Source organism: Streptomyces sp. NPDC005963, assembly GCF_040638655.1.
GTDB lineage: Bacteria > Actinomycetota > Actinomycetes > Streptomycetales > Streptomycetaceae > Streptomyces.
This window is the reverse complement of record NZ_JBEXVD010000019.1, coordinates 114,141-155,806: the sequence shown is the minus strand read 5'-3', so window position 1 is coordinate 155,806 and position 41,666 is coordinate 114,141. Positions and strand designations below refer to the sequence as shown.

Here is a 41,666-nt window from a genome sequence, read left to right as displayed (position 1 = left end):
CTCCACTCCCTCGCCGACTACCTCGCCAAGGTCAGGCCCGACCACCACACAACCAAGCAGGTCTAACACTGGGGATTTCAGGCGCATCACACTAGACATCCGATACCGAAGTGAAGTCCACCTCGTCCCGCCCCACCCCGCGCTCGTCCGCGTCCACCGAGCGGCGCAGCGCCTCGTGCAACTTCGCGGGGGTCAGGACACCCACGAACCGGGACCCGTCGACCACGGCCACCCACCCGGCGTCGTACTGGAGCATCTCGCTGAACGCCTGCTTCAACGGGGCCCCCAACGGAACCCATGCCTCCATGCGGCGGGCCAGATCCCCGACCGTGCCCTCCTCGCCCGCGATCGCCAGTGCCTCGGCAGACACCCAGCCGTGCAACTCGCCGTTCCCGTCGGTGACGACCGCCCACCGGGCCTGATCCGCCTTGAGACGGGACGAGGCCGTCCGCGCGGCCTCATCCAGACGGGCGAGCGGCGGCTGTTCGAGGTCCTCCTCCTCGATGGTGGTGACCGAGAGCCGTTTGAGTCCCCGGTCCGAGCCCACGAACTGGGCCACGTAGGCGGTCGCGGGCGTGCCCAGCACGGCGGCGGGCGTGTCGAACTGCTCGATGTGTCCCTGGCCGTACACGGCGATGCGGTCGCCCATGCGGACCGCCTCCTCGATGTCGTGCGTGACCAGCAGCACGGTCTTGCGCACGGTTGCCTGGAGCTTCAGGAACTCGTTCTGCAGCCGTTCCCGCACCACCGGATCGACCGCGCCGAACGGTTCGTCCATGAGCAGTACGGGCGGATCAGCGGCCAACGCTCGCGCCACTCCCACCCGCTGGCGCTGCCCGCCGGAGAGCTGCGAGGGATAGCGCGGCCCGTACACCGAGGGGTCCAGACCGACGAGCTCCAGCAGTTCCGCGGCCCTCGCCCGGGCTTTGGCACGCTTCCAGCCCAGGAGTGCGGGCACGGTCGCGGTGTTGTCCAGAACCGTTCGGTGCGGGAACAGCCCCGCCTGCTGGATCACGTAGCCCATGCGGCGTCGCAACTGCACCGGGTCGACGGCGGAGATGTCCTCACCGTCGACGAAGATCCGGCCGGTGGTCGGCTCGACCAGCCGATTGACCATCATCATCGTGGTCGTCTTTCCACACCCCGAGGGTCCGACCAGCGTGACCAGCTCGCCCTTCGCGACCTCGAAGGAGAGGCCGTCGACGGCGGTGGTGCCGTCCGGGTACACCTTGCTGACCTGCTCGAACCGGATCATTCCTCCACGGTAGGAGTCCGCCATCCGAGCCGCACACGGGCGGCGACTGTACGAGTCACCGCGTCTTCGCGCACATCGCCGCAGATCGGACCCTGTCCCTCCGCTCGCGTACCCGTGTGATCCCATGGGCGAGCGCCATGCAGAGAACAGGAGCAGCAGTGACCAGCTACCGCCAGCCCGGAGTCGTCCTCACGGACCGTCGTTTTACCGTGCCGCTCGACCACGCCGATCCCGACGGCGAACAGGTGGAACTCTTCGGGCGCGAAGTGGTTGCTGGTGCGCGGGCCGCCGACGCACTGCCCTGGCTCGTCTATCTGGAGGGCGGCCCCGGATTCGGCGCCCGTCGGTTCGCCGGTCGCAGCGCCTGGTTGGGGCGCGCAGTCCAGGACTACCGCGTGCTCCTCCTCGACCAGCGCGGCACCGGACGCTCCACCCCACAGAACCGTCAGACGCTCGCAGCCCGCGGGGACGCCGAGGCCCAGGCCGCCCACCTCGCACACTTCCGTGCCGACAGCATCGTGCGCGACTGCGAAGCGATCAGGCCCCATCTGACCGACGGTGCCTCCTGGAGCGTCCTCGGGCAGAGCTTCGGCGGGTTCTGCGCCACCCACTACCTGTCCAGCGCGCCCGAGGGCCTGCGCGAAGTCTTCATCACCGGGGGACTGCCCTCCCTCAACGCCCACGCCGATGACGTCTACCGCGCCGCCTACCCCCGTATCCAGCGGAAGGCGGAGGCCCACTACGCCCGCTATCCGCAGGACGTGCGCCGCGCCCGGCGCATCGCCGCCCACCTCGCCGAACACCGCCCGGTCCTGCCGGGCGGCTACACCCTCACCCCCGAGGCGTTCCAGTCCCTGGGCATCCTCCTCGGCGGCGGCGACGGCAGCCACCAGCTCCACTACCTGCTCGAAGGTGCCTTCGTGAGGGTCGGCGACCGCCATGAACTCTCCGACGCCTTCCAGGAAGCGGTCCTCGGCACCCTCTCCTTCGCCGGGCACCCCCTCTACGCGGTCCTCCACGAAGCCATCTACGGCCAGGGCAAGGAGCCGACCGGATGGGCCGCCGAACGCGTACGGGCCGAGTTCCCGCAGTTCGACGCCGCCACCGCGCTCGCCAGCGACTCCCCGCTCCTGTTCACCGGCGAGACCATCCACCCGTGGCACTTCGAGACCGACCCGGCCCTGCGCCCCCTGCGCGAAACCGCCGAACTCCTGGCCGCCCGCACCGACTGGGAACCGCTGTACGACGCGGACCGGCTGGCCGCCAACCGGGTGCCGGTCGCGGCGGCCGTCTACCACGACGACATGTACGTCGACACAGAGCACTCCCTGAGCACCGCCCGTACCATCCGCGGGCTGCGCACCTGGGTCACCGACGAATTCGAACACGACGGATTGCGCGCGGGCGGCCCCAAGGTCCTGGACCGACTGATCGCGCTGGTCAGGGACGAGGTCTAGGAACGACGTGATACGGCGCCGAGCCCGCGCGGCGCCGTATTGTGCGCGCATGACCGAGCTCGCGGACCACTCCGCAACCGACCAACTGCTCCCCATGCCGCAGGACTGGCAGCGCGCCCTCGCCGTCGTCGCCCATCCCGACGATCTGGAGTACGGCTGCGCCGCGGCCATCGCGGTGTGGACCGACGGCGGACGGGACGTCTCCTATCTCCTGGCCAGCCGTGGCGAGGCCGGCATCGACACCATCCCGCCCGCCGAGTGCGCACCCCTGCGGGAGCGGGAACAGCGGGCGAGCGCGGCTGTCGTGGGCGTGTCGACCGTGGAGTTCCTCGACCACCGGGACGGAGTGATCGAGTACGGCACCGCCCTGCGGCGGGACATCGCCGCCGCCATCCGGCGCCACCGTCCGGAGCTGGTCGTCACCCTGAACCACCGGGACACCTGGGGCGGCACCGCGTGGAACACTCCCGATCACCGTGCGGTGGGGCGGGCCACGCTGGACGCCGCCGCGGACGCGGGCAACCGGTGGATCTTCCCCGAACTGATCACCGAGCAGGGTCTCGAACCGTGGAACGGGGTCCACTGGGTCGCGGTGGCCGGGTCCACCAGTCCCACCCACGCGGTGGACGCCAGCGCAGGGTTGGAGCGTTCCGTCCAGTCCCTGCTGGAGCACCGGACCTACATCGACGTGCTCACCGACGAAGACCCCGAGGAGTACTGCCGCTCCTTCCTGATCGGTGCGGCCGAAGCCGCGGGAGCACGCTTCGGCGGGAAGCCCGCGGTCACCTTCGAGGTGTTCGGTCGCTGACCCGCTGACCCGCTGACCCGCTGACGCGCTGACCCGCGATGCCCGGGGGCAGGGCGATGCCCGGTCCGTTCGGCGGAAGCACCACGGGATGCCCCCGATGCCACTCCACCCGGCGTCGGGCGCATCCGCACGCTCTGCTCGTGCTCGGCCCCTGCTCGGCCCCTGCTCTGCTTCTGCTCCGAGCTGGCTCCGTTGGGCACGCGTTGTTCGCCTCGTGAAGACGGCATCGGACCCGACGATCCTGATCGTCCGGATGTCCTGACCAGCACCCGACCCGGATCCGGTGTACCTAACACCCTTATCCGTGCTGTTTAATTGCGAGCGCTTTGTAATAACAGCTGATCTTCAGTAGGGGTGGGAGTCATGTTCGCCCGACCGACCCGAGCGACCGGCCACGTCAGGTCGACACGATCGATACGCGGCCTGGCGGCCATCGCCACCGTCGCGGCGCTGACGGGCGTTGCCGCCTGTTCCAACCCGAGCGACGGCAACGCAGGAGCCGCGGGCGCCGGAGAGTCGGCCGTCGTCGGCATCGCCTACGAGCCCGAGAGCCTCAGCCCCCTCCTCGGCTTCGGCAAGGACGGCAACTCCAAGATCTTCGACGGGCTGCTCACCTTCGACGCCGACATGAAGCTCCGGCCCGCCCTGGCGTCGGCCCTCCCCACGATCAGCGCCGACGGACTGACCTACACCTACCCCCTGCGCAAGGGGGTGACGTTCAGCGACGGCAAGCCCTTCACCTCCAAGGACGTCGTCTTCACCTATCGCACGATCCTCGACGCCAAGACCAACAACGCCTCCCGTTCGGAACTGGACGCGATCAAGGACGTCAAGGCCAGCGGCGACGACAGCGTGGTCTTCACCCTGAAGTACCCCTACGCGCCCTTCGCCCAGCGGACCGTGCTCCCCATCGCACCCGAGCACATAGCCGGCCGTCAGGACGTCAACACCGGCCCCTTCACCACCAAGCCGATCGGTACCGGTCCGTACGTCCTGACCAACTGGTCCAAGGGCGAGAAGATCCAGTTCAAGGCCAACCCCTCCTACTGGGGCGGCGCGCCCGAGGTGAAGAAGTTCACCATGGCCATCATCAAGGACGACGACGTCCGCGCCACCCGGTTGCGCGCCGGAGACCTGGACGGCGCCATCCTCCCGCCGAACCTCGCGGCGGGCTTCAAGAACGACAAGGCCAAGAAGACCCACGCGGCCACCACGTACGACTACCGGACCGTCACCCTCCCCACGGGGAACAAGGTCACCGGTGACACCGCCGTCCGCCAGGCACTCGACGTCGCCGTCGACCGCCAGACCATGGTCGACAAGATCCTCGAAGGCGCCGGCAAGCCCGCCTACGGCCCGGTGCCGACCGGCAGCGAGTGGTTCGCCCAGGGCACGGAACGCACCCACGACCTCACCCGGGCCAAGAAGATCCTCGATGACGCGGGCTGGAAGCCGGGCGGCGACGGCATCCGCGTCAAGGACGGGGTGCGCGCGGAGTTCCCGCTCTGGTACGTCTCCGGTGACAAGCTGCGCCAGGACCACGCCCTCGCGTACGCCTCCGACGCCAAGAAGGCGGGCATCTCGATCAAGACCCAGGCCGGCACCTGGGAGGTGATCGAGCCGAGGATGAAGCAGGACGCCGTACTCGCGGGCGGCGGAGCCCCCGGCGACCCCGACTTCGACCAGTACCTGCTGCTCACCTCGTCCCTCGCGGGCGACGGCTTCAACAACATGGCCTGGTACGACAACCCCGTCGTCGACAAGGCGCTCCAGGACGGCCGCAGAAGCGCCGACAAGGCCGTGCGGAAGGCCGCGTACGACACGGTCCAGCGAGAGCTGGTGAAGAACCCCGGCTACACCTTCCTCACGCACATCGACCACCTCTATGTCGTCGACGACCAGTGGGAGGAACTGACCAACCAGGTCGAGCCGCACGACCACGGCCTCGCCTCCGGCCCCTGGTGGAACGTCGAGGACTGGACCCCGAAGAAGTGAAGCACCACCCCGTCGAGCAGGAGGCGGTGTCCGTGTCGCGACGCCGCCTCCCCTGGCGGGCGATGGCACGGATGGCGGGGCGGCGTGCGCTGTTCGCCCTGCCCATCGTGCTGGCGGTGACGTTCGGCGTGTTCGCCGTCGCCGCCGCCTCGCCCTTCGACCCGGTCAAGGCGTACACCGGAACCGCCGGACTCACCGCGAGCGAGGAGACGCTCGCGGAGATCCGCGCGAACCTCGGCGCGGACGAGCCCTTCGTCAACCGTTGGTGGAACTGGCTCACCAACGCACTCCAAGGCGACCTCGGCGACTCCAGCGTGATGCGCCAACCCGTCGTCGACGTCATCAGCGAACGCATCGGCTGGTCGGTGCTGCTCGCCGTCACCGCCTTCGTGATCGCCATCCTCGTCGGGACCGCGCTCGGTGTCCTGGCCGGCCGCCGCCCGGGCGGCCTGCTCGACCGCGCCGTCAGCTCGGCCGCCTACACCCTCGAAGCCGCACCCGCCTTCTGGCTCGGGCTGCTCGCCATCTGGTTCTTCGCCCTCGAACTCGGTGTGCTCCCCGCCGGTGGGCTCACCGACACCGCGAGCGACGTCGTCACCTTCGACCAGGTCGCCACCCATCTGGTGCTGCCGTCGGCCGTCCTCGGCGTCTCCCAGATGCCGTGGTTCTACCTCTACGTACGCCAAGGCGTCTCGGACGCGTTGGACGAGGACCCCGTCCGCGGCGCCCGCGCCCGCGGGCTGAGCGAACGGACCGTGCTCCTCGGCCACGCCCTGCGCTCCGGGATGCTGCCCATGCTCACCCTCGTCGGCTCGCGCGTGCCGGAGCTGATCACCGGGGCGCTGCTGGTCGAGACGGTCTTCAGCTGGCCCGGCATCGCCGCGGCCACCGTCACCGCCGCCACCTCCGTCGACTTCCCCTTGCTGGCCGCACTCACCGTATTGGCGACCGCCGCCGTGCTCCTCGGCAACCTCCTCTCCGATCTGCTCTATGGACTGGCCGACCCGAGAGTGGGCTTCGATGGCTGACACTCTGCCCACCACCGCCTGGCGCTCGCGCGGGCGCACCCGCCGCTCCACCCGCACCGTTCGACTCTGGTCATCGGCCGTGATCGTGGCACTGGTGGCCCTCGCAGTCCTCCTGGTGCCGCCCATCGTGCAGCTCGACGAACAATCGGTCGACTTGTCGATGAAACTTCAGCCGCCGTCCTGGGAGCACCCCTTCGGCACCGATGACGTCGGCCGTGACCTGCTTCTCCGGTGCATCTACGGACTGCGGATCTCCCTGCTCGTAGGACTCGTGGCGGCCCTCGTCGCCACCGTCATCGGCACCCTCGTCGGAGCCGCAGCGGCAGCTTTCGGCGGGTGGACCGATCGAGTGGTGATGCGGCTCGTCGACACCTTCGCCTCCGTACCGCACCTGCTCCTCGGCATCTTCATCGTGGCGATGTTCCGCCCCGGTGTGTGGCCCGTCGTCATCTCCGTGGCCCTCACACACTGGCTCTCCACCGCACGGATCGTGCGCTCGGAAGTGCTGTCGCTGCGCTCCCGACCCCACATCGACGCGGCGATCTCCGGCGGCGCGTCCCGCCGTCGGGTGACCCTCCGCCATCTGCTCCCCGGCGTGTTGCCCCAGGCCGGACTCGCGGCCGTGTTGATGGTGCCGCACGCCATGTGGCACGAATCCGCGCTCTCCTTCCTCGGACTCGGCCTCCCCACCCATCAAGCGAGCCTCGGCAATCTGGTGCAAACCGCACGGAGCTCGCTCCTGGCCGGCGACTGGTGGCCCACGCTCTTCCCGGGTCTCTTCCTGATCGTCCCCACCCTCGCCATCGCCGGCCTCGCCGGCATCTGGCGGGACCGCATCAACCCACGCCGCCGATCGGAGCTGATGCTGTGAGCGTCGTACTGTCCGTACGCGACCTCTCCGTACGCTTCCGGATGCGCGGCGGCCGACACATAGCCGCCGTGACCTCCGCTTCCTTCGACCTGGCGCCGGGGGAGTGCCTGGTCCTCGTCGGCGAGAGCGGCTGCGGAAAGTCCGTCCTCGCCTCCGCACTGCTCGGCCTGTTGCCCGGCAACGCCCAGACCGCGGGCACCGCCAGGGTCGGCGGCATCGAGCTGCTGGGTGCGGACGAACGAACCCTCGCCCGCCAGGTGCGCGGACGGCTCATCGGACTCGTACCGCAGAGCCCGGCCGCCCACCTCACACCCGTACGGACCGTCGGCGCACAACTCGAAGAGACCCTGCGCGCACTCACCGACACCCCCCGACGCGAACTGCGCACCGCCGCCGTGGCAGCGGCCGAACGCGCCGCCTTCCCGGTGAGCCACCTCGACCGACATCCGCACGAGCTCTCCGGAGGACTGGCGCAACGCGCCGCGACCGCCCTCGCCCTCATCGGCGACGCGCCGCTCCTCCTTGCCGACGAGCCCACCACCGGACTCGACCGGGACCTCGTGGACCGCACCGCCGACGAACTGCGCCGTCACACCGACGACGGCCGTGCCCTCCTTATGATCACGCACGATCTTGCGGCTGCCGAACGCATCGCCGACCGGATCGCCGTCATGTACGCAGGGCGAATCGTCGAACTCGCCGACGCCACGTCGTTCTTCGGGACACCCGGACCCCGCCACCCCTATGCGCGCGGTCTGCTCGCCGCACTCCCCGAACGTGACTTCACCGCAATTCCCGGAATGCCGCCGGAACTCGGAGACCTCCCTGACGGCTGCGCATTCGCGGCACGCTGCGACCGCGCCACGGACCTCTGCGGAACACGCCCGGCACTGACGGCACAGGTGGCCTGCCATCACCCGGTGATGTCCGCGACGGAGCAGGAATCGGCACATGCCTAGGTCGCACCCGACCAGCACGGGTACGGGTCGGCGTGCCGACAGGCCGGCGTCCGGCCGATGTGTACGGCGCGTCGCCGGGCGGACGCGTCCCGCATTCGCCACCACCCGGGCGCGCCGTCCCACTGATGCCGCCTCGGGCCGCGTTCCGCAGTGCGTCCGCCGAAGAGATATGCGCCGGTCGGACCACCCCCAACCCCTCTCGTCCACCGGTCAGGAGCGCCGCCGTGCTTGAACTCCATGAGATCACCGCCGGCTACGACCGCCGCGCACCCGCGGTACGGGGTGTGTCCCTCGCCCTCGACCAGGGCGAGTCCATCGGACTGCTCGGCCCGAGCGGCTGCGGCAAGTCCACCCTCGCGAAGGTCGCCGCTCTGCTGCACCGCCCCTACACGGGCCAGGTGCGCATCGACGGTCGACCGGTCGACGGCTGGCGACACTCGGCACCCCGCGCGCAGCGCACCGCCATCGGTGTGGTGTTCCAACAGCCCCGGCTCTCCGCCGATCCCCGGCTTCCGCTGAAGGACCTGATGGCGGAACCCCTGCGGGCCACGGGGCGCCGCGCCGAGGTCGCGCCGCGTATCAAGGAACTGTCCGCAGCGGTCGGGCTCACCGAGGAACTGCTCAACCGCCGCCCCCACGAGGTGAGCGACGGTCAGTTGCAGCGCGCCTGTCTCGCCCGCGCCCTCGTGTTGCGGCCACGATGGCTCGTGTGCGACGAGATGACCGCGATGCTGGACGCCTCGACCACGGCCGCGCTCGTCGCCGTCGTCGAGGAGTACCGCCGGCAGAGTGGCGCCGCCCTTCTCGCCGTGGGACACGATCGGGTGCTGCTGGAGCGCTGGTGCGATCGAACGATCCACTGGTCCGACATCGTCGAGGGCGGCTGACCCCCCTGGCGGAGCCAAGTGGCCTGCGGACCTGGTGGTGTCGTGCTCCGGTGACCGTTCTCGGCAGAACAATCCCAACGCAGTGGACCGCGCTACCGTCGGAAATCCAGGGGCGTTCCACCGGCCGGGCTCGATAGCTTCTTCCGATGCACGAAAACGACGGATACTTCGGAGAGACGATCGCGGCCACCTACGACGACTCGCATGCCGGCAGGTTCGATCCGACCTCCGTGGACCCGACGGTCGACCTGCTCGCCGAACTCGCCGGCACCGGCCCGGCACTTGAGTTCGGCATCGGCACCGGAAGGATCGCACTGCCCCTGGCTGCCCGTGGGGTTCCCGTCCACGGCATCGATCTGTCCCGGGCCATGGTCGACCGATTGAGGGCCAAGCAGGGCAGTGCCGCCATCGACATCACGATGGGGGACTTCGCGACCACGCGCGTGGGGGACCACTTCACGCTCGCCTACCTCGTCTTCAATACGATCAACAATCTGACCACGCAGGACGCGCAAGTGGCTTGCTTCCGCAACGCCGCCGCCCAACTGCGACCCGGTGGCCGGTTCGTCATCGAAGTGGGCGTGCCCGAGCTGCGCCTCCTACCACCGGGCCAGCGAGCCGTACCGTTCCACATCAGCGCCACGCGATGGGCGTTCGACACCTACGACGTCGCCACCCAGGCCATGAGCTCCAACTACGTCACCGTGGCCGAGTCAGGCCGCGCCCAACACACGTCCATCCCGTTCCGCTATGTATGGCCGGCCGAACTGGACCTGATGGCCCAACTCGCCGGACTGCGACTGCGCGACAGGTGGGAGGGGTGGTCACGGGAACCGTTCACGAACGAGAGCCGTCAGCACGTCTCGGTGTGGGAGAAGCCATCCATCTGACCCGACGGGCAGGCCGTTGCTCCCTGACGGCCGGCTGAGGAGACAGCGCGAGCGACGGGCCGTCGCCCCCGGCCGCGGTCCGTCGCTCGGCACTCCGCCGCACCGTTTCGAACGTCGACTCCCCAACGCCGCGCGGTTCCAGGGCGGATCACCTGCCGTACCGCCGGACCGTTCGGCAACCACCCGTACGGCCGACGTGCCACTGCCGGCCCAGGGCCCCCGGCTGCGCCAGACTGACGGCCGAATGCCGCAATTCCGGCACGGTACAGGAGGTTGGCGATGGCCATTTCGATCTCGGTGGTACTGCTCTTGGTGGTGCTCGCGGCGGTCTTTCTGCGCAGTGGCGGGCTGAAGTTCTCCCATGCGTTGGTCTGCGCCCTGCTCGGATTCTTCTTGGCCAGCACCAGCATGGCCCCCACCATCTACGAAGGCGTCGCCGCCACCGCCGAGGTCGTGAGCAGTCTGCACCCCTGAGGTCCCGCCCGACGACGTCAGGACTTCATGATGATCGTACGGATGTCCGCCGTCGGTGGGTTCCTCCTCGGCCATCGGCGCGCGCTGTTCATCGCTGCCGCGGAACCAACAGGCCGCTCTGACACGTTGATCCCCTGACCGAGGCCCCAGGGCCGAGCGTACGAGGACGGGATGGATGACATGCCACTGGAGGGCGAGTACGAGCCGAGCCCCGAGAAGTGGGTGCGCGACCAGGTTGAGTTGTACGAGAGCTCCGGAGGCACCAAGGGGACGTCGATCCAGGGGATGGCGGTGGTCGTGCTCACCCATCGCGGTGCCAAGAGCGGCAAGCTCCGCAAGTCACCGGTGATGAGGGTGGAGCACGAAGGCCGCTACGCCGCGGTCGCATCCATCGGGGGAGCACCCAAGAATCCGCTCTGGTACCACAACCTGCGAGTCAATCCGCTGGTGGAACTCCAGGACGGCCCGGCGCGCAGCGACATGGTCGCCCGGGAGGTCACCGGCCCGGAGAAGGCCGCGTGGTGGGAGCGGGCGGTTGCGGTGTTCCCGCACTATGCGCAGTACCAGGAGAAGACGGACCGGGAGATCCCGGTCTTCGTGCTGGAACCGGTCTCTTCGAGTACCGGATGACGTAGGCGTACGGCATCTCTCGGGATGTCGTACGACCAGTCGCAGGAGGGCCGGGACCCCGGAGCGGCGCCGACTCCGCTCCGAGGCCCTGGTCCGCCCACCCATGGGCATCCAGCCATTCGGCTACCCATCGGTGGCCCCACCACCGGTTTTCAGCGGTGGATGACTCACCTCGCTCAATGCGCCGTGTGGTTGACCGTGATCACCCTCGCCGCCCTGCTGACCGGCCAGAACGAGACGACGGCCCGCCTGGTGACGATGCGACCATCTGCTCTTTTGGATCATGGTCGGCACACTACCGACGCAGGAATTCAGTCAACACGGCTGCACGTTGCGAGGAGGTTGCAAGGTCACGGAGAAGTCGAGGAACCCACGGAATCCGGCCTCTTCGCCCCGGGGGGTTTGAATGCCGTAGGTGTTGGCCGGTGTTCAGCCCTGTGCGGTCGCGAGAACACCTGCTTGATAGGCGCGGGCGACCAGATGCGCCCGGTTCCTGGCACGGAGTCTGCGTTTGAGAGCACCGAGGCGCAGGCGCACCGTCGATTCGCCCATGCCGAGCTCCCGTGCCACCTGGGAGTCCGATGCTCCTGCCGCCACCAGTTGGAGGATGGTCACCTCGTCGTCCGACCAGCGCGAGGCGTCGACGGACGGCGAGGCGGGACGTCCGCTCGCCATCGCGATGAACTCCTGGGGGTCGCCCGCGGAGTCGTGAACCAGGGTGAGCAGCAGGGAGACCGGGACGGATGAGCCGTCCACGGGACGGATCAGCTCGGTGTCGACCCGGTGTTGTGAACGCCTGCCCTCCAGCAGTTCCCGCAACACTGACCGTCCCCAGGAGTCCGATCCGTCGGGCGCGATGTCGGTCACGCCCATCCGCTGGAGTTCGGCCGCGCCCGATTCCAGGAGGGCCGCGAACGCCGGATTGACCTCGGTGAGCGCACCGTCCAGATCGATGACGGCGATGCCCACAGGAGAGCGTTCGAAGAGGGTGCCCAACCGGCTCTCGCGTTCGACCATCCGGTCCCGGACCGCCATCTCCTCCGTGAGGTCGAGGAAGACCCCTCCGACGGTGTCATCGCCCTGTTCCGACAACGGGAATCGGTAGCCGAAGGCATGGCCGAGCGTCCCGTCCGCCCGGGTGAACCTGGTTCTGAAGGAGCGGGGTCGACCGTCCGCGATGACCGCCGATTCCTCGCCCTCCTCGTCGCTCTGGGGTGGCCCGGCAGACCGGAACTCATCGGTGCGTCTGCCGATGATCTCGGAGAGTTCCTTGCCCGCGGCACGGAGGAACGCGGGGTTGGCCCAGGTGTAGCGGAATCGGGAGTCCTTGGTGTAAGCGAGCGCGGGCAACAGTTGCATGAAGGTGCGAAAGCGTTCCTCTGCCTCGGTCCAGGCCCGCTCGGCCTTCACCCGGGCGGTCATGTCCACGAACGTGCCGCCCACCAACACCGTGCCGTCCGGCTGCGGTACGGGGAACTTGTGGCCGACGAGGAACATGGCGGAACCGTCGGCGAGCTGGATCGTCTGCTCCATGCTCAGGGGCCGGCCGGTGGTGATGACGCGTTCGGTGGAGGGCGAGAACTGCTCGGCGGCACCCGGACCGTGGAGTTCGTCGGGGTGGACGCCGAGCACTTCTTCGCGGGGGCGGTCCAGCCAGCGCAGAAAGGTCTCGTTGACCCACAGCAGCCGGTCTTCGCGGTCCGCGAGGAAGGAGAACGCGGGGCTGTAGTCCATGAACAGGACGAACCGTCGGTCCACGGAGTCCCCGGCGCGAGCGCCGCCCTGGGATTCGTCAGATCCGTCCATGCGGCCCTCCCGCGCCGATTGGTCACCGGGCGGCCCGGACATCGTGGCTCGGGCCGTCCCGGTCCGGGGTGCAGAACCTCACCCCGTGGCGTGTATACAGGGGGATTCTACTGCGAAGATGTAGAAACCAGGCAAAACCCACCTATGGCGAAATGGCTTGATCCCCCTCCGGTCGGGGCATCGAAGGCGCAGGTCGATCGGGGGTGCCGTGCGCATGGGCCGAGGACGGTGGGTGCAGGTGCAGGTGCAGGTGCAGGTGCAGGTGGGGGGCGTTCTTCCGGTGCGCGCCCGCTCGCTACCTCGTGGCGTAACCGCCCACGGCCTCCTGCGTACCCGCTCACGGCCTCCTGGCGTACACGAACACCTGCGGCTCGGTGATTGCGCCTTCCGATGCAGGGGTGAAGTCCAGCTCCTCGGTCCGCAGGACCTCAAGACCCGAGGCCTCCAGGAGTGCGGTGAAGGCTTCCGCGGCGAAGCTCGTCACCTCCACGTCGTGCCCCATCCACCGGCCGGCTGCGCCCTCCACGTCCAAGGCCACGGTCGCGGCCAGCAGATGGCCCCCCGGGCGAAGCCAACGGGTGATCTTCCGGACGAGGTCCTGTTGGTCCGACCGCGGCATCTGGAGGAACGGATAGAAGGCGCAGACGGCGTCCATGCTCGCTTCGGGTAGATCCAAGGTGCGGGCGTCCTGATGGCGGAAGGACGCGTTCGGCACCTGGTGGCGGGCGATTTCCACCATCCCCAGGGAGATGTCCACGCCGAGGACCCGATGGCCCGCGTCGGCGAGTGTCTCAGCGGTGGGTCGCCCGGTGCCACTCCCGATGTCGAGCACCTCGCTGGCGGGAGCCAGGCGCTCGATCAGCCAGGCCAGCGCCGCTTGATGCGCCGGAGCCTTACCGAACGCATGTTCGTATTCCAGTCCCAGTGCGTCGAAGAGCTCTGCCGCGGGAGTCGGTCGCTGGGTCATTCGTACCTCCGATGTCGATCGCCGCAGGGGTCCTTTCCCTGATTCGCCCCCGGAATGCCTACTGCCTGGCAGTGGCTGCCCGGGTGCCCCTGTCGAGTGGACCATTCGATGCCTCGTATGGCACTCGGATCCTTACAAAAGGCGCATTTACTTCCTTGTCAAGAGGTATCGCTCTCTTTGATTGGCGGATGCGCCATGAAGAGCCCGCCCGCGCTCTGTGATCGGCGTCCCTCCGCGGGGAGCCTGAGATAAGCGGACCTCTCAGGTCCGTACGGACTCGGCCGACGGCCCCGGAGGGAGAGGAATCACCATGCTCGACGCCCATCTGGATCTCACTCCCCTCGACCGGACCCCGCGCCGCACGAAGGGCGAGGTCGGTACGGCCCCGGGTGCCGTGATGACGTGCTTCCGCCGTCGGCCCTCACCCACCGTGCACATCGATGCACTATGGGAACCCGGCCCTGCCCGCCGGGCCGCCATCGGTGCCGCCGGTGCCGTAGACGTACCGGCACACCCTTCCGCCGGGGCCGTGTTCTCCTGGCACCTCGCCCCGGACCTCACGGCCGTTGCGACGGCCCGTCGCCTCGTGCGACACCAGTTGACCGGATGGAATCTGGACGACATGGACGAGGACGCCTGTCTGATTACCTCGGAACTGGTGACCAACGCACTGCTGCACGCTCGGGGGACGGTCGTCCTCACCGTCAGGCTCGTCCAGGGACACGGTCCTGCGAAGGCCGTCGTGCGGATCGAGGTCCAGGACCAGGGACCGTGCGATGCGGAGCAGCAGAGCATGCCGCTGCCCCCTGCGACGCCGTCCGCAGACCTGGACACCGGTGGTCGGGGACTGCACCTGGTGGCCCACCTCGCCGAGATCTGGGGAGAGTCGGGCAGCCCCGAAGGCCATGTGGTCTGGGCCGATCTGCGGGCATCGGGATAGGCCCGCTCGCGATGGGCGGTCCGGCCACCGGTGGGTCAAGGCAACGGCAGGCTTCCGGCCCCGATTCCGCCCCCGTGTTTCACTGCCAGGTCGCGGTGTCGGGATCGATGCCGTGGGCGCGGGCGCTGGCGTCGACGATGCGACGGAACCAGGAGGCGAGCCCGGCGCGGATGCCGTCGTAGTGGGCGGCGAAGGCCGGATCGGCCTCATATCTGCGGCCGAGACAGACCTGCATCTCTCTGCTCAGGGGAAAGTACGCAGCAAAGACGTCCCGGTGTCGCTCGACGAGGTGATTCGCCTCCGGACTACCAGGGAGGACGCCCGCGTCCATTCCCTCCCCGAGGGCCCGATCGAGGTCAGCCACGGCATCCGCGACGGCCTGCCATTCCTCCGCACCGCGCGAGGCCGAACCCTCGGCGTACTGCAACCACTGCGCTGTGTCCCCGTAGTGCTCGCGGGCTCGGGCCGTCCAGTCAGGATTCCACCCGGGACCGAAGACCGCCGCTTGTTCCTCGACGGTCAGCAGGAGCCCGCGCTCGTGCGCCTCGATCATCCGATCCAGCCCGGCGCTGAGTTGCTGGAGGCGGTCGATGCGTTCCGCAACCCGGGTGCGCTGCGCGCGCAAGGCGCCGGGCACATCTGCGGTCGAGTCGTCCAGGACGGTCCGGATCCCGTCCAGACCGAGACCGATCTCCCGGTAGACGACGATGCGGTGGAGACGTTCCAGATCGCCGGCGGTGTACAGCCGGTATCCCGCAGCCGTGCGTAGCGACGGTTGCGCCAGACCGATCTCATCCCAGTGGTGGAGCGCGCGGACGGTCACGCCCAGACGCGTCGCGACCAGACCGACGGTCAGGCCGTCGACGGCAGTGGCATCAGACATGTCCGTCATTGTCGCCGCGACCGACGTCCGGCGGGGTGATCCCGATGGCTTCGAGGTTCCGGGCCTCCTGACTGGCCGGATCGAAGGGCTTCGCCGCGGTGAAGACGATCCGTACGTTCTCGGGCGTGATCACCGACACATCGCGGGTGTTCCAGGGGGTGTCCCGAAGGCCGTCGACCGCGTTCGGTCGCAGCGCACGACAGTTCTCGACGAGGGAATCGACCTGGTCGAGGACGCACGCGAAACTGAGGCTCAACGCAGGTGTCTGCTCCGGCACGCTCTCCGCCGGGACGAGGAGCACGTCCTGGAACGCCCACCGGCGCAGGTGTACGAGGCTCCCGGGAATGCTGAACAGCTCGAAGAACCCGAGCCCACGAATCCAGAAGTCCACCGACGCCGTCAGATCGCTCGTGGGGATCGTTGCGAAGGCCGGCATTCCGTAGATGCCGCGGAACGGTTCCGGCGGAACTGCATCCGGTCCGGGAGTGGGCACGGGACTGATCTCGAACGCGTTGTAGTAGTCGCTCATGCCGCCCACCATCCGGCCTCCCGCAAGGTGAGGGTCAAGCCGCCTTCGTGCATCGTGCCCCAAGTCGTCGCTGGGTCCCTCGCCCGCGGTGAGTTGTGTGGCGCCGCGTAGGATCACCGTGTGTTCGAAGCCCCACGGAACTCCGCCGGTGCGATCCGAGCCCTCGTGGTTCTCGCCCTGATCGCGATCCTGCCCTTCGTCCTCGGCATCACCTTTCGGTCCTCGACCGTCGTCGACGGCGAACTGACCGCCTACAGCTACCTCAATCTGACCGCCCTGGTCGGTGGGGTCGCCGCACTCTGGTACGCGGTCAAGACCTTCGCCGCGGCGCGAACGGCCTCGGCCCTGACCGCGATCCTGTCAGTGGCGCTCGTCCTCGTGGCCCTGGTGGCCGTGCTCCAAGTGGTGCGCGGCAGCGGGGTGATCCCGTACCTCACCGAGTGCACGGCCTCACCGAGCTTCGACCTCTGCCAGCCGAAGTCCCCCTGAAGTCCAGCTCCCCGGGCGTCTCCCGATCTTCTGTTGCCTACGCCTGACGCGATGGACGGCCGAGGCGAACCGGCAGTGTGGTGACGTCGTTGCCGATGAAGGAGTGGAGGTGCTCCAACTCCCGGGGAGGCGACGCGAGCGTCAGTTCGGGGAAGCGGTCGAAGAGGGCAGGGAGGGCCACTGCGGCTTCGAGACGTGCCAACGGTGCGCCCAGACAGTAGTGAATACCGTGGCCGAAGGCGAGGTGGGACCTCTCCTTGCGTCGGATGTCGAAGGTGTCGGGGGCGTCATGGACCGAGGGATCGCGGCCGGGGGCGCCGAATCCCATGATCATGGCGTCCCCGGCGCGTATCACCACGCCTTCGCCCACGTCGATGTCCTCGGTCGCCCAACGCATCGGCATGTGCATCACGGACGGATGCAGCCGCAGGGTTTCCTCGATGACATCGGACCAGGCTGACGGCTCGTCCAACACGATGTCGAGTTGGCTGCGATGGAGGAGGAGTTCCGTGACGGCGTGCCCGATGAGTGCGATGGACGTCCCGCTGCCGGCGCCGAGCATCAGCTTCAACATGTCGACGAGTTCTTGTTCGCTCAGCCGATCGCCGCTCTCCTCGTGCGTGGCCAGCAGCAGACTCGTCATGTCCTCCCCGGGCTGGTTGCGCTTGGTCTCGATGAGTTCGCGCATCGCGACTTCCAGTCCATGGTTGACGGCCGCGGCGTCTTCCGCCGCCACCCCGGTGGCCAGGACCGCGTCGAACAACTTCAGCATCGCCGGGCGTTGGGCGGCGGGGACACCGAAGAGGTCGCAAATCACCCGGGTGGGCACGGCGTAGGCGAACGCCGCGCGCAGATCAACGGGTTCGTCGCCTTCGTGTGCCTCCAGCGCGTCGAGGAGTTCGCTGACGACGGCTTCCACCCGGGGGCGCATCGCGTCGATGCGTCGGGGGGTGAAGACGGGCCCGACGAGCCTTCTGAGCCGGGTGTGGTCACGGCCCTCGACGTTGAACATGCTCTCGGCGTCCACCCACGGCACCAGCCAGGCCACGGCGCCCGGCTGGTAGCCGGGCTTGGACTGCTTCGCGTCCCGGGAGACCGCCGGATGGGAGAGCAATTTCTTGATCACGTCACCACGGGTCACCGACCAGGCCACCACGTCTTCCGGGAGTCTGACGCGAACGGCGGGGCCGGCCTGACGCAGAGCGTCCGCCTGCTCGTGTAACGGAGGACCGCCAGTGCTATCCAAGGTGATGCCGGGGTCGAGGTCGGTCATGGGTGGTACCTCCCGGGCGGTGAAGAGACCTGCGGGGTCATGGCGCACCGGGGTGGACGTCTCGCTCCGGTGCGTACCGCCTTCCATGAAAGGGGACCGACTGACATGGCGCCAGACCGCGCGAACGCACGGGGCCGGCGGGCGCCACATCTTCCTTCTCACCCGTCCGTCCCGTGTCGTTCCATTCGTCTCGTGCTGTCACGTGTCAGGGTTCGCCGTCCCGGTCCCGCACCGCGGTCGAAGGAAACCGCGCTCGCGCCGTCCGTGTACCCCCGCCATCGAGGACCCTGTCGCCCCGCGTCCGTGTCGCATCGGACGGCCTCGGAGCGCGGGGTGCGGGCAGCAGTCCTTTCGAGGCGCCGGCGGTACGCCCGAGCCTCCGGTGCCACCCCGATGGCCGATTGATCCTCGGACGCCAGGGAATGAATGAGGAAGCCTGGTGATTTCCGATGTCAGCCAGCTATTGGAGCCGGGGGTTCCGATAGAACGGGGGGTGGCGACGGTGGTTATTTCGGAGAAGTCGAGTGGCTCTGTGGCCTGTTGCGGCATGATGGGCGGGACTGACAGAAGGTCGTCAAGTCCTTCTGCTCCACGGTTGATAATTTCTGTGCTGTTCTGCGGTTTCCGGTGCGGAAAGGGAGCCGCTCACTCATATTCGATCACTGATCCTGTGCGGGGAGATCGAGGTACGGGAACGGAGGGTCGGCGGTGAGCGTGCGCGTGTTACGGCAGGCCAGGGGAGTGACTGAGGGGATTGCGCCGCCCCGGGTCGTCCTGGCCGCCCTGGGGGCCGTTGCTGTGGGCGTGGCCGTCGGCCACAATCTCGGCGCGGAGGAACTGGTCCACGCCCCTTGGTATTTGTATCTGGCCGGCTTCTTGCTCGCCATTGGGCTGTACGGAAGTACGCATGACATTGACCTCGGAGAAATGCGCCGCGACCTTCGTGTCCTGGTTCTGGCGGTAACCCTGGGGGTCCTTCTCAAAGCCCTCTTGATCGCCGGGGTGATGGTTCTGGTCTTCAGAAAACCGGAGTATCTCGTTCTTGGGATCGCCGTCGCCCAGATCGATCCGCTGTCCGTGGCGGCGATGAACAAGAACCGTCGGATGTCGCCCCGGGCCAAGTCCCTGCTCGCGGCCTGGGCATCGTTCGACGATCCGATGACCGTCCTCCTCACGCTGTACTTCTCCGTGCTCGCCTTCCGGCTGTCGGACCGCTCGGGGGGACCGGCGGCCGGTACGGTCGGCGAGGGCTCCTCAGCTTTCCTGGCCGGCATCGGCTGGAATCTGGTACTGCTCCTCGCCGTCGCGTTGCTCTGGGGCGTGCCCCGCTGGTGGCGGCGCAGGGCGCGGATCCACCGGGCCACGACGGCGACGTCCCGGCGGGGCTCAGGACTGTCCGACGGCCCGAGCTTCGTCCTCGCCCTGGTGATGATCGCCGTCGCGGCGGGCTGGATGCTGATGGCGGCGGTGGCCGTCGCCGGGCTCTTTCTGCGGGTGGGCCGATACGGTCACGTGGTCCAAAAAGCCGTCTCCGTCGCCTTCGTACTGGCCGCATCGGTCCTCGGGCTGCTACTCGCGGAGGGAATCGCTCCCTGGCGGGGATTCGTGCTGGGTCTCGCCGCGTTCGGCGCCCAAGTGGTCATCGGCCTGTGGATCGCTCCCCGGCTGATTTCCGGCCTCGGGCGAAGCGACCGGGTCCAGTTGGGCCTGGGGCAGCAGAACGGCATCACGGCCATCATCCTGGCGCTCGCCCTGGAGCCGGACTTCCCCGGGACGGTCGCCATCGTCGGTCCCGCGATCCTCACCGTCAACGCGCTCTACTACCTGACCAACGGAGCCTGGGCCAGGTGGGAGGACCGAGGCGGAGAGCACCACGAAGTCGAGCAGGAAGACTTCTGCGGGTTGCCGCGGGAACCGATCGTGAGTGCCGATACCGCCAAGCCCTAGTGCGAACGGGGGGATACGGGTGAGTTGCGGGATGCGGTTCAGAGGGTGGGCACTGTTGGTGTGCCTCGGCACGCTCCTGTCGGTGTCGGCGCTGCCGTCGTCGGCGGACGTCCACACCGTGCGGGAGGCGGACATCCTCACCGTGCGGGAGGTCACGGCCGCGCCCAGTCCGACGGCGACCACCTCCGGGGCGGGCGCCGATGTCGACGACGTCCACACGGTGTACTGCCTGGCCAAGGAGCGGCGCAAGGCCGTGGTGGAGGCCGCGGTCCGACTCGGGCTCGCCAAAGAGGTGGAGGGCAAGCCCGAACGGCTCGTTCCGCCACCGTGGGAATCCGCGTCGAAGGCCGGCAACGGCCAGACCGTGGAGAAGTGGGCCGAAGGCAGTCGAGAGCCGTTCCGGCGGGTGTGCGATGCGGTGATGCAGGCCGACGCCAACGCCAGTGCCGCACCCGAACCCGGGGCATCAGGACCGAGCACACTGGAAGCCCTCGCCGCGGGCGCACTGCTGGCCGTGCTGGGATCGGCGCTGACCTTGATGGGCGGCGCCACCGAACGCTCCGCTGCCCGGCGCAGGGCGCAGGCCGACGAGTTGGACGGTGCGACGATCCGCTTCGCACTGGCCGCGGAGGGCTATCTCTCCGTGTGGGTGGGAGAGCGCGATGCCGCGTACGGGGAACTCGGCGCCACACGGGACGAGTTGTCGGTGGCCCTGCGAAGATTTGGAGTTGCGGGCGCTCGGCGCGGCGAGGCCCGGGACCTGGCGGATTCCCTCCCATTCGACGGGCCGCTGCCGGACTCGACGCCGGGTGGGCCGCAGGGCAACCGCTACCTCGACGAACGGGAGAAGCAGACGGAGGCGGATCGGCAGCGAACCCTCCTTGAGGGCGCGCTGTCCAGCGTCGACCGACTCGCCTCGACCTCGCCACTGAGGCGCGCGGTGCGCAAACTCCGACGCGATGTGCCACGAGGCGGGCGCACATGACGCCGGACGAACCCGTCAACCCGTTCGGAATTCCGACCCCCTTCGACGTCTTCGGTTCGAGCGAGATCGTCAGGCCGACGGAGGACTGCGCGCTGGCTCCCTGGCGGATTCCGGGTCATCTCAACCTCTGGGTGCCCGTCGACCACACGGACGAATTGACCAGGGCGTTCCAGGGAAACGGCCCCCAGCCCATGAGGATCCTCTCCAGCGACCCGGGCACGGGATATGTCGTCGTCGTGAGCGGGTCGACCGGTTCCGGAAAGACCTCTCTGATCAATTGGTGCATCGACGATCTATCGCGTCGCATCAATGGCTATCTGGGACGCTCCACCGTTTTGGAGGGTGGGCTGTGGGATGCGCACAGCGGATATGAGGGCGTGCACGTCGTCACCATGCGAGGCTTCCGCAACCAGGACAATGGATTCAGCCATGAGAACGGCATCACCCTCAGCGTCCCGGACTTGAACCGCAAGATCGTCCAAGAGGTGCTGCGCAAGCTCGTGCTGGCGAAGGCGCTGACGAAGGAGACGGAGAAGACGGCGCTGAGCTTTCGTTTCGTCTCCGACATGTATGCCTTGATCAGCGAGGAACTCGGCATCAGGCGCAATGTCGTGATCATCGTGGTGCCGCATGTCGACTGGCGAAACCCAAAAGCCAGTCAACAATTTCTGAGCAGCTGTCACAGTCATGCCAGAGCCGGTATCGTCTTCTTTTTGGAGAGTTCTGGAAGCAGCATCGGCCAGGACGTTGAAGCGGCCTTCCACCGGTATCAGTCGACACATCTGATGCACCTGGAGATGGGGCAGATGAAGGCTGATGACTGGGCGAACTTCATACTCCGGAGAACGGCGGACGGCGGCCTTCCCGGCAAGGCAATCACGATTGCCGATGAAGTCGTATCCAGTAGCCCAGAAGTGCATTTGTATAGCAATGTCAGGGAACTTCAGACATTTCTCTATGCGATCTCCCAGGAGGTCATCGCAGACGGACAAGAGGAGATCGACATGGCACGACTCGTTGCGTTCGCCCAGAACTACGGTGACATCGACCCCGACGGCCTTGGCTACTGACCGGCTCGACCTACAGCGCGAGGAGGGATCACCTCAGTGAGTCGTACGGATGACATCTTCCAGGCAGGGAATCCCTTTCCGTTCAGCCCTGTGGTGCAACTGGGCGCGTTCACGGACGACGTGAGGACCGGCTCCGAACCGGCGAAGCGCCCCGAGACCGTGGCCACCGGCTCACTCACCCGGGTGCGCGAGCAGGTCGCCGAGTACTTCGCCCAACGAGAACTGGGAGGCGGGCGCGGGCGGGCCATCGCCCTCGTCGGTGAACTCGGCATGGGCAAGAGCCATCTGGCGCGCGAGGTCGCCGCGGACGTGCGCTCGCGCAGTGCCGTCGAAGCGTTCCCGCCGCCGCTCTGGGTGATCAACGAACCGAGCATCGCCATGGGCTCCATCTACCGCAACCGGATGATGAGCCTCAGAGACGACCGCAACCGTCGCACCGCCTTTGAACAGGTGGTCAGCCACTACCGTGCGGACGTCACCGCGAACCTGGTGGAGGCGGACGACTCGCGTCGCTTCGGCCACGCCAGGGAACAACTCGTCACGGGGCTGCGGGACCGGTCGTTCGACCCGCAGAAGGTCGAGCAGGCGATCGACCTCGACCGCGAACTGATCCACCGCAACCTCGTCGAACACCTTCGGCTCGTCACCGACCACCGGGGCTTCGCCGCCGCGCTGGCACTCTTGCTCGAAGGCCCCTACAACCGGGAGGTGTGGGACTGGCTGACCGGCGATCCGCCCTCCCGGTCGCTGATCGAGCGGGGCGTGTTCTCGTCGATCGACGTCATCGAAGGGGTCTTCGACGCCCTCGCGGTCTTTGGCTTCCTCCACGGCCGCGTGGGCAAGCCCTACGTCCTCGTCCTCGATGCGCTGGAATACGTCCTGGACTGGCCGTCGGACTCCTACAACGCGTTCATCAACGGCTTCGAAATGCTGGTCAACACCTATGTCAACCAGGGGGGACTGCTGGTCTTCTGCATCCGCCCCGAGCCGTGGAGCAGGCTTCCGCGCAGTCTCCACGAGCGCGTGCTCCAGATCTGGCCCACCCGGTTCGAGCACGACGAATGCAGTCGACTCGTCCGCGCCCACGTCCGTACGCTGCCCGCGGCCACGCTCCAGAGCGCGGGGTTCGAGGATCCCCAGCACGCTTCGTACGCCCCCTTCACCACCGGCGCGATCAATGCGGTGGCGGAACTGTCCGACGGCGTGCCCCGCCAGGCGTTGAGGGTGTGTCACCAATCCTGGAAGCTGGCAGCGGCGTCCGATGCGCACAGCCACCACATAGACGCCGATCAGGTCCGGGTCGCGGTCCGTCAACTGCACGAACAACGGGATATCGGGGAAGTCCTCCACTCGCTGGAGAAGACCCTCACGGACGGTCAGTGGCGCCGCGAGCTGAACCCACCCGAACTGGCGGACGTCGTCAGCGAGGACGTGAACGCGATCGCCTACTGGCTGCGGGTCGATGTGACCTCCGCCATCGGTATCCTCCTGGTGTCGTCCGTCCTGGCGGAAGCCGACGTCCACCGCATCGTCCGGGTGACGCGCACCGTGCGGCGGGCCTTCTCGGCGGGCATCTGCGAAGTGCTGGTCATTTCCAACGGACATGTGCCCCGCACCATGCGCAACCGCGTCGCACAGGCCATCGGGACCGCGCCCCTGGCCGTGGGTGACGCCAGCTTCAGCGAGCGGCTGGCCCGCGCCCTGGACGTACTGGCCGCCCGGATGGAAGCCGCACGGCAACGGACCGCGCTCGACACCCTGCGGACCCGACTGAGCACGATGGCCGTCCAGCAGGGCGAGGTGCTGCAACGCATCGACCGGTTGGACGGCCAGGTGGAGCGGCTCGGAACAGCAACGCAACCCGGCCCCGCGACCCCTGCTTCCGGCACCCCCGTACCAGCCGGCATGGCCCTGCCACCATCCGTGGACCGGCTGTTCACCGTCGCCCGCGAAGCGCTCGACCTGCTGACCGGCGTCGAGAGCACCACCAGCCTGCGTCAGGCACTCGGCGTCGACGTGAGCGGAATGGCCCAACTCGACGGCCGACCCCAACGCGTCGCCTTCACCCTGGAACAGTTCCAGACGCTCGGCATCACCGCACTGCTCAGACAGTTGTTGGACGGATTCCGCGACGGCATCGCCGGCTGGCTGCGTACCGTCGCCGCCACCACCGGCCCCGTGCCGACGGCCGCTCAGGAGAACAGCCTCTTCATCGTGTGCCGCAGTTTCGAGATCACCTTCGAGGTGCTGCCGCCGATCAGGGCCGAGCTCCTTCCCGGCGCGCGTGCCACCCAGGAACAGGGCGCCCGCACAGTGCGGCGCACCCTGGTCGGCGATGTCTTCGGACGACTCGCCGAAGAGGTTCAGCGGGCCGTCCTGCGCGAAGTCAACGGCGAAAACGGGAGCGGGGCGAGGGAGGAGGCAGTTCGTTGAGCACCTCGCGCAACCGTCGCTCGGCATTGCCGACCTGGTGCTGGTCGAGTGTGACACCGAGCAGGAAGTCGCCGCTGCGCCCCCCGGGCAGCCAGTGGATGTAGACGGCCCCCTCCTGGACGTCGAGCACGAGGCGATCGATCGGGTCTCGGGTGATGGAGTGAAGGGCATCCCGCAGCCGAGCGATGTCCGTACGGAGACCTCCCGCGATGTCGCGGTACTTCCGACGCCGTGAGTCCGGCTCGATGGCGAGGAACCGCAGCCCCAGATGCGGGCTGTCGAACGCGTCGCCCACACATATGAGCTCCCAGCCCCGGTAGTACGCGAGGTACTGGAGATCGGTGTGGTTGACGAACCGGTGCCACAGGCCCCGCAGCCGTGCCTCCGATGGTTCGTCGACCGTGTGACCGGTGAGGAACTGAAGGCCCTCCGTCCCGTCGGGGACGAGGTACGGCAACTCAAGGCCGCCCAGGTACTCGTTCGGTAGGTTCATCAGGATGCGCATCTCGGTCACCAGCTTGTTGAGCTGGCCGTCCATCGCGTCGATGCCGTCACCGTCCACGGTGATGCCGACGAGGTGCTGGTCCGCCTTCACCCGACCGCAGTACAGGGCGCCCGTCGGTGTGCCCACGACCGTTCGCATCAGTTCACCGGTCCGCAGGGGGGCGAGCGAGCGGTCGATGTCCTGGACACAACGGACCAGTTGGTGTCCGGGCCGGCCCTCGGCGTCGATGCGGTGGTCCACCAGAAGACCACCGCGCAGCGGCTCCGCGTCATGGACGTGCACGACGAAGTCGAGGATGCCGTTGCTGTAGTGCGCCACCGACCTTATGGAGGGGCACTCGGTGACGTGCCGCTGACAGAGCTCGCTGATGTCCTCCTGGACCTTGGTGTTCCAGTGCTCCGCGTGCAACGCCACCGGGGCATCGGGTGGTCGCCGATCCGCAGGGATGTCGTCGGTCATCTCCAGTGCACTCCTTCTCGCTGCCCTTGGCCCGCTGTCCGGCTGTCTCATACGGCCCCGGGCAGTTCCAGATCGATGTCCCCGCGGAGCGCGTCACCTGCCCTGCCCTCCCCGCTCACCACCGCCAGCAGATCCGCCAGATTGCGCGCGACGAGCTCCCGGTACGGATGCTGCGTCAGTCCGAGTTCGTCGAACCCCTCCAACGTGGACTCCTCCATCTCCGCAGCCTCCTCCAGCTCACCCCGCGCTGCGAGGGTGCCCGCGAGGCTGGACGCGGCGGCCAGCTTCCACGGGTGCGCGAAGCCGAGCCGGCCCTCCAACTGTTCCAAGGCGGTGCGCCCCTCCTCGTACGCTTCGTCCGGTCGGCCGCTGCCGCGCAGATGGACGCCGTGTCGCACGCGGCACAGATGGGCGTAGGGGTGATCGGCGCCCAGGGTGTCGCTGAGCGCTTGCAGACAGATCGCCGACTCCTGGAGGGCCGCCTCGTGCTTGCCCAATTCGTAGAGGTCGATGGCGAGGCTGTAGCGGGTGCGCAGGGTCACGATGTGCCGCTCGCCGAGATACCGCAGACAGTCCGCCAGCACCCGGCCGTCCCGCTCGTGGGCCCGCCCGGTCCGCCCGAACCGCCGTTCGCCCACCGCCAGCCCGTTCTCCGCCCGCAACACATCGGCGTCCGGCACCGACGAGGGGGACATCGCACTGCGGTAGGCCAGGAACTCACGCAGCAGGGTGGACGACTCCCGGTTCTGGCCGAGAGCGCGGTGGGTGCCCGCGAGGGTGTTGGCGATCTGCCAGGCGCGCGGGTCGTCCGGGCCGCCGATGGCCCGTCGACGGTTGAACTGGTCCTGCAAGAGTTGGAGCGCGGTCGGCGCGTCGCCCGCCAGTGCCTCACTGAGCGCCAGGTTGTGTTCAACCTGGTCCGTCGCGCGGTGCTGGGGGCCCAACAGCGCCAGCAGCCCCTGATAGACGTGGCGCCCCTCGAAGAGGGCGTCGGTGAAGTGACCGTCCGCCCGCAGGATCGCACCGTACGCGTCGGCGCAGAGCAGGGTCCGCGGGTGGTGGGTGCCGAACGAGGCCCGATAGCCGCGCAGGGCCACCCGCGCGTGTCGACTGGCTTCCGGGTACTCGGAGCTGTTGCGCAGCCCGCGGGCGATCAGGGTTTGCAGTCTCAGATACTCGGCGGAGGTGGGGGAGCCGGCCCACGCGGCCTCCGCCCGACGCCCGAGCTCCAGGGCTTCCGTCAGCCGCAGGACGTCGTCGGAACGGGTGAGCACCCCGAGGTGGTCGAGCAGCCAGCGCTGCACGGGGGGTCGCTGGTCCTCCCAGATCCTCAGTGCGGTCAGCTGTACCGTCTGAGAGACGCTCAGTTGCCGTTCGCCGCCCGTACCACCATTGGTACCCACGGCGGGGCCGCCCCCCTGTTCCGCGGGGGCACCGGGGGAGTAGCCGCCCACCACGGCCCGCAGTTCCCGCTCCCGAACCTTGCGCTCCTCGTCCCCCATACGGGTCAGGACCGCCTCCCGGAGCACCTGGTGCATGCGCACCGGGCGTCCCGGGCGGGAGAAATCGGCCTCGATCAGACCGAGGCCGGCCAGCGCCCACAGTGCGACGTCCACCATGAGTTCATCGCTGACCATGGCGGCCGTCTCCGGCGGGCCGACGGGCCCCGAGGTGCGGTGGGCGAGGGCCCACAGCATCTGCGGGGAACGCAGCAGGGCCAGATCAGCGCCGGCGCCCGTCAGCAGGGAACAGCACTCCAGCACCCATTCCAGCGCGGACGCCCCGCCGTGCTCCTGAGCCCATGCCTGGGCGGCGTCGGTGAGGCCGATGGAACGCACGGCCACCTCCAGGACCACCCGCGGCAACGGCACCTCGCGTCCATGGGCCAGCAGATCCCGCTGGGCGGTGGAGAAGGCCTGGTAGAAGCGTTCGGCGGCCCGGCGTACTGCGTCGTACCGAGGACGGTTCTCCGCCTCGTGGCGGGCGGCGTCCACATCGAGCCAGGCGGCGGCCAGTGCCACGGTCAACGGGAGATGACCGACCGTCTGTCCGATCCGCTCGCTGTGTTCGCCGGGCAGTTGGTCCACCGCGGAGGCCAACAGGGCCCGGCTCTCCTCGATGGTGAACGGCGCCACCTCGACCATGTGTCCGGACGCGATGAGATCACCGAGTCTGGCGGTGAGGAGGACATGGCCCCCGCCACGGCTGGTCGGAAGCAGGTTCTGCGCCGTCAGGGCTGCTGCGTTGCGCACGTCGTCGTAGACGAGGAGCCAGTCCCCGCTGTCCGGGCTGGCGAGATGGGCCAGTACACGGGGTACGGGATCGCCGACCGTGGGCAACCCGAGCCGGCCGGCCAGTGCCGTGAGCCCTCGGCGTACCGAGGCGGGTCCATCGCCGGGTACCCACCACACCAGGTCGTAGTCGCCCCGGAAACGGTGGCAGAACTCCAGGGCGATCTGGCTCTTTCCGATGCCGGGCTGCCCCAGCAACAGCCCGCAGCTGCGCGAGACGGCGGCTGCGGCCAGGGTCTCCCGAACCTCCTCGAAGAGGGCGTCCCGACCGATGAACCCGTTGTTGCGGGGCCAGAGGTTGTTGTCGCGCGGCATCCGGGGAAAGCGGTTCACTGATTCGGAGAGTGCGGGGCCGGGCAGATGCAGGCTCTCCCGGAGGCCGATCACGGCCTCCGCCTCCGACACGTGCCGCAGGACGATCTGCTCGTGGTGGGAGAGTTCCCGCGGTAGGACCTCCTCGTCGACCAGGACCATGCGCACATCCGGGTGGGAGAGGTCGGCGAGGAGCTCGGCCTTCGTCCGGTCCACCCCGAGGGGGGAGACGACGAGCAGCATCGACCCGGGCGCGGGCGGTTCGCCGACGAAGGTGTCGAACCCGGTCCGCGCGACCTCGACCCCACAGGATTCGAGCTGTCCGGCGATCCACTCGGCCCAGGCGATGTGCCGAGGAGTGTGGAGCAGCGTGACCCGGCTCAGCTCCACCGGTTGGGTACGGGCGAGTTCATCGGCGAGTTGGACGAAGCGCGGGCGCAGCCCACTGTCCGAGCCCGGTGCCTCCTCCTGGACGGCCAGTCGATCGAGTTGGGCGTAGAGCGATTCGTACGGGAACTCGACGTAGTGGGCGCCCGCTCCGTCACTGAGCTCCTCGAAGTTCTCCCGCACCAGTGCCCGGGCGGTGCGCAGTTGGTCGTACATCCGGCTGTCCGCGCGCAGCCCGATGGCGAGTACGCCGATCTGTCCGACCGCTCGTTGGCGGAGCTTGCGGGCCAGCGCCGCCGCGTTCTCCACGCGCCAGGAGTTGAGGGGGAAGCACGTGGCCAGGACGTGGGGCAGGCCGGCCAGGACGGTGTACTCCTCGTCGTGGCGCGGCACGGGCGCATCGATGAGCACCTCGTCGTAGCGCAGGAGTACGGCGGGATCGAGCCGGGCCAACGACGGCACGTCGTCGAACGTGAGGAGGTCGACGCGCAGGGCCCGGCTGTGCAGCGAGACGTCCCATATCGAGGGAGCCGGCAGCACGGCTCCCACCGATCTCGGCGTGTCGGGGGCGGGGTTGGGCAAGCCCGCGGCGAGCGACCCCAGATAGTGGAACGCCCGGATGTCCGACTGCCGGGTGTCCACGATCAGCACGCGTCGCCCTGATTCGGCCAGGACCAGAGCGACATTGACCACCGTCGTGGTCTGCCCGATGTTCTCGGCGGTAGAGCAGAAGAGGGTCACCCGGGTACGGCCATTGTCACGGCCGGCATCGGACAAGATCGACATCGTCGTTGGCTCCATGGTCGGGATCACCGGGGCCGGGGATCTCTGCGGGATCTGTGAAGGCGTCAGATGAGGTCCTGGTAGTCCGCGGTGAAGATGCGGTCCGGCCGTTCGGCCACTTCATGGAGCCTGCGCAGGGTGAAACCCAGCGCAGATTGGGGAAGCTGTGCGATCTTTTCAAATGGCAGTCCAGAAAGATCGACCAATGGGGAATCGAGATCATTCGGTGCCTCGGCCGGCTCCGTCATCGGGAGATCGACCACCCTTCTCGCGAGATTCATAGAAACCGGTCACAAGGCGGGGGCAACACGCGCGAACATTGTAACGCTGAGTCAGCTCACCGCGCCAGGTTCCGGAAGGACCGCCAGGGCACCGTACAGGGGCGGCCGTTCTTGTACGACGGCCGATTCCCGACCTTGACGGGCCAATCGACGGCTGAAAATACTGAATCCACGCAATCCGTCGGACTGGGCGGGCCAGAGTCCTTCACGAGAGGTGCACGCACCGTGCAATACGTGAATCCAGCCCGACCGGAAACGATGCCGTTCCACAATTTCGTGATCAAAATCCATGGCCGATGTGATCTCGCCTGTGACTATTGCTATATGTACCGCAGTGTCGACCAGGTCTGGCGCACCCAACCCCGCACCATGTCACCCGCGGTGATGGAGTCCACGGCGCGGCGCATCGGGGAGCACGCCCGTACCCACGGACTCACGGCCATGGGAATCGTTCTGCACGGTGGTGAACCGCTGCTGGCGGGAAAGGAATTCATCACCCGGGCCGTCAGGTTAATTCGACGGGAAGTGGATGAGACGGTCCGGATCACCCATGCGATTCAGACCAATGGGCTTCGGCTCGACGATGAATACCTCGAACTCTTCGCCGAACTCGACGTCAGGGTCGGCATCAGCATGGACGGCGACCGCGCCGCACACGACCGCCACCGTCGACGGGCCGACGGACGCGGCAGTCACACCCAGGTGGCCGCCGCGGTGGACAAACTGGCCGAAGGCCCCTACCGCCCCCTGTTCAGCGGACTCCTGTGCACCATCGATCTCGACAATGACCCCGTGCGCACCTATCGTGCGCTCCTGCGCCACCGACCACCCATGGTGGATTTCCTCCTTCCGCACGGCAACTGGTCCACGCCACCGCCCGGGCGACGTCCCGGCACCGCCGACACCCCGTACGCGGACTGGCTGATCCAGGTCTTCGAACAGTGGTACGGCGCACCGGTCCAGGAGACCCGGGTCAGGATCCTGGAGCAGATCATCGCGCTCCTCCTCGGCGGACGCGCCTTCGTGGAGGGCCTCGGACTGGAGCCCCTGCGCTACGTCGTCATCGAGACCGACGGATCCATCAGCCAGGACGACACACTGCGCACGACCTACCCGGGCGCCGCCGCCACCGCACTCCACGTCCTGAGTGATCCGTTCGACCGGGCGCTGAACCAACCCGCCCTGGTGGCACGCCGCTCGGGCCTCGCCGCCCTCGCGGCCGGGTGCCAGGGCTGTCGGCTGCGACGAGTCTGCGGCGGCGGACACTACGCCCACCGCTATCGCGCAGACGGAACGGGGTTCGCCAACCCCAGCGTCTACTGCCCCGACCTGACCGCCCTCATCGACCATGTGCGCCGCCGGGTGGCACGGGACGTCGACCGACTGCGCTCGGCCCCCTCACCGACCGAATCGCCCACCCGATGAACGCTGCCCACGAGCCCGCCCTGCCGCACCACCGGCTCGACGGCGCCGTGTTCGATGAGATCGCCGCCGGTGGCGGTGGCCCCCGAGCTCTCTCCCTGCTGCGCAACGCCGAGTACAGCCGGCGCGTCATCCTCGCTCGGGCCGTGGTCGAGCAAGCCGACCGACGGGGAGGACCACTCGCCGACCAGGCGCACGCGGCATGGGCGCTTCTGGGCGCGGCGCAACGCCGGGCCCCCGCTGTGGTTCGCGAAGTGTTGACGTACCCCTCGGTCGGGCCTGCGCAACTCTGGGCACTCAACCAACTGACGGCACACCGTCCCCAGGGAGTGTCACCGCCCTCGGTCGACGCCTTGACCGCAACGGCTGCGACAGCCGCCCTGCGCACCGGGCTGGACGTCACCGTCGAACTGCCGGTCCACGGTGCGGGGGTGCTCCTTCCGTCGTTGGGGCGCGCCCGGTTCCCCCGGGCGCCCGACGGAGCACCCGCCCTGGTGTCGACCACACCCGGTGCGCCGACCGTGGAGTGCGACGGGGCGACCGTACGAATCTACGGGGAAGCGCTCCCCGACGAGCGCGCCGGCCCGTCGTGGCTCCCGTTGCGTGAGCTCCTCGCCCCGGCCGGCGCTCCGGCACTCCTGCTCGACGACCTCGATCCGTACGTCCTTCCCGCAGAGGGCCACCCCGGGCGGCTGAGCGTGCGTCAATGGCGGCGGTGGAAAGACGTTTTCGGCGAGGCGTGGCAACTCCTCCGCACGGTCCACCCGGGGCCGGCGGCCGAGGTCGGATCGGTCTACCGCGCCATCGTGCCGACCTGTGCACCCACCGATCGCAATATCTCCAGCAGTTCGGACGAGACCTTCGGCTGTTCCGTTCTTTCGGCACCGCGCTCGGCCCTCGATCTGGCCCTGGCCCTGGTGCACGAGTTGCAGCACAACAAGCTCAGTGCACTCACCCATCTCGTCGACCTCGTCGTACCGGAGCCGGACCTGCTCTTCTACGCACCCTGGCGCGAGGACCCCCGCCCCCCGGGCGGGCTGTTGCACGGCGTGTACGCCCACATGGGAGTGGCCCAGTTCTGGCGGCGGCAGTGCGGGACGTCGACGAGCGAGGTCGCCGATGGGCGGGCCGTGGTGGAGTTCGCCCGGTGGCGGGATGCTGCCCGGGAGGCCAACGAGACGCTGTTGGCGAGCGGATGTCTCACCGGAGCGGGGATGCGTTTCGCCGAACAGATGCGCAGCACACTGACCGCACTGGCCGGGGAGCGGGTGCCCCGTGCCGCGATCGCGCGGGCGAAGGAACTCAGCGCTGAACATCGGGCCCGCTGGATCCTCGGCCAGGGCGCCCGACGCTGAGCGGGGTGATCGGCGCTCCCCGACCCCAGCGGTGGTGCGTGCCAGGCCCGTTCGGCTTCGGCCGTACGCGGTGGTGGGGGAGGAGGAATCGACACGGGAATGCAGTGAGGCCCTGGGCACCCGCCGCACGGCGGGCGCCCAGGGCCTCAACTGGGTGAGACAGCTCGGTCAATGAGCTGATGAAGCCTCAATGGTCGGCCTAGTAGGCGCCGAAGACATTGTCGATCGAGCCGTATCGGTCAGCCGCGTAGTTGCAGGCGGCAGTGATGTTGGCGACCGGGTCGTAGCTGTCCGTCGAAGTTCCGGGAACGTGGTAGGCGCGGAATGTCGGGTCAATGACCTGGAGGAGACCCTTGGAAGGGGTTCCTGCTATCGCGTTGGAGTCCCAGTTGTTGATCGCCCAGGGGTTGCCCGACGATTCACGCATGATGTTCCGGTGAATTCCATCGTAGCTACCCGGAATGCCGTGCTCGGCCATGACGGCCAGGGATTCCTTGATCCAGCCGTCGAGGTTGTTGGCGTAGGTCACGGCCTTCGCCGGGGCGCTGTACGCCACGGTTTCGGCAGCGATCGTGGTCGTCTTGGCCTTGCTCTCCGGCGCCTTTGCACCCGTCGCGTCAAGGGAGAGCTTGAGGCCGGGGTGGATCAGCGAAGGGTCGTCGCCCACGGCCTCGCGGTTGTTCTCGTACAGGCTCTCCCAGCCGCCCTTGAGCTCGTGGTCAGCGGCGATCTGCGAGAGCGAGTCACCTGCCACCACGGAGTAGGTCTTGGTGGTGGTCTGCTTGCTGACCAGCTGCTTGGCGATGGTCGCCGACGCCGGCTGGGTGGCCGCCGGCTGGGCCGCGTGAGCGGTTGCCGCACCGAGAGCCGGGACGGCGAGCAGGGCTCCGCTTGCCCCAAGGACCATGAGCCCCTTGACGATTGAACTGTTCTGCGGGCGGCGGTGCTTACCGAATGCAGGCATGGCGAATTTCCTCTCCGTCGCCTGCGAGGTGAGCTGTCGGATTCGGGCTGGAGATGCCCGGTCGCACACTGCGCGACTTCACCCCAAGCCGTTCCATTGCTGGACGGCGACTTACCTGGTTCCCCCGCTCCTGCCATACGTGAGTGAGTGGGATTTGCTGGACGGTGGCAGGATTCGGCGGTCCGTCCGGATTGAAGGATGACCGTAGACGAGGGAACGGGAATGGAACAAGACTCGAATTCCGTTCCGATGGCTATTCGATCATTTCCCGTCCGGCCGCTCCCCCCTTTCGGGATTTTGCCGAGATGCTCAACTTTCCTTCTGTGGAAGCGTTGTGGGCGGGAGCGGAAAGATCGAATTCCTGCCTTGGGTGACCCATGTCACGCCCATTCTCGTTATCTGATAGAGATGATCCTTTATCGGGATTCCCGATCCAGCGCCGACGAAAGGCCCTAAATGGGCAATTCATTCCTAATCGGGCATGTCTGGCGGGTTGGGGGTCGCGGGGGGTGCTCGACGGTGGTCCGGTCGTGAGGTCGTGAGGTCGCGAAGGTCGCGAGGGCGATCGCTGGGTGCGGTGCGGCCGGCCGCTCGGATGTGGCGGGTGGGTGTTGTGGTGCGCTTGCGAGAGGACGGAACCATGTGCGCGATCACATTCGACGGGCGCCGACCGGGGCATTGTGCGGTTTCCCCCGCAGGGGCGTCGGGCCTCGTCGATACTCAACGCCGTGTCTTCCGAACAGAGTCAGATCAGCGTTGAACTGCGGCTCCCCTTCATCACCATCGGGACCTCCAACGTGCGCTCGGTGCTCCAGCGCCGCAACCGGCGCATCGCCGGCCCCTTCATGATCGTTTCGGTGACGAGCGGGCTTGCGCTCGACACCGCGTTCACCACCGCGCAGGGGAGCCTTCCTCATCTGTGGCCCACTCACGGGAAACCCCACCAGCTCTGGCATCTGAAGCCCTCGGGGCACCGGGACGAGGTGCACATCGTCTCCGCCGCGAACCGTCTCCTCCTGGACGGGGCGCACCTCGCGGGGGAGGGCGACCATCCCCGCATGTCCGCGAGCAACGGCGAGGCCCGGCAGCGCTGGCGCCTCGCGTCCGCACCTGACGGTCGTGCCCATCAGCTGGTCTGCGTGGGGACGGGGAAGGCCCTGGACTGCCCGTGGGAGGCCGAACGCACCACCCGGCCGGTGCTGTGGGAGCCGCACGACGGAGAGAACCAGCACTGGGTGCTGGCCATGCCGTTTTCCGCGGCCGAGTAGTAGGGGCCGCGGTCCCGCGAAGGTGGCTGGGCGGGCGCCGCCGGGGTCGTGTTCGCCCCGTAGGACGACGGACCCGCAGGGGGCCCGTGATCCGCCCTTCCGTATCGGGCGAGCCGTCCGCTACCCCTGCGGGTCCGCCGTCCTGAGCTCGGCTTCCAGGGTGGCCCGCAACTCGGCCAGGACCCCTTCGAGCTGGTCGAGCAATTCGGGTGGGTAGGCGGCGAGAATGGCGTCCTGGCGCGCGTTGACGGGACCGAAGAAGGACCGGGCGAGTTCCTTGGCCGGGGCGGTGGCGCGCAGCGTGACGATCCGCCGGTCGCTGTGCTCGCGGGAGCGCGCAACGTACCCCGCGCGTTCCAGGCGGTGCAGCAGGGTGGTCATGGCGCCCGACGACAGGGAGATGCGCCGGCTCAGCAGGGCGGGCGACAGCGGAGTGCCGGACTCCTCCGCGGATGCGATCTCCAGCAGGGCGAAGGCGTCCGTGGAGTGCACGCCCAAGGCCACGGCGAAGCGCCGGCCGAGTTCGGTGAAGCTCGCGCCGTAGGTGCGCAGCCCCTCCGCCAGTCGTTCCCGCTGGGCCGCGACGCCGTCGGACGTCATCGACTCCTCCATCGAGGCGCCTCCTCTGCTCCTTCGCGCCGGCGATCCGCGACAGCGCTTTGACAACCTATCGTCGATCAATCTACCTTCACCATAAAGTGACTTCATGACGGAGGTATCTGGTGCATGCTTCTTCCTCCCCCGCCCATCGGTGGCTCGGACTGATCGCCATAGCGGCCGGTGTGGCCCTGATCGTGGTCGACACCACGATCGTCAACGTCATCGTCCCGCCGATGATCGAGGACATCGGCATCAGCTCTGTGCAGGTGCAGTGGATCCAGGAGTCGTACGCGATCGTCCTGGCGGCGCTCCTGCTGCTGGTGGGGCGGTACGCCGACCTCATCGGCGCGCGTCGCGTCTTCATCGCGGGCGTGGCGGTGTTCGGCGCCACCAGTGTGGTGGCGGGTCTGGCGCCCAGCGGCGCATGGCTGATCCTGGCTCGATTCCTGCAAGGGGTCGGGGCGGCGATGATCCTGCCGACCTCCCTGTCCCTGCTGAACGCGACCTTCACCGGCAAGGAACGCGGCCAGGCGTTCGCGGTGTGGGGGTCGACGATCGGGGCTGCCGCCGCACTCGGCCCACTGCTCGGCGGATGGCTCGCCGAGCACGCCTCCTGGCGTTGGGCCTTCGGCATCAACGTGCCCCTGTCCGCCCTGATCGTGGCGGCTGCGTTCGTCTGGATCGCTCCTTCGCCGCGCATCCGTGGGCGGGTGGACGCGCTGAGCGGAGTGCTGTCCGTCCTCGGGGTCGGGCTGCTCGCCTTTGGACTCGTCGAAGGACGCACCTATGGCTGGGTCGCCACCGTCCGACCGCTGGAGGTGGCGGGCTTCTCCTGGTCGGGCGGCCCTTCGCCGGTACTCGTCGCACTCACCCTGTCGGTCGTGCTGCTCCAGGTCTTCTTCCGCCGGCAGAGGGCGCTGGCCCGGGATGACGGCGGGGTGGACCCCCTGATGGATGTCCGGCTGTTCTCGGTCGCCTCGTTCCGCAACGGCAACATCGTGACCGTGATCATCGGGCTCGGCGAGTTCGGCATCATCGCGGTCCTCCCGCTGTGGCTCCAGTTCACCCTGGGCTACACCGCCCTTGAGGCCGGGCTCGCTCTGGTTCCCCTGGCGGTGGGGAGCTTCGTCGCGAGCGGGGCGAGCTTCGGCATGACGGCCAGGGTCACGCCGTTGGACCAGGTGCGCATCGGTCTGGTGCTGGAGGTCGTCGGGTTGGCCTGGCTCGGTCTGATGGCCGCCACGGACAGTTCGTGGTGGTCCATTGCACTGGTGCTCTTCCTGTACGGCGTCGGCGTGGGGTTCGCCACGGCGCAGGTCACCCATGTCGTCCTCGCCGATGTGCCCGATCGCAGCGCCGGACAGGCGTCGGGTATGCAAAGCGCCTTCCGGGAGCTCGGAGCCGCCCTGGGCATCGCCGTGCTCACCACGGTCTTCTTCACCACGTTGAGTTCCGAGCTGCGTGCGGGGCTGCACCGGGCCGATGTGTCCGCGGTGCAGGCCGAAGAGTTCACGCGGGCCGTCACCGACAGTGCGGGAGCGGCGATCGCTCCCCTTGCCGCGGACCCGCGGACGGCTGCGGTCGCCGATGCGGCTGATGCGGCGATGACCGAGAGCATCGCCGTCGGTAGTTATGTCGCCGCCGGCCTGATCGCGCTCGGCCTGATCGCGACCGTGCTCATCGCTCCTGCGAGGGGTACCCGTGAAACCTCTGAGGTCATACGGAGTTGATCATTCGACGTGGCGGTCCCGGGGCGGACGTTCAGCCCAGGCGGGTGCCCGTGCGGTCGAGGACGTGGGGCGGCGTGATGATTCCCGGAGCGAGCCCGGCATCGGGTCGGGGCTCGCCGAACGTGGTCACCAACGGCACGGTGCCCGCCCAGAGGCCGAGTTCCGCGTCCGGTCCTTCCCCGTCATCAGGGTCGCCGGTGCGGATCTTCACCGAGGCTTCCGCGAGGGACAGGGCCAGCAGCGTGGTCGCCGCGAGTTCCTTCCGGTTGGGGCGGCGGGCGTAGTCCCACTGACCGGGGGTCGCCTGCTCGGTCAGACACCGCAACCCCGACAGCTTCTCTTCCGGATCGACGACGACACGGGGTGTGCCGTAGATCATCGCACTGCGGTAGTTCGCTCCGTGCTCGAACACCGATCGGGCCAGGACCAGTCCGTCCACGTGGGTCACGGTCACGCAGACGGTGGCCTCGGGCGCGGCGACGAGGCTTCGGCTGGCGACGGAGCCGTGGAAGTAGAGGTGCAGGTCGTCTGCTCCGTAGACGGTCGGTACGACCATGGGGTGCCCGTCGACGATCACACCGACATGGCACATGAAGCCCGCGGCGAGGAGGGAGTCCAGGGCCCCGCGGTCCTTGCTCCCCTGTTCCCGCAGCCGGCGATGGCGGGTGCGATCACTGGGGGACAGCTCTGGCGACAGCGGGCTCTGCGTCACATCGGCTCTTTCGTCGGCGGTGGGAGGGTCCCCGGAGGATGCGCGGGACCAGTGGAGGAGCCCCGTATGCCTCACCTCTCATGCTAGCGATATCGTCCGATAGTTCTCTAGATGCTGTAGTAAATCGAAGCTCCATATCGCTAGAACAACGAAATCCGTTGTCCTTGATGGGGTCGGGGTGTCCGCTGGGAAGCCCGACGGCGGCCGGAGGGGGGTGCCTCCGGCCGCCGTCGGTGCTGAGCGGTGCCCTAGAAGTACAGCTTCCAACTGTCGAGGTAGTTCCCCGTCGACGGCTCATAGGGCCTCAGGGTGGCCCGGAGCTTCCAGACGCCGTTGGCGACCTCCGAGGAGGCGTCGACGGCGACCGTGCCCTGGTACGGACTCGGGCCTTCAAGCCCGCCGTACCCACCGGCGATGGGGTAGACGGTCCCGTCAGGGGCCAGCAACTCCAGGTCCGCCGAGGAGTCGAGCATGAGGTTCGTGTCGATCGTCAGGATGGTGGGGGCGTTGCCCGGCACCCCGCTGACCGTGATGGAGGAGACCGCCTGCGCCGGTGAGCCGACGAGGGGGTGGTCGGTGATGTTCTCGAACTCGGGACCCGGGGGCCTCGGGGTCGGGTTTCCGGAGCGCTGGCCGACGTTCACGGCTCCCCATGCGTCCATCACCCGCTGGTGGACGGTGGAGCCCGCGCCGTAGAGATCGGCAGCCGCGGACAGGGTCGCGGCCCTCGCCCCCGCGTAGTTGGTGGTCGAGGTCATGTAGACGGTGAGCGCCCGGTACCAGATCCGCTCGGCAGCGGCCCGTCCGATGCGGGCGACCGGCAGCCCGTCGTGCGTGGGGCTGTTGTACTGCACGCCGTTGACGGTCTTGGCGCCGCTGCCTTCGGACAGCAGATAGAACCAGTGATTGGCGGGACCGGCCGCGTACCAGTCCTTCCGTCCGGAGTCGATGCGGGGGTGCCAGTAGTCCGTGTGCATCGCGTTCTTGGACGGCCGGTCCATATGGCGGACCATCCAGGGCCAGTTCGACGTGTCGATCTTCTCCTTGAAGATGTAGTCGCCCGGGTCGTGGTCGTTGTCCGCGTGGAACTCGACCGCGGAGGCGAAGATGTCACTGCTCGCCTCCGCCAGACCGGACGATTCGCCGTAGTAGGACAGCTTCGCGGTCTGGGCGGTGAGGCCGTGCGCCCACTCGTGTGCGGTCACGTCGAGGGAGGTGTGCGGCACGGTGCCTCCGTCACCGTAGGTCACACAGAAGCACGCGTCCTGCCAGAACGCGGCGGCGTAGTTGGTTCCGTAGTGGACCCGGGAGGTTCCGCCGTCCCCGTCATTGCGCAGCCCGTAGCGGTTGTGCTTCTCGGCGAAGTAGTCCCAGTTCACCTGGGCGCCGTAGGCGGCGTCCACGGCGTCCGTCTGGCGATTCGCCGAGGTTCCGTCGCCCCAGACGTTGTCGGAGTCGGTGAGGACGACCCCGATCGCTTCATAGGTCCACTTCCCCAGGACATCGAGCGTGCGGTGGCTGCCGCGTGCGGTGTCGGTGAGGTTGTAGAACGACCCGAAGCGGGAGGTGCCCAGGGTGACCGGTCCGCTGTGCTGGCTGTGGCCGCTGCCCTTGCGCACCCCGTCGTAGCGGTAGAGCTCGGCGCCCGTGGTGCCATCGGTGATCACATGGAGCTCACTCGGCGCCCCGTCGTCCTGGATGCCGTTGATCACGGACTCCCAGGCGATGACGGGTCGGCCCGTGGCCGCCCACACCACCGCCCGTGGCGCTCGCGCCGGCTTGGTCTTGTCCGTGCCGAACCCCTTGGAGCGGGCGAGCGAGAAGCGGGTGGCGGAGGCCGCTGACCGTACGGGAATGGTGCTGGGCACCGCGATCCTGGCCCGGGTCGCCCTGGACGCGCTCTTGATGGCGCCCGTTGCCGCGGTGTGGACCACGAGGTCGCCGCCGAGCACGGGAACGCCGTCGTAGGTGCGCTCGTAGCGGGTGTGCACGGTGCCGTCGGCGTCCTGGAGCACGCTGCGCGGCACCAGTCGCTCCTTGCCGCCGAGGCCGAGCGCCCGGGCGGTCAGCGAATGGTCGGCTTCCGCCCGGGCGAGGAGCTTCGTCTGCTGGGCCACGGCGAGTCTTGCCGGCAGTGCGCCCGCCCGCGGGACGGCCTCGGGCTTCGCGGGTGAGGTGGCCGCTGCCTGGGCGGCGGTGGACGGGAGAGCGCTGGCCAGGAGGGCGGATGCGGCCAACAGGGATCCGATGGCCGCGGTCTTGAGGGGTAATCGATTCAAGGGAACTCCTTCTGCGGCGGTCGGGTGACGACCGCCGGAACAGGGGACCGGCCGACAGGACGACGGCCGGAACGGGCACGGGCCGGTGCGATGCGCCGGACCGGCACGGTGGGACGTGGCGCGGTTCTTCAGAAACGCAGCTGGCTTGAGCAAGAGCCCGGTGATGGCCGAAGAAGACCGAGGACCGGTGAGAGCCGTGGGAAATGGTGGCACTAGTGGGGTCTGTTGGGCAGGAGGGACGACCAGGTTGGCTGTATCCGGTCGACGAACCGCACCGATGGAGGGCCGAACCAGGTACTTCCGACAGAGTGAGGCGCCCTCCGTATCGCCGTCGGCCGACGCGGGGACCGACCCCGACGGAGCACGGCCGTCCACGACGGCCCGGTCCCTGACGGCGCCACGACATCGGCGGTGTCCGTGCCCGCGGAGTCTCAGGGAAACCCCTACGGGTAGCCAACCCCGCACGTACAGCCCCTGGTTGACACGAGAAAGGCGTTGAGGTCCCTACGGCCGACGCGCAAGGGGAACCACCCGCCGGACGATGGGGCAACCCAACGATGGAAAGGAACATCGTGACCTCAGTGACGTCCTCTGGTGTGGCCGAGGACTCCGAAAGACGGCGGACTACCCGCCGGCAACGCAACGCAGCGCGCCCTGTCAGGCGCGGCGTTATCACGGCCGCGGGCACCGTGCTCGCCCTGGCCGGCTCGATCGGTACGGCAGTCGCCGCGCCGGTGGACGGGCAGCGCTCCACCACATCGGAGCGGAGCACGGGCACGACGCCCAACGGCTTCTGGCGGATGGACGGCTACGGCATGGTCGTCGGCGTCCGCGACGGTGTGCTGCGGGCCTGGGAGACCACGGCGATCAGTTGCCAGGGCTCCCTCACCGCCCAGCAACAGGGCACCCCGGCGGCCGACGGCTCAGTTCGCTACGGCGTCGACGGCCTGGTCCTGACCGTACGGGCCCGGGCCGCCCAGCGCGCCACCCTCAGCATCGACGGATCCGTGGGCACCCGAGGGCTCCGAAGGATCGCGGCCCTGCCCGCGCTCTGCGGCCAGCCCCAGGCAACCGGCCCGGTGGCCACCTTCGACGTGTTCTGGCAGACGTTCAAGGAGAACTACGCCTTCTTCGCACGCCGCGGCGTGGACTGGGACGCGATGCGCGCCACCCATCGCCCCAAGGTCCACTCGGGCACCACGGACCGGGAACTCTTCGACATCCTCAGCGAGATGGTCGCGCCGCTCCAGGACGCGCACGTCTCGCTCGATGCGGCCACCCCCGAACTCACCCGGTCGTTCCGGGCCATCAAGGCCGGAACCGTGGGCCCCACCCAGGAGTACGACGACCAGATCCGCGCCTTCATCGAACGCCGCGACCTCGGCGGAACGCGTCTCCAGGAGTACGCACAGGGCGCCATCGGCTACGCCGACCTCCCCGGCGGCCTGGGTTACCTGCGGATCAACCGGTTTGTCGCCTACTCGCCCGACGGCGGGTACGAGAACGACAGCGCCGAACTCGACCGCGCCCTCGATGAGATCGTCACCCGGGCGCGTACCTCCGGCCGGACGGCGTGGCGCGGCCTGATCGTCGACGTACGGGTCAACGCCGGTGGCTCGGACGGGCTCGGTCTCCAGATCGCGGCCCGGCTGACCGACCGCGTCTACACCGCCTACGCCAAGCAGGTGCGCAACGACCCCGACGACGACACCCGGTTCACACCCCGGCAGAAGTTCCGTGTC

The 41,666-nt window shown here is 68.4% G+C and carries 34 protein-coding genes and 1 riboswitch (1 of these 35 only partly in view); of the genes, 21 read left to right on the top strand and 13 right to left on the bottom strand.

Features of this window, described 5'->3' with window-relative positions:
• Positions 1–91 precede the first annotated feature (91 nt).
• Complete coding sequence (locus ABZ348_RS23955) at positions 92–1,255, bottom strand: betaine/proline/choline family ABC transporter ATP-binding protein (protein WP_358936230.1); 1,164 nt, start codon at positions 1,253–1,255, stop codon at positions 92–94.
• A 158-nt stretch (positions 1,256–1,413) separates the two neighbouring features.
• Here ABZ348_RS23955 and ABZ348_RS23950 point away from each other — a divergent pair, with 158 nt between their 5' ends.
• The 10 genes from ABZ348_RS23950 to ABZ348_RS23905 all read left to right on the top strand — a co-directional run bounded on the left by ABZ348_RS23950 (position 1,414) and on the right by ABZ348_RS23905 (position 11,254).
• The gene (locus ABZ348_RS23950; RefSeq protein WP_358936228.1) at positions 1,414–2,712 is read left to right on the top strand and encodes an alpha/beta fold hydrolase; all 1,299 of its coding nucleotides are present in this window, start codon (positions 1,414–1,416) and stop codon (positions 2,710–2,712) included.
• Positions 2,713–2,761: 49 nt separating this feature from the next.
• A complete protein-coding gene (locus ABZ348_RS23945) occupies positions 2,762–3,520 on the top strand; it encodes a PIG-L deacetylase family protein (protein WP_358936226.1) in 759 nt (252 codons plus the stop codon).
• Positions 3,521–3,883: 363 nt separating this feature from the next.
• Positions 3,884–5,515, top strand: coding sequence for an ABC transporter substrate-binding protein (locus ABZ348_RS23940; RefSeq protein WP_358936224.1), 1,632 nt, complete (start codon positions 3,884–3,886; stop codon positions 5,513–5,515).
• Between the two features lie 62 nt (positions 5,516–5,577).
• Positions 5,578–6,543 (top strand): ABC transporter permease, encoded by a 966-nt coding sequence (locus ABZ348_RS23935; protein WP_358936245.1) that lies wholly within the window; start codon positions 5,578–5,580, stop codon positions 6,541–6,543.
• Positions 6,536–7,414, top strand: coding sequence for an ABC transporter permease (locus ABZ348_RS23930; protein WP_358936222.1), 879 nt, complete (start codon positions 6,536–6,538; stop codon positions 7,412–7,414). Before ABZ348_RS23935 ends, ABZ348_RS23930 begins: the two co-directional genes overlap by 8 nt.
• Positions 7,415–7,455: 41 nt before the next feature.
• Positions 7,456–8,373, top strand: a complete 918-nt coding sequence (locus ABZ348_RS23925; RefSeq protein WP_358936243.1) for an ABC transporter ATP-binding protein — start codon at positions 7,456–7,458, stop codon at positions 8,371–8,373.
• A 224-nt stretch (positions 8,374–8,597) separates the two neighbouring features.
• The gene (locus ABZ348_RS23920; protein ID WP_358936220.1) at positions 8,598–9,260 is read left to right on the top strand and encodes an ATP-binding cassette domain-containing protein; all 663 of its coding nucleotides are present in this window, start codon (positions 8,598–8,600) and stop codon (positions 9,258–9,260) included.
• A 146-nt stretch (positions 9,261–9,406) separates the two neighbouring features.
• On the top strand, positions 9,407–10,150 hold the full coding sequence (locus tag ABZ348_RS23915) for a class I SAM-dependent methyltransferase (protein ID WP_358936218.1): 744 nt from the start codon (positions 9,407–9,409) through the stop codon (positions 10,148–10,150).
• 279 nt (positions 10,151–10,429) lie between these two features.
• Positions 10,430–10,624 (top strand): hypothetical protein, encoded by a 195-nt coding sequence (locus ABZ348_RS23910; RefSeq protein WP_329026797.1) that lies wholly within the window; start codon positions 10,430–10,432, stop codon positions 10,622–10,624.
• A gap of 180 nt (positions 10,625–10,804) precedes the next feature.
• The gene (locus ABZ348_RS23905) at positions 10,805–11,254 is read left to right on the top strand and encodes a nitroreductase family deazaflavin-dependent oxidoreductase (protein WP_358936242.1); all 450 of its coding nucleotides are present in this window, start codon (positions 10,805–10,807) and stop codon (positions 11,252–11,254) included.
• A gap of 429 nt (positions 11,255–11,683) precedes the next feature.
• Here ABZ348_RS23905 and ABZ348_RS23900 read toward each other — a convergent pair whose 3' ends face one another.
• Together ABZ348_RS23900 and ABZ348_RS23895 are read right to left on the bottom strand one after the other, a co-directional pair.
• Positions 11,684–13,060, bottom strand: coding sequence for a PAS domain-containing protein (locus ABZ348_RS23900; RefSeq protein ID WP_358936216.1), 1,377 nt, complete (start codon positions 13,058–13,060; stop codon positions 11,684–11,686).
• A 337-nt stretch (positions 13,061–13,397) separates the two neighbouring features.
• Complete coding sequence (locus tag ABZ348_RS23895) at positions 13,398–14,027, bottom strand: class I SAM-dependent methyltransferase (protein ID WP_358936214.1); 630 nt, start codon at positions 14,025–14,027, stop codon at positions 13,398–13,400.
• Between the two features lie 310 nt (positions 14,028–14,337).
• Between ABZ348_RS23895 and ABZ348_RS23890 the strand changes: the two genes are divergently transcribed.
• Positions 14,338–14,967, top strand: a complete 630-nt coding sequence (locus tag ABZ348_RS23890) for an ATP-binding protein (RefSeq protein ID WP_358936212.1) — start codon at positions 14,338–14,340, stop codon at positions 14,965–14,967.
• 79 nt (positions 14,968–15,046) lie between these two features.
• Here the strand turns inward: ABZ348_RS23890 and ABZ348_RS23885 are convergent, their stop codons facing one another.
• Both ABZ348_RS23885 and ABZ348_RS23880 read right to left on the bottom strand, forming a co-directional pair.
• Positions 15,047–15,850, bottom strand: a complete 804-nt coding sequence (locus ABZ348_RS23885; protein ID WP_358936210.1) for a MerR family transcriptional regulator — start codon at positions 15,848–15,850, stop codon at positions 15,047–15,049.
• Entirely contained in the window at positions 15,843–16,379 is a 537-nt protein-coding gene (locus ABZ348_RS23880) for a VOC family protein (RefSeq protein ID WP_358936208.1), read from the bottom strand. The genes ABZ348_RS23885 and ABZ348_RS23880 overlap by 8 nt, the downstream gene beginning before the upstream one ends.
• Positions 16,380–16,499: 120 nt before the next feature.
• On the opposite strand from ABZ348_RS23880, the gene ABZ348_RS23875 reads away from it, so the two are divergent.
• Positions 16,500–16,868, top strand: a complete 369-nt coding sequence (locus ABZ348_RS23875; RefSeq protein WP_358936206.1) for a hypothetical protein — start codon at positions 16,500–16,502, stop codon at positions 16,866–16,868.
• 37 nt (positions 16,869–16,905) lie between these two features.
• On the opposite strand, the gene ABZ348_RS23870 is transcribed toward ABZ348_RS23875, so the two are convergent.
• Positions 16,906–18,141: a cytochrome P450 gene (locus ABZ348_RS23870; RefSeq protein ID WP_358936204.1), complete on the bottom strand. Its 1,236-nt coding sequence runs from the start codon at positions 18,139–18,141 to the stop codon at positions 16,906–16,908.
• 741 nt (positions 18,142–18,882) lie between these two features.
• On the opposite strand from ABZ348_RS23870, the gene ABZ348_RS23865 reads away from it, so the two are divergent.
• The 4 genes from ABZ348_RS23865 to ABZ348_RS23850 are packed head-to-tail and all read left to right on the top strand — an operon-like array spanning position 18,883 to position 24,576.
• The gene (locus ABZ348_RS23865) at positions 18,883–20,088 is read left to right on the top strand and encodes a hypothetical protein (protein WP_358936202.1); all 1,206 of its coding nucleotides are present in this window, start codon (positions 18,883–18,885) and stop codon (positions 20,086–20,088) included.
• A gap of 31 nt (positions 20,089–20,119) precedes the next feature.
• A complete protein-coding gene (locus tag ABZ348_RS23860; RefSeq protein WP_358936200.1) occupies positions 20,120–21,073 on the top strand; it encodes a hypothetical protein in 954 nt (317 codons plus the stop codon).
• Entirely contained in the window at positions 21,070–22,143 is a 1,074-nt protein-coding gene (locus ABZ348_RS23855; protein ID WP_358936198.1) for a P-loop NTPase fold protein, read from the top strand. Before ABZ348_RS23860 ends, ABZ348_RS23855 begins: the two co-directional genes overlap by 4 nt.
• Positions 22,144–22,179: 36 nt before the next feature.
• Positions 22,180–24,576 (top strand): hypothetical protein, encoded by a 2,397-nt coding sequence (locus ABZ348_RS23850; protein ID WP_358936196.1) that lies wholly within the window; start codon positions 22,180–22,182, stop codon positions 24,574–24,576.
• On the opposite strand, the gene ABZ348_RS23845 is transcribed toward ABZ348_RS23850, so the two are convergent.
• The 3 genes from ABZ348_RS23845 to ABZ348_RS23835 form a co-directional block, all read right to left on the bottom strand.
• Positions 24,530–25,540, bottom strand: a complete 1,011-nt coding sequence (locus tag ABZ348_RS23845) for a hypothetical protein (protein WP_358936194.1) — start codon at positions 25,538–25,540, stop codon at positions 24,530–24,532. The genes ABZ348_RS23850 and ABZ348_RS23845 overlap by 47 nt on opposite strands.
• A gap of 47 nt (positions 25,541–25,587) precedes the next feature.
• Complete coding sequence (gene fxsT, locus ABZ348_RS23840; protein WP_358936192.1) at positions 25,588–29,316, bottom strand: FxSxx-COOH system tetratricopeptide repeat protein; 3,729 nt, start codon at positions 29,314–29,316, stop codon at positions 25,588–25,590.
• Positions 29,317–29,378: 62 nt separating this feature from the next.
• Positions 29,379–29,561 (bottom strand): hypothetical protein, encoded by a 183-nt coding sequence (locus ABZ348_RS23835; RefSeq protein ID WP_329026820.1) that lies wholly within the window; start codon positions 29,559–29,561, stop codon positions 29,379–29,381.
• A 291-nt stretch (positions 29,562–29,852) separates the two neighbouring features.
• Between ABZ348_RS23835 and ABZ348_RS23830 the strand changes: the two genes are divergently transcribed.
• Positions 29,853–31,019 (top strand): FxsB family cyclophane-forming radical SAM/SPASM peptide maturase, encoded by a 1,167-nt coding sequence (locus ABZ348_RS23830; protein ID WP_358936190.1) that lies wholly within the window; start codon positions 29,853–29,855, stop codon positions 31,017–31,019.
• Entirely contained in the window at positions 31,016–32,371 is a 1,356-nt protein-coding gene (locus ABZ348_RS23825; protein WP_358936188.1) for an HEXXH motif domain-containing protein, read from the top strand. The genes ABZ348_RS23830 and ABZ348_RS23825 overlap by 4 nt, the downstream gene beginning before the upstream one ends.
• A gap of 199 nt (positions 32,372–32,570) precedes the next feature.
• Here the strand turns inward: ABZ348_RS23825 and ABZ348_RS23820 are convergent, their stop codons facing one another.
• Positions 32,571–33,335 carry a LysM peptidoglycan-binding domain-containing protein gene (locus tag ABZ348_RS23820; protein ID WP_358936186.1) on the bottom strand — a complete coding sequence of 255 codons (765 nt, stop codon included), beginning with the start codon at positions 33,333–33,335 and terminating at the stop codon, positions 32,571–32,573.
• A 3-nt stretch (positions 33,336–33,338) separates the two neighbouring features.
• A riboswitch (cyclic di-AMP (ydaO/yuaA leader) is annotated at positions 33,339–33,525 on the bottom strand.
• Between the two features lie 538 nt (positions 33,526–34,063).
• Between ABZ348_RS23820 and ABZ348_RS23815 the strand changes: the two genes are divergently transcribed.
• Positions 34,064–34,603 (top strand): RICIN domain-containing protein, encoded by a 540-nt coding sequence (locus ABZ348_RS23815; RefSeq protein WP_358936184.1) that lies wholly within the window; start codon positions 34,064–34,066, stop codon positions 34,601–34,603.
• A gap of 120 nt (positions 34,604–34,723) precedes the next feature.
• Here ABZ348_RS23815 and ABZ348_RS23810 read toward each other — a convergent pair whose 3' ends face one another.
• Positions 34,724–35,215, bottom strand: coding sequence for a MarR family transcriptional regulator (locus ABZ348_RS23810; RefSeq protein WP_358936182.1), 492 nt, complete (start codon positions 35,213–35,215; stop codon positions 34,724–34,726).
• Between the two features lie 107 nt (positions 35,216–35,322).
• Between ABZ348_RS23810 and ABZ348_RS23805 the strand changes: the two genes are divergently transcribed.
• Positions 35,323–36,933 (top strand): DHA2 family efflux MFS transporter permease subunit, encoded by a 1,611-nt coding sequence (locus tag ABZ348_RS23805; protein WP_358936240.1) that lies wholly within the window; start codon positions 35,323–35,325, stop codon positions 36,931–36,933.
• Positions 36,934–36,964: 31 nt separating this feature from the next.
• Here the strand turns inward: ABZ348_RS23805 and ABZ348_RS23800 are convergent, their stop codons facing one another.
• Together ABZ348_RS23800 and ABZ348_RS23795 are read right to left on the bottom strand one after the other, a co-directional pair.
• Positions 36,965–37,645, bottom strand: a complete 681-nt coding sequence (locus tag ABZ348_RS23800) for a pyridoxamine 5'-phosphate oxidase family protein (RefSeq protein WP_358936180.1) — start codon at positions 37,643–37,645, stop codon at positions 36,965–36,967.
• A 248-nt stretch (positions 37,646–37,893) separates the two neighbouring features.
• Positions 37,894–39,924, bottom strand: coding sequence for a M4 family metallopeptidase (locus tag ABZ348_RS23795; RefSeq protein ID WP_358936178.1), 2,031 nt, complete (start codon positions 39,922–39,924; stop codon positions 37,894–37,896).
• A 572-nt stretch (positions 39,925–40,496) separates the two neighbouring features.
• Between ABZ348_RS23795 and ABZ348_RS23790 the strand changes: the two genes are divergently transcribed.
• Positions 40,497–41,666, top strand: the 5' portion of a protein-coding gene (locus ABZ348_RS23790; RefSeq protein ID WP_358936176.1) for a S41 family peptidase. It continues 354 nt past the right edge of the window; 1,170 of the gene's 1,524 nt are visible here — the first part of the coding sequence; its start codon is at positions 40,497–40,499; its stop codon lies off the right edge, out of view.

Coding starts and splice junctions, on each gene's coding strand:
- ABZ348_RS23955 (WP_358936230.1), bottom strand. CDS start 1,255: ATGATCCGGTTCGAGCAGGTCAGCAAGGTGTACCCGGACGGCACCACC.
- ABZ348_RS23945 (WP_358936226.1), top strand. CDS start 2,762: ATGACCGAGCTCGCGGACCACTCCGCAACCGACCAACTGCTCCCCATG.
- ABZ348_RS23940 (WP_358936224.1), top strand. CDS start 3,884: ATGTTCGCCCGACCGACCCGAGCGACCGGCCACGTCAGGTCGACACGA.
- ABZ348_RS23935 (WP_358936245.1), top strand. CDS start 5,578: ATGGCACGGATGGCGGGGCGGCGTGCGCTGTTCGCCCTGCCCATCGTG.
- ABZ348_RS23930 (WP_358936222.1), top strand. CDS start 6,536: ATGGCTGACACTCTGCCCACCACCGCCTGGCGCTCGCGCGGGCGCACC.
- ABZ348_RS23925 (WP_358936243.1), top strand. CDS start 7,456: ATGCGCGGCGGCCGACACATAGCCGCCGTGACCTCCGCTTCCTTCGAC.
- ABZ348_RS23915 (WP_358936218.1), top strand. CDS start 9,407: ATGCACGAAAACGACGGATACTTCGGAGAGACGATCGCGGCCACCTAC.
- ABZ348_RS23910 (WP_329026797.1), top strand. CDS start 10,430: ATGGCCATTTCGATCTCGGTGGTACTGCTCTTGGTGGTGCTCGCGGCG.
- ABZ348_RS23905 (WP_358936242.1), top strand. CDS start 10,805: ATGCCACTGGAGGGCGAGTACGAGCCGAGCCCCGAGAAGTGGGTGCGC.
- ABZ348_RS23900 (WP_358936216.1), bottom strand. CDS start 13,060: ATGGACGGATCTGACGAATCCCAGGGCGGCGCTCGCGCCGGGGACTCC.
- ABZ348_RS23895 (WP_358936214.1), bottom strand. CDS start 14,027: ATGACCCAGCGACCGACTCCCGCGGCAGAGCTCTTCGACGCACTGGGA.
- ABZ348_RS23890 (WP_358936212.1), top strand. CDS start 14,338: ATGCTCGACGCCCATCTGGATCTCACTCCCCTCGACCGGACCCCGCGC.
- ABZ348_RS23885 (WP_358936210.1), bottom strand. CDS start 15,850: ATGTCTGATGCCACTGCCGTCGACGGCCTGACCGTCGGTCTGGTCGCG.
- ABZ348_RS23880 (WP_358936208.1), bottom strand. CDS start 16,379: ATGAGCGACTACTACAACGCGTTCGAGATCAGTCCCGTGCCCACTCCC.
- ABZ348_RS23870 (WP_358936204.1), bottom strand. CDS start 18,141: ATGACCGACCTCGACCCCGGCATCACCTTGGATAGCACTGGCGGTCCT.
- ABZ348_RS23860 (WP_358936200.1), top strand. CDS start 20,120: ATGCGGTTCAGAGGGTGGGCACTGTTGGTGTGCCTCGGCACGCTCCTG.
- ABZ348_RS23855 (WP_358936198.1), top strand. CDS start 21,070: ATGACGCCGGACGAACCCGTCAACCCGTTCGGAATTCCGACCCCCTTC.
- ABZ348_RS23845 (WP_358936194.1), bottom strand. CDS start 25,540: ATGACCGACGACATCCCTGCGGATCGGCGACCACCCGATGCCCCGGTG.
- fxsT (WP_358936192.1), bottom strand. CDS start 29,316: ATGTCGATCTTGTCCGATGCCGGCCGTGACAATGGCCGTACCCGGGTG.
- ABZ348_RS23835 (WP_329026820.1), bottom strand. CDS start 29,561: ATGACGGAGCCGGCCGAGGCACCGAATGATCTCGATTCCCCATTGGTC.
- ABZ348_RS23830 (WP_358936190.1), top strand. CDS start 29,853: ATGCCGTTCCACAATTTCGTGATCAAAATCCATGGCCGATGTGATCTC.
- ABZ348_RS23825 (WP_358936188.1), top strand. CDS start 31,016: ATGAACGCTGCCCACGAGCCCGCCCTGCCGCACCACCGGCTCGACGGC.
- ABZ348_RS23820 (WP_358936186.1), bottom strand. CDS start 33,335: ATGCCTGCATTCGGTAAGCACCGCCGCCCGCAGAACAGTTCAATCGTC.
- ABZ348_RS23810 (WP_358936182.1), bottom strand. CDS start 35,215: ATGGAGGAGTCGATGACGTCCGACGGCGTCGCGGCCCAGCGGGAACGA.